Annotated in this window: 55 protein-coding genes and 1 riboswitch (2 of these 56 only partly in view); of the genes, 34 read left to right on the top strand and 21 right to left on the bottom strand. The window is 35.9% G+C overall.

The window, feature by feature from the left end:
- Positions 1–217 carry the 5' portion of a gamma-glutamyltransferase gene (ggt, locus tag M2372_RS07460; RefSeq protein ID WP_123319747.1) on the bottom strand. 1,472 nt of this gene lie to the left of the window's left edge, so 217 of the gene's 1,689 nt are visible here — the first part of the coding sequence; it begins with the start codon at positions 215–217; the stop codon falls past the left edge of the window.
- A 317-nt stretch (positions 218–534) separates the two neighbouring features.
- On the opposite strand from ggt, the gene M2372_RS07455 reads away from it, so the two are divergent.
- The 4 genes from M2372_RS07455 to M2372_RS07440 all read left to right on the top strand — a co-directional run bounded on the left by M2372_RS07455 (position 535) and on the right by M2372_RS07440 (position 6,045).
- Positions 535–3,399 (top strand): TonB-dependent siderophore receptor, encoded by a 2,865-nt coding sequence (locus M2372_RS07455; protein ID WP_123319746.1) that lies wholly within the window; start codon positions 535–537, stop codon positions 3,397–3,399.
- 202 nt (positions 3,400–3,601) lie between these two features.
- Positions 3,602–4,567 carry an NAD-dependent epimerase/dehydratase family protein gene (locus tag M2372_RS07450; RefSeq protein ID WP_115971133.1) on the top strand — a complete coding sequence of 322 codons (966 nt, stop codon included), beginning with the start codon at positions 3,602–3,604 and terminating at the stop codon, positions 4,565–4,567.
- 84 nt (positions 4,568–4,651) lie between these two features.
- A complete protein-coding gene (locus M2372_RS07445) occupies positions 4,652–5,404 on the top strand; it encodes a polysaccharide deacetylase family protein (RefSeq protein WP_123319745.1) in 753 nt (250 codons plus the stop codon).
- A gap of 8 nt (positions 5,405–5,412) precedes the next feature.
- Positions 5,413–6,045, top strand: coding sequence for a hypothetical protein (locus tag M2372_RS07440; RefSeq protein WP_148060771.1), 633 nt, complete (start codon positions 5,413–5,415; stop codon positions 6,043–6,045).
- Between the two features lie 54 nt (positions 6,046–6,099).
- Here M2372_RS07440 and M2372_RS07435 read toward each other — a convergent pair whose 3' ends face one another.
- On the bottom strand, positions 6,100–7,305 hold the full coding sequence (locus M2372_RS07435; RefSeq protein ID WP_123319743.1) for a metallophosphoesterase: 1,206 nt from the start codon (positions 7,303–7,305) through the stop codon (positions 6,100–6,102).
- A 70-nt stretch (positions 7,306–7,375) separates the two neighbouring features.
- The gene (locus tag M2372_RS07430; RefSeq protein WP_123319742.1) at positions 7,376–8,443 is read right to left on the bottom strand and encodes a 3-oxoacyl-ACP synthase III family protein; all 1,068 of its coding nucleotides are present in this window, start codon (positions 8,441–8,443) and stop codon (positions 7,376–7,378) included.
- A gap of 100 nt (positions 8,444–8,543) precedes the next feature.
- Here M2372_RS07430 and M2372_RS07425 point away from each other — a divergent pair, with 100 nt between their 5' ends.
- The 9 genes from M2372_RS07425 to M2372_RS07385 all read left to right on the top strand — a co-directional run bounded on the left by M2372_RS07425 (position 8,544) and on the right by M2372_RS07385 (position 15,332).
- Positions 8,544–9,113, top strand: a complete 570-nt coding sequence (locus M2372_RS07425) for a hypothetical protein (RefSeq protein ID WP_115971071.1) — start codon at positions 8,544–8,546, stop codon at positions 9,111–9,113.
- Between the two features lie 3 nt (positions 9,114–9,116).
- Entirely contained in the window at positions 9,117–9,848 is a 732-nt protein-coding gene (ubiE, locus tag M2372_RS07420) for a bifunctional demethylmenaquinone methyltransferase/2-methoxy-6-polyprenyl-1,4-benzoquinol methylase UbiE (protein ID WP_123319741.1), read from the top strand.
- Positions 9,849–9,851: 3 nt separating this feature from the next.
- A complete protein-coding gene (locus M2372_RS07415; RefSeq protein ID WP_123319740.1) occupies positions 9,852–10,637 on the top strand; it encodes a porin family protein in 786 nt (261 codons plus the stop codon).
- Between the two features lie 139 nt (positions 10,638–10,776).
- Positions 10,777–11,079, top strand: a complete 303-nt coding sequence (locus tag M2372_RS07410; RefSeq protein ID WP_115971074.1) for a hypothetical protein — start codon at positions 10,777–10,779, stop codon at positions 11,077–11,079.
- On the top strand, positions 11,079–11,366 hold the full coding sequence (locus M2372_RS07405; protein ID WP_089733225.1) for a cell division protein ZapA: 288 nt from the start codon (positions 11,079–11,081) through the stop codon (positions 11,364–11,366). The genes M2372_RS07410 and M2372_RS07405 overlap by 1 nt, the downstream gene beginning before the upstream one ends.
- A 230-nt stretch (positions 11,367–11,596) precedes the next feature.
- Positions 11,597–13,162, top strand: a complete 1,566-nt coding sequence (gene rny, locus M2372_RS07400) for a ribonuclease Y (RefSeq protein ID WP_185018824.1) — start codon at positions 11,597–11,599, stop codon at positions 13,160–13,162.
- Positions 13,163–13,235: 73 nt separating this feature from the next.
- The gene (locus M2372_RS07395; RefSeq protein WP_123319739.1) at positions 13,236–14,477 is read left to right on the top strand and encodes an MFS transporter; all 1,242 of its coding nucleotides are present in this window, start codon (positions 13,236–13,238) and stop codon (positions 14,475–14,477) included.
- Positions 14,478–14,615: 138 nt separating this feature from the next.
- On the top strand, positions 14,616–14,801 hold the full coding sequence (locus M2372_RS07390; protein ID WP_123319738.1) for a hypothetical protein: 186 nt from the start codon (positions 14,616–14,618) through the stop codon (positions 14,799–14,801).
- Positions 14,802–15,149: 348 nt separating this feature from the next.
- Positions 15,150–15,332, top strand: a complete 183-nt coding sequence (locus M2372_RS07385; protein WP_123319737.1) for a hypothetical protein — start codon at positions 15,150–15,152, stop codon at positions 15,330–15,332.
- 73 nt (positions 15,333–15,405) lie between these two features.
- Here the strand turns inward: M2372_RS07385 and M2372_RS07380 are convergent, their stop codons facing one another.
- From M2372_RS07380 to M2372_RS07360, 5 genes are all read right to left on the bottom strand, one after another.
- The gene (locus M2372_RS07380) at positions 15,406–16,341 is read right to left on the bottom strand and encodes a YeiH family protein (protein WP_123319736.1); all 936 of its coding nucleotides are present in this window, start codon (positions 16,339–16,341) and stop codon (positions 15,406–15,408) included.
- A 333-nt stretch (positions 16,342–16,674) separates the two neighbouring features.
- Entirely contained in the window at positions 16,675–17,550 is an 876-nt protein-coding gene (locus M2372_RS07375) for a LysR substrate-binding domain-containing protein (protein ID WP_115971080.1), read from the bottom strand.
- Positions 17,551–17,875: 325 nt separating this feature from the next.
- On the bottom strand, positions 17,876–19,183 hold the full coding sequence (locus tag M2372_RS07370; RefSeq protein WP_185018856.1) for a voltage-gated chloride channel family protein: 1,308 nt from the start codon (positions 19,181–19,183) through the stop codon (positions 17,876–17,878).
- Positions 19,184–19,214: 31 nt separating this feature from the next.
- Positions 19,215–19,282: riboswitch (Fluoride riboswitch) on the bottom strand.
- A 243-nt stretch (positions 19,283–19,525) separates the two neighbouring features.
- The gene (locus tag M2372_RS07365) at positions 19,526–20,362 is read right to left on the bottom strand and encodes a GLPGLI family protein (RefSeq protein WP_123319735.1); all 837 of its coding nucleotides are present in this window, start codon (positions 20,360–20,362) and stop codon (positions 19,526–19,528) included.
- Positions 20,363–20,530: 168 nt separating this feature from the next.
- Entirely contained in the window at positions 20,531–20,998 is a 468-nt protein-coding gene (locus M2372_RS07360) for an acyl-CoA thioesterase (RefSeq protein WP_115971082.1), read from the bottom strand.
- A gap of 118 nt (positions 20,999–21,116) precedes the next feature.
- Between M2372_RS07360 and M2372_RS07355 the strand changes: the two genes are divergently transcribed.
- Together M2372_RS07355 and M2372_RS07350 are read left to right on the top strand one after the other, a co-directional pair.
- The gene (locus M2372_RS07355) at positions 21,117–21,470 is read left to right on the top strand and encodes an arsenate reductase family protein (protein ID WP_115971083.1); all 354 of its coding nucleotides are present in this window, start codon (positions 21,117–21,119) and stop codon (positions 21,468–21,470) included.
- Between the two features lie 123 nt (positions 21,471–21,593).
- Positions 21,594–21,782, top strand: coding sequence for a hypothetical protein (locus M2372_RS07350; RefSeq protein ID WP_115971084.1), 189 nt, complete (start codon positions 21,594–21,596; stop codon positions 21,780–21,782).
- 107 nt (positions 21,783–21,889) lie between these two features.
- Here the strand turns inward: M2372_RS07350 and gcvT are convergent, their stop codons facing one another.
- The 3 genes from gcvT to idi are packed head-to-tail and all read right to left on the bottom strand — an operon-like array spanning position 21,890 to position 23,958.
- Positions 21,890–22,966, bottom strand: a complete 1,077-nt coding sequence (gcvT, locus tag M2372_RS07345) for a glycine cleavage system aminomethyltransferase GcvT (RefSeq protein WP_123319734.1) — start codon at positions 22,964–22,966, stop codon at positions 21,890–21,892.
- Positions 22,967–22,975: 9 nt separating this feature from the next.
- The gene (locus M2372_RS07340; protein ID WP_123319733.1) at positions 22,976–23,446 is read right to left on the bottom strand and encodes a hypothetical protein; all 471 of its coding nucleotides are present in this window, start codon (positions 23,444–23,446) and stop codon (positions 22,976–22,978) included.
- Between the two features lie 2 nt (positions 23,447–23,448).
- Entirely contained in the window at positions 23,449–23,958 is a 510-nt protein-coding gene (idi, locus tag M2372_RS07335; protein ID WP_123319732.1) for an isopentenyl-diphosphate Delta-isomerase, read from the bottom strand.
- 316 nt (positions 23,959–24,274) lie between these two features.
- Here idi and M2372_RS07330 point away from each other — a divergent pair, with 316 nt between their 5' ends.
- Positions 24,275–24,685 (top strand): phosphoheptose isomerase, encoded by a 411-nt coding sequence (locus M2372_RS07330; protein ID WP_123319731.1) that lies wholly within the window; start codon positions 24,275–24,277, stop codon positions 24,683–24,685.
- Between the two features lie 85 nt (positions 24,686–24,770).
- Positions 24,771–25,730 (top strand): D-2-hydroxyacid dehydrogenase, encoded by a 960-nt coding sequence (locus M2372_RS07325; protein WP_115971089.1) that lies wholly within the window; start codon positions 24,771–24,773, stop codon positions 25,728–25,730.
- 74 nt (positions 25,731–25,804) lie between these two features.
- Here M2372_RS07325 and mscL read toward each other — a convergent pair whose 3' ends face one another.
- Entirely contained in the window at positions 25,805–26,185 is a 381-nt protein-coding gene (gene mscL, locus M2372_RS07320; protein ID WP_115971090.1) for a large conductance mechanosensitive channel protein MscL, read from the bottom strand.
- Positions 26,186–26,429: 244 nt separating this feature from the next.
- Here mscL and M2372_RS07315 point away from each other — a divergent pair, with 244 nt between their 5' ends.
- Positions 26,430–27,947 carry an NAD(P)H-hydrate dehydratase gene (locus M2372_RS07315; RefSeq protein ID WP_123319730.1) on the top strand — a complete coding sequence of 506 codons (1,518 nt, stop codon included), beginning with the start codon at positions 26,430–26,432 and terminating at the stop codon, positions 27,945–27,947.
- Positions 27,948–28,054: 107 nt separating this feature from the next.
- Here the strand turns inward: M2372_RS07315 and lgt are convergent, their stop codons facing one another.
- Together lgt and yidD are read right to left on the bottom strand one after the other, a co-directional pair.
- Positions 28,055–28,927 carry a prolipoprotein diacylglyceryl transferase gene (lgt, locus tag M2372_RS07310; RefSeq protein WP_185018854.1) on the bottom strand — a complete coding sequence of 291 codons (873 nt, stop codon included), beginning with the start codon at positions 28,925–28,927 and terminating at the stop codon, positions 28,055–28,057.
- Positions 28,928–29,348: 421 nt separating this feature from the next.
- Positions 29,349–29,600, bottom strand: coding sequence for a membrane protein insertion efficiency factor YidD (yidD, locus tag M2372_RS07305; protein ID WP_185018822.1), 252 nt, complete (start codon positions 29,598–29,600; stop codon positions 29,349–29,351).
- Between the two features lie 101 nt (positions 29,601–29,701).
- On the opposite strand from yidD, the gene M2372_RS07300 reads away from it, so the two are divergent.
- Positions 29,702–30,979 carry a replication-associated recombination protein A gene (locus tag M2372_RS07300; RefSeq protein ID WP_115971092.1) on the top strand — a complete coding sequence of 426 codons (1,278 nt, stop codon included), beginning with the start codon at positions 29,702–29,704 and terminating at the stop codon, positions 30,977–30,979.
- Between the two features lie 48 nt (positions 30,980–31,027).
- On the opposite strand, the gene M2372_RS07295 is transcribed toward M2372_RS07300, so the two are convergent.
- The 5 genes from M2372_RS07295 to M2372_RS07275 all read right to left on the bottom strand — a co-directional run bounded on the left by M2372_RS07295 (position 31,028) and on the right by M2372_RS07275 (position 36,366).
- Positions 31,028–31,444 (bottom strand): hypothetical protein, encoded by a 417-nt coding sequence (locus tag M2372_RS07295; protein WP_115971093.1) that lies wholly within the window; start codon positions 31,442–31,444, stop codon positions 31,028–31,030.
- A 113-nt stretch (positions 31,445–31,557) separates the two neighbouring features.
- Positions 31,558–33,780 (bottom strand): DUF2339 domain-containing protein, encoded by a 2,223-nt coding sequence (locus M2372_RS07290; RefSeq protein WP_123319729.1) that lies wholly within the window; start codon positions 33,778–33,780, stop codon positions 31,558–31,560.
- Between the two features lie 107 nt (positions 33,781–33,887).
- Positions 33,888–34,595 (bottom strand): hypothetical protein, encoded by a 708-nt coding sequence (locus M2372_RS07285; RefSeq protein WP_123319728.1) that lies wholly within the window; start codon positions 34,593–34,595, stop codon positions 33,888–33,890.
- Positions 34,596–34,948: 353 nt separating this feature from the next.
- A complete protein-coding gene (gene pheA, locus M2372_RS07280) occupies positions 34,949–35,797 on the bottom strand; it encodes a prephenate dehydratase (protein ID WP_123319727.1) in 849 nt (282 codons plus the stop codon).
- A gap of 140 nt (positions 35,798–35,937) precedes the next feature.
- Positions 35,938–36,366 carry a thioesterase family protein gene (locus M2372_RS07275; RefSeq protein ID WP_115971097.1) on the bottom strand — a complete coding sequence of 143 codons (429 nt, stop codon included), beginning with the start codon at positions 36,364–36,366 and terminating at the stop codon, positions 35,938–35,940.
- A gap of 136 nt (positions 36,367–36,502) precedes the next feature.
- Here M2372_RS07275 and dnaA point away from each other — a divergent pair, with 136 nt between their 5' ends.
- The 6 genes from dnaA to M2372_RS07245 all read left to right on the top strand — a co-directional run bounded on the left by dnaA (position 36,503) and on the right by M2372_RS07245 (position 41,051).
- Positions 36,503–37,957 carry a chromosomal replication initiator protein DnaA gene (gene dnaA / locus M2372_RS07270; RefSeq protein WP_045495212.1) on the top strand — a complete coding sequence of 485 codons (1,455 nt, stop codon included), beginning with the start codon at positions 36,503–36,505 and terminating at the stop codon, positions 37,955–37,957.
- A 115-nt stretch (positions 37,958–38,072) separates the two neighbouring features.
- Positions 38,073–38,525, top strand: a complete 453-nt coding sequence (locus tag M2372_RS07265; RefSeq protein ID WP_123319726.1) for a low molecular weight protein-tyrosine-phosphatase — start codon at positions 38,073–38,075, stop codon at positions 38,523–38,525.
- Positions 38,526–38,527: 2 nt separating this feature from the next.
- Positions 38,528–39,028: a nuclear transport factor 2 family protein gene (locus M2372_RS07260; RefSeq protein WP_123319725.1), complete on the top strand. Its 501-nt coding sequence runs from the start codon at positions 38,528–38,530 to the stop codon at positions 39,026–39,028.
- A 4-nt stretch (positions 39,029–39,032) separates the two neighbouring features.
- Positions 39,033–39,731 carry an SAM-dependent methyltransferase gene (locus M2372_RS07255; protein WP_115971100.1) on the top strand — a complete coding sequence of 233 codons (699 nt, stop codon included), beginning with the start codon at positions 39,033–39,035 and terminating at the stop codon, positions 39,729–39,731.
- 6 nt (positions 39,732–39,737) lie between these two features.
- A complete protein-coding gene (locus tag M2372_RS07250) occupies positions 39,738–40,022 on the top strand; it encodes a hypothetical protein (RefSeq protein WP_123319724.1) in 285 nt (94 codons plus the stop codon).
- A 3-nt stretch (positions 40,023–40,025) separates the two neighbouring features.
- Positions 40,026–41,051: a DUF2931 family protein gene (locus M2372_RS07245; RefSeq protein WP_123319723.1), complete on the top strand. Its 1,026-nt coding sequence runs from the start codon at positions 40,026–40,028 to the stop codon at positions 41,049–41,051.
- Between the two features lie 28 nt (positions 41,052–41,079).
- Here M2372_RS07245 and M2372_RS07240 read toward each other — a convergent pair whose 3' ends face one another.
- Complete coding sequence (locus M2372_RS07240) at positions 41,080–41,553, bottom strand: DUF962 domain-containing protein (RefSeq protein ID WP_123319722.1); 474 nt, start codon at positions 41,551–41,553, stop codon at positions 41,080–41,082.
- Positions 41,554–41,626: 73 nt separating this feature from the next.
- On the opposite strand from M2372_RS07240, the gene M2372_RS07235 reads away from it, so the two are divergent.
- The 7 genes from M2372_RS07235 (at position 41,627) to M2372_RS07205 (ending at position 51,569) form a co-directional block, all read left to right on the top strand.
- Positions 41,627–42,472 carry an AraC family transcriptional regulator gene (locus tag M2372_RS07235; RefSeq protein WP_115971104.1) on the top strand — a complete coding sequence of 282 codons (846 nt, stop codon included), beginning with the start codon at positions 41,627–41,629 and terminating at the stop codon, positions 42,470–42,472.
- Between the two features lie 89 nt (positions 42,473–42,561).
- Complete coding sequence (locus M2372_RS07230; protein ID WP_123319721.1) at positions 42,562–43,872, top strand: TolC family protein; 1,311 nt, start codon at positions 42,562–42,564, stop codon at positions 43,870–43,872.
- Between the two features lie 23 nt (positions 43,873–43,895).
- Complete coding sequence (locus tag M2372_RS07225; protein WP_123319720.1) at positions 43,896–45,014, top strand: HlyD family secretion protein; 1,119 nt, start codon at positions 43,896–43,898, stop codon at positions 45,012–45,014.
- A 100-nt stretch (positions 45,015–45,114) separates the two neighbouring features.
- The gene (locus tag M2372_RS07220) at positions 45,115–46,707 is read left to right on the top strand and encodes an MFS transporter (RefSeq protein WP_123319719.1); all 1,593 of its coding nucleotides are present in this window, start codon (positions 45,115–45,117) and stop codon (positions 46,705–46,707) included.
- A 582-nt stretch (positions 46,708–47,289) separates the two neighbouring features.
- The gene (locus tag M2372_RS07215; protein ID WP_123319718.1) at positions 47,290–49,500 is read left to right on the top strand and encodes a TonB-dependent receptor; all 2,211 of its coding nucleotides are present in this window, start codon (positions 47,290–47,292) and stop codon (positions 49,498–49,500) included.
- Between the two features lie 109 nt (positions 49,501–49,609).
- Positions 49,610–50,419 carry a siderophore-interacting protein gene (locus M2372_RS07210; protein ID WP_123319717.1) on the top strand — a complete coding sequence of 270 codons (810 nt, stop codon included), beginning with the start codon at positions 49,610–49,612 and terminating at the stop codon, positions 50,417–50,419.
- 445 nt (positions 50,420–50,864) lie between these two features.
- Complete coding sequence (locus M2372_RS07205; protein WP_123319716.1) at positions 50,865–51,569, top strand: bifunctional 2-polyprenyl-6-hydroxyphenol methylase/3-demethylubiquinol 3-O-methyltransferase UbiG; 705 nt, start codon at positions 50,865–50,867, stop codon at positions 51,567–51,569.
- Positions 51,570–51,759: 190 nt separating this feature from the next.
- Here the strand turns inward: M2372_RS07205 and metG are convergent, their stop codons facing one another.
- The gene (metG, locus tag M2372_RS07200; RefSeq protein WP_123319715.1) at positions 51,760–53,796 is read right to left on the bottom strand and encodes a methionine--tRNA ligase; all 2,037 of its coding nucleotides are present in this window, start codon (positions 53,794–53,796) and stop codon (positions 51,760–51,762) included.
- A gap of 331 nt (positions 53,797–54,127) precedes the next feature.
- Between metG and M2372_RS07195 the strand changes: the two genes are divergently transcribed.
- The gene (locus tag M2372_RS07195; RefSeq protein WP_148060770.1) at positions 54,128–56,860 is read left to right on the top strand and encodes a SusC/RagA family TonB-linked outer membrane protein; all 2,733 of its coding nucleotides are present in this window, start codon (positions 54,128–54,130) and stop codon (positions 56,858–56,860) included.
- A gap of 12 nt (positions 56,861–56,872) precedes the next feature.
- Positions 56,873–57,671 carry the start of a RagB/SusD family nutrient uptake outer membrane protein gene (locus M2372_RS07190; protein ID WP_123319713.1) on the top strand. 815 nt of this gene lie beyond the right edge of the window, so only the first 799 of its 1,614 coding nucleotides appear in the window; it begins with the start codon at positions 56,873–56,875; its stop codon lies beyond the right edge, outside the window.

Raw genomic sequence — 57,671 nt, 5'->3', positions numbered from 1 at the left:
AGACTACTGCCAGTGCGTATTGAGTAGCTGTAATGGCATCGTAGGCATTTCCACCCATTTTAAGGATTTTAGCTCCAGCTTCACTGGCTAATGGATGTGCAGATACTACCACACCTTTATTCTTAACCTTTACTTCTTTTACAATGTTGATATCTGTAAACTGAGCCCAGCTAAGCTGGCTGGCTAATATGATCGACGCAATTAAGATCTTCTTCATATGATTGTTTTCTTTATAGCAAAATTACCGATTTTTATGTAAATCATTGGTGGTGATTATCTAATGAATATTTTTTTTGTTTTTTTTCTTCTGTTTAAAATAGTAAGATATATTCATGACGAGTTTTGCTGTACACTTATAAATGCAGTAAAGTGTATTTTTTTTTAAATTTCAAATTATTTGTATTAAAATTTAAGTTAAATTAATTTTAATTTATCAAATATTGCTTTTTATTAATTTATTGTTAATTGATATTCTGATTTAATTAATAATATTTATATTTTTATGGCATTATTTGATATATTTAAAAATACAAAATGAGAAAAAAATACCAAAAAATTACTTCTTTAGGGGTACTATTCTTTGTTTCAGCTAATGTATATGCCCAGACGGGTGATACCATAAAAGTGAAAACTGTAGATGAAGTAAAGATTACTGTGGGTTCCAGAAATAAAAGCAGAGTAGCTACAGATACACCGGTTCCCGTTGATGTTATCAATATTGGGTCACAATCTGTTCTTAGCCCACAAATGGATCTTAATCAGATCTTAAATTATGCAGCTCCCTCTTTTACTTCCAATTCTACAACTGTAGCAGATGGAACAGATCATGTAGATCCTGCTCAGTTGAGAGGATTGGGGCCGGATCAGGTGCTTGTATTGCTGAACGGAAAAAGAAGGCATACTTCATCACTCGTCAATATCAATGGTTCGCCGGGAAGAGGTTCGGTTGGAACAGACCTTAATGCAATTCCTGCTTTTGCTATTGAAAGACTTGAGGTACTGAGAGACGGTGCTTCTGCACAATACGGATCTGATGCCATAGCAGGAGTAATCAATGTCATCATGAAGAAAAATACAAATAATCTTACAGCAGCAATTACCGCTGGTGGGTTCAATTCAAAAGGAGCAAATGATCACCGTGGTGGTTGGGATGGAGGAAAATATCAGTTAGATTTGAATTATGGTACAAAATTGGGCACAACAGGATTTTTGAATTTTACGGCAAGTTTTCTGAACAGAGGAGCAACAGGAAGAGCGGGAACAGCTACGGGAGATATTTTTAATGCTTATAATGCAATTGAGCAGCGAGCTCTTGAAAACGGTGTTGATATCAATGCTTTATTTGGAAATATTAATGAAACACAAAATAAACAACAAATTGTTGGTTATATCCATCAATATGCCCAGGCAGTAAGTTACTTTAATGCGGCTCAACAAGCAGCAATACAAGGTGCTTCAACTATTCAGGATGTAAAGGATGCTAATGGGAATGTTACTCAGAGGGGATTACAGTCAATTTTGAATTTTGATGTGACTAATCAGGAATTGACTTACAGGGGACTTGAAAGAAATGATTTTAATATGCGCGTAGGACAGTCTAAGTTAGGATCAGGTCAGTTTTTTGTGAATTCTGAATTTGATATTTCTCCCTCCGTTCGCGGATACGCTTTTGGAGGTCTTTCTTACAGACAGGGAAATGCGGCAGGATTTTACAGAAGGCCCAATCAGAGCCGGACACCTACTTCACTTTATCCAAACGGTTTTCTTCCGGAAATTGCTTCTGATGTGATTGATCTTTCTTTAGCGGCCGGTTTTAAGGGGAAAGTTGGAAAGATAAGCTATGATATTAGTAATACCTTCGGACAAAATACTTTTGATTATACGATAAAAAATACGGCCAATACTTCGATGTTAGGCTCAAAAAAAAGCGAATTCAGAGCGGGAGGTTTGGGCTTTTTACAGAATACCATTAATGCAGATTTTGATACTAAGTTTGACTGGCTGAAAGGATTTAACGTAGCTTTTGGTGGGGAGGTAAGATTGGAACGGTATAAAATTGAAAGTGGAGAAGAGGCTTCGTGGGCTCTTTATGATATTAATGGAAATATACAGACTCCGGGAACTCTTGCTTCGTTAAAACCAACGGATTTTATGGGGGCAACAAGACCAGGAGGGGCTCAGGTATTTCCCGGTTTCAGACCAGAGAATGCATTGAAAAAAGGGAGAAGCTCTGTAGCGGCTTATCTTGATACTGAATTAGATGTTACGGATCGTTGGTTGCTGAGCGCGGCATTAAGATATGAGAACTACTCTGATTTTGGTTCTACATTTAATTATAAAGTAGCTACCAGATATAAACTTACCCATAATATCAATATCAGGGCTGCTCATTCTACCGGATTCAGGGCGCCTTCTTTGCAGCAGATTTACTTTAATGCAACAGCAACTCAATTTGTTGGAGGGACAGCTTTTGAGGTAGGAACCTTTTCTAATGATTCTAATGTGGCGCAGATTTTAGGAATTCCACAACTGAAACAAGAAGAGTCGAAGAGTTTTTCAGTAGGTTTTACAGCGAAAATTCCACAGGCTAATCTGACATTTACAGTAGATGGATATTATATTAAAATAAAAAATAGAGTGGTGTTAACGGATCAATTTTCTAGGCCTGCAGGAACTTTTCCAGCTGGGAGTCCTGAAAATAATCTTCAGCAAGGTTTTGACCGGGCGAATGCTAATGCAGCAACATTCTTTGCCAATGCTATTGATACCCAAACGAAAGGTGTCGAGGGGGTGATTTCTCACAGGTTTAAAGCTTCTGAAAAAGTATCTCTGAACACTGATTTAGCAGTAACGGTATCTAAAACTAATAGAGTGGGAGATATCCATGGTTCAGATATTTTGATTAATGCCGGGCAGGTCAACCGTTATTATTCTGAGACCAGCCGTGTTTATCTTGAGGAGGCAGTACCAAGGTTTAAAGCCTCGCTTAACAATTCTTTGGAATTTAATAATTTTAGTATTCTTCTAAGGAATGTGTATTTTGGTAAGGTTACTGACCCTAATACAACGGATGTAAATGGAGATGGAGTGGTAGACAGTAGTATTATTAATGGGCAAGTAGTGCCTACTGAGCACCCGGTATGGGCGGCTAAAATAATTACGGACCTTTCTGTTGGGTATAAATTTACAAAAGAACTTCGGGTAACTATCGGGGCGAATAACTTGTTGGATATTTATCCTGATAAAAATTATGGACCAAGGACTATAAAGACCTCACCAGGAGGGCCTGTGAATAGTATAGATCTCTCAAATCAGGATCAGTTTATATATTCTAGAAATGTTTCTCAGTTTGGAATGAATGGAAGATTTCTTTTTGTAAGATTGAATCTGAGTTTTTAAGGTGAGTAAAGTAATGGTATTGAGTGATAGTAGTTTATAATTGATTGTGAGTATTGTCATTTGATTTCAGATACTCTCATTTAAACTCAATCTTTATAATAATTTCCTATACAAAACCAAAGGTGTATTTTTAAATACACCTTTATTATTATGGTTGACATGTTTTTTTTACTTTTGTACAATTCTAAAAAAAAATCTGAAAATGGAATCCTATACGGAAAGAATACTGATTACGGGTGCTTTGGGACAAATCGGCACCGAGCTTACCAATAGACTTGTTGAAATTCACGGAGCGGAAAATGTTGTCGCTTCAGGTCTGGACAGATGGCAGGAGGGGATTACCTCTGCGGCTCACTATGAGAGAATGGATGTTACCAATACTCAATTAGTAAGACAGATCGTTAAAGATTATGACATTACTACAGTGTATCACTTAGCATCGCTTTTATCCGGAACATCGGAAAAGCAGCCTATTTTCGCCTGGAAACTAAATCTAGAGCCCCTTCTTCATTTTTGTGAAATGGCTAAAGAAGGACTTCTTAAAAAGATCTTCTGGCCGAGTTCTATCGCGGTGTTTGGAAAAGGAATTCCAAAGCATGATGTAGGACAGGATGTAGTACTGAATCCAACAACCGTGTACGGAATCTCAAAGATGGCAGGGGAGAAATGGTGTGAATATTATTTCGATAAACATGGAGTAGACGTAAGAAGTATCCGATACCCTGGATTGATCTCTTGGAAAACTCCGGCAGGTGGTGGAACTACTGATTATGCTGTTGAAATTTTCTACAAAGCAATTGAAGACGGAAAATATACAAGCTTCATTTCCGAGGATACGGGAATGCCAATGTTGTATATGGATGATGCAATCAATGCTACCTTAAAATTAATGGATGCTCCGAAAGAAAGTGTAACGGTTCGTTCATCTTATAACCTGGGAGGAATGTCATTTACTCCGAAAGAATTGGCTGAAGAAATCAAGAAAGAAATCCCTGATTTCAGCATTGAGTATAATCCGGATTTCAGACAGGCAATTGCAGATTCATGGCCAGCTTCCATTGATGATTCTGTAGCGAAAAAAGACTGGGGACTGACTTACGATTTCGGAATTTCTGAAATGACGAAAGATATGATCAAAAATCTGAAAGTAAAATTAGCTAAGAATTAATAATATAAAGTAATACTTTAATTGATTATTATTTTAACTTCTGATTAATAATATGTTATGTATTTTATCTAAAATTTAATTTAAATGATATTATTAACTTTTAACATCGCAAATATTGAGGCTGCTGCAAAAAACGGTGCCCATATTACTGATGAAGTAAGGTTGAAAATCACAGCAGAGAATACGAAGGCAATTCTTAGAATTTTAGATATTCATGATACGAAAGCCAGCTTTTTTGTGGAGGTTTCTCTCGCTGAAAAACTGCAGAATCTTATAAAAGCAATTTCATCCCAAGGGCATGAAATTGCTTTTTATAATAAAAGCTCAAGTCTTGAGGAAATTGAAAATGCCAAGAAGAACATTCAGGATCTTCTGGAAAAACAGATCAGGGGAATTCGTCAGAAAGATGTAAAAATTTCACAGGAAAGTCTGAAGCTTTTGGAGTTCAATTATGTCTCCAATATCGACAATGCAAATATCCTTTTTCCATTCAAACGTCTGAAAAGAGATACTGAAATTACAGAAGAGGACGGATTGAGTATTGTGCCGGAAAGTATCTCACCATACAGTCAGCTGCCTTACAATGATTTTGTATTCCAGATTCTACCGATGAAGTATTATCAGAATATGGTTATGGAGACATTGCAGAATGAAGAATTTGTTCTGATTTATCTTAATATCTGGCAGTTTACAGATTTCAATAAACATCGTTTTGATATTCCGTTTTACAGAAGTTTATTTTCGGGCAAAAAAATGGAGGACAAACTGGAAGCTTTTCTTTCCTTTATTAATGAAAGAGAAATGGCTACTTCCCGTATGAAAGATTATATATTTTAACATTTCGAATGATGATAAAACCTGTGTTGCAATTACCCAAAACCATCCGTTTTCTTAATGAGAATGAACTTCCGGGAAACAACCTGCCTGTCTTTAAAAGGTGGGAGGAGAGCAAGAACGCAAATATCGTTGAAGGGTATACTTTGGCTCTTAAAGATAATAATCCTGAAAATAATGCTTTGGGGTTCAGGTTTTATGCAGAGATTAATATAGATAATCCGAAGCTTTGGGCCTTGATGTTAGCATTGTCAGAAACCCTTCCTGATGAAGTTGCTTTTCTGTTTGGACATGTAGATTTTGACTTAAACTATGGGAATTATCAGGACAAAGAAGGAACGCTGGATTTTATTACCCAATATCAGTATGAATTAGCCGAAGATGCTTTTATCAATTATGGATTGATTTATCATGATGAAAAAACTCTTATTGAGGTATTTGTGGATGAAAGCAAATATGTTAAATACTGGGGAGTTGATGAAGGATGGTTCAGGGCAATAATGGAAGAATTCGGACTGAAAGAGGTAAAAGGACTTGAATTTGTAGATGAATATCCGAAAGTCCGCGAAGCTTTAACTGTTTTAGATGAAAAAGCACTTGATTCAAAGCCGCTTATTGAACTGTTTGCTCAAAAGTACCTTTAAACCAAATGCTGTTATTTTTGTTGGAAATGAGAATGTTCCGTATCTTATCTTCCTTTAGCTCAATTCGAAAAGAGTAATTTCCGGTAAAACGCCAACTCTTCCCGGGTATCCCAATACTCCGAATCCTCGGTTTACATACAGTAACTTTCCTTCACTTTCATAAAGGTCTGCCCATTTCGGATAGCGATACTGAACAGGTGACCATTTTACATTTTTAAGATCCAGTCCAAACTGCATCCCGTGAGTGTGCCCTGAAAGGGTCAGATGAATGTCTTTAGGGTGTTTTTTTACCACATAATCAAAATGGGTAGGGTCATGGCTCATCAAGATCTTTGTTGCGGATTCAGGAACCCCTTTTAAGGCATCATCAATTTTTCCAAACTGAGGGAAAGGTTTCAGTCCCCAGTTTTCAACCCCAAGGATGTAGATTTTTTCTCCGTTTTTCTCAATTACTCTATGTTCGTTTCTTAACATATCAAAGCCGGCCTGTTTTTCATAATCGATCAGGGTGTTAAGGTTTTTCTTTTTAGCATCAGGAGAAGGCCACGTTACGTAATCAGCATAATCGTGGTTTCCTAATACAGCAAACTTGCCGTCTTTAGCTTTAATTTGTGAAAATAAAGGAATGAAGGGTTTGAATTCATCGGCTACATTATTTACCATATCTCCGGTAAATAAAACGAGGTCAGGCTTTTGTTCATTAATAAGATCAACAGCATGTTGCAATTTGCTTGGGTCAGGAAAACTTCCACTGTGCACATCGGAGATCTGAATGATTTTATATCCCTTGAAACTTTTTGGGAGATTAGGGAATTTTACTTTCACTCTTCTTACTTTGTGACGGTATTTCCCAAATGTAATTCCGTCTATGAACAAGGCTGAAAGTACACCGCTCATTCCCAATCCTACAAGACTTAAAAATTTACGTCTTTCCGGAAAGAAATTTTCAGAAGGTTTTGCGAATCCTATCAGATAGCCTCCGAATCTGATAATGTCATCAATCAATAAAAATAAAACCACAAAAATTTTGGGAAGAATAAAAATCAAAAATAATGAAATCATAATTTGAGCTCTTGCAGTACTTCTGTCTGATCTTTGATAATGAGTGACCTCATAAGCAAAAATCCCATATACAGCTAAAGATAGTACCCAATATCCGATTCTTATCCATGAGTTATCAGTAAGAGTTCTGATAGCCTGATAAATATACACTTCCAGGAACAGGAAGATTCCGGCGATGATTAAAAAATTTTTTTGCATATTCTGATTCAAAAAAAGCACAAAAGAAGACTTCCTTTGTGCTTTTTATATATTTTAATTAAAATTATTTTTAAGGAAATCTGTAAACGATAGCATTGATGTTCATTCCGGCGCCTACCGAAGTCATGATAATGTTACCATTCTCTTTAAACGAATGACCTTCCATTTTTCCTTTAATTATTAAATCATACATAGTAGGAATGGTTGCAACAGATGTGTTTCCAAGGTTTTGAATCGTCATAGGAGAGATTGCGTGATCATATTCTTTCACATCATAAAGTCTGTGAAGTCTTTCGATCATTGCATAGTCCATTTTAGCATTAGCCTGGTGGATAAGGATTTTGTCGATATCTTCAATAGAAAGACCTGCATCTGTAATAGTGTCTTTGATCGCTACAGGTACATTTTTAAGAGCGTATTCATAAATTTTTCTACCTAACATTCTTACATACAAACGTTTTTGATCTACTTCTTTGTTGATTGAAGGTTGGTTTTCAAGATAGTTTAATTCAGGACCATTATCGCAAATTGTATTGTGAGCAATAATCCCTACATTTTCTTCATCTGTTGCTTTTACAACTACTGCACCTGCTCCGTCAGCAAAAATCATTCGGTTTCTGTCATAAGGATCAGTTACACGGCTTAATGTTTCAGCCCCAATAATAAGAATGGTTTTGGCTGCTTTAGCTTTAATCAGATTGTCCGCTAAAATCATACCCTCTACCCATCCCGGGCAACCGAAAATCATGTCATAGGTTACACATTTTCTGTTTTTAATCCCCAGTTTATTCTTCACTCTTGCCGCCATTGTTGGCATGAAGTCTGCGTAGCCGTTCTCAGTAACTTCCCCGAAATTACTAGCGTAAATAATGTAATCCAGTTCTTCGCCGTCTACTTTTGCATCCTCAAGGGCAATTTTTGCGGCTTTATAACCGATCTGTGAGTTGGAAAGATCATCCTCAATGAATCTCCTGTTTTCGATTTCTGTAATTTCTACAAACTTCGCAATGGTTTCTTCTACAGGCTTTTCAATCTTTACTCCGTCTTCAGTGTAGAACTCGGAATTCATGAAGTAATCTCTACCAATAACTCTGTTCGGGATGTAAGATCCAGAGCCAATAATGATCGTATTCGGCATTCGTTTATATGATTTTTTAAAGATGCAAAGTTAATAATTAATATTAATAACAGAGAATTAAAAATATTATTAAATTTGCAAAAATTGTACTTTACAATCTATGAAAAACAACCCATCCTTAAAAGGCTTACTTATTGCAGGTGTGGCGTTTATCGTTGCCTTTGGGATCTACTTCCTTTTTTTAGCCAAGAAGAATTATTATGTGGTAGATAATCCTACCCCGAACACGTATTACTTTAAAATCAATAATGGTTCTGAAGGAGTTATATCAGCGGGGCAGTATGTGCATGTGGATTTGAATAAGGGAAAAAACTCTATTCAGGTTTTCGATCAGAATAAAAAAATGCTTTATGATTCAGCATTTGAAGTAAACAAACTTCGTGGTCTGCTCAACATTGCTCATCAGGATTACTACGTGAATGACCAGTACTACGGGTATAACCTTAAAAAAGATTCGTTATTAACGGCTCTTGACAAAACCGTTATTGACGGAAAGGATTACTACGGAGGAGCAAAGCGTTTCAATAAGCTTTACACAGAAGATTTTTACTACAATGTAGATGAAGATTATGACAAAGTGATCAAGAATGTCCAGCAAGTGGAATCAAGATCAAAGGTTTTCAGAAAGCAGGATTACCTAAATTATTATAAAGAATATTACAAGTTTTAAGTTTTGACAAAAGATATCACTAAAGTTACTCCCTACAATTCGGAGGCTACTAAGAAGAGCCAGGTAGAGGATATGTTCGACAATATTGCGCCGAAATATGACCTTCTGAACCGTGTTTTATCCATGAAAATTGACATTTTATGGAGAAATAAACTGGTAAAATGGATGAAAAATGATAACCCGCAGGAAGTGCTGGATGTGGCTACAGGAACGGGAGATCTGGCAATTACCATTGAAAAAGGAACCGGTTCAAAAGTAGTTGGTTTAGATTTATCACAACAAATGCTCAATGTTGGCGTTATTAAAATAAAAAAACTTAAATTAGACGGCAAAATTTCCATGCAAAAAGGAGATGCAGAAAATTTACCTTTCGAGGACAATAGATTTGATGCTGTTTCCGTTGCATTTGGAGTAAGGAATTTTGAGAACCTTCCCAAAGGTTTGGCAGAGTTAAGAAGAGTAGTTAAAGATAACAAGAGTGTTTATATACTGGAGTTTTCAAAGGTTGAGGGTTTGATGGGACCATTTTATATGTTTTATTTCAAAAATATATTACCTGCAATAGGTAGGCTGGTTTCCAAAGATAATAGGGCGTATACATACCTTCCGGATTCTGTAAATGCTTTTCCTTTCGGGGAGAAGATGAAGCAAATTCTTTTAGATACGGGATTTAAGAAAGTTGAATATAAAAAATTAAGTTTAGGTATAGCCACAATTTATAAAGCAACAAAGTAACCTATGAATAAATTTCTATTAAAAGCACTGGTTTTAACCTCAGTAAATGTTGCCGTTTTTGCAAACGCGCAATTTAGAACCCGAAACAGAATGGATAAGTTGGAAGATTTCGACGAGCAGAAATTCAGTTGGGGGTTTTATTTGAACGGGAACAAACTGGACTACCGCATCGTATTAAATTCCACTTATGGGATGGATGGTAATCAGAATCTTGTGACCAGCACTAAAGAAAGCTACAGCTTCGGTGCCGGGCTTATCGCAAAATGGAGGCTGAATGATTATCTTGACGTAAGGATAGAGCCGGGGTTACAGTTTGCACAAAGACAGTTGACTTTTAATACACAAGTCAATGATAGATTTTCAGGTGGATCTACCACCAATCCTATTTTTACACCGATCCCTTTACAGGAAAAAGATAAAATAAGAGATATTAAATCTACATTGGTTGATATTCCGGTACTTTTGGAACTTCATGGGCGAAGATGGTATAATTCAAGACCTTATGTTGCTGCAGGGGTAAACTATATAGTGAATTTACAGTCGAACTCCAGTTCCACAGATGACAATATGCAGCAGATCTTCAGAACGACAACACATAATTTTGCATGGTCTGCAGAAATGGGAATTCAGTTTTATTTCAACAAATTTAAGCTGACACCTGCCATCAGAGGAACCTTCTTTATGAACAATGAAAAAGTAGCTGATAACGCTACTACACCTCCTTACTGGGCTTCTGCCGTTTCTACATTACAGACAAGAGCTGTGATGTTTGTACTGAAATTTGAATAAGAAATTATCATTTTAAAAATACTCAGGAGATGCTTTTGCATCTCCTTTTTTGTTGAGATACCAAAATATAGGACTTTTTATTTTTGTTAGTGTTAATATTTTTTTATTTTTGCTTCTAGTTAGAATATACAAACCTGAAATGCTTCAAGATTTAGAAAACAATTTTTCAGAATTAGAGAGAAAAATTTTGGCTCTGCAAAAGAATTACAGAAATCTTACTGAAAAGTTATCGGAATTAAGTAGTGAGCATGACGAGCTGAAGATAAGATATGATGAGGAAAGAAGAAGAAATCAGGTATTAGCAGAAGAACAAAAAAATATAAAACTTTATTCAGCAATATCAGGGAATCCTGAACACAATAGGTTAATGAAAAATCATATCAACAGATTGGTGAAAGAAATTGATTTCTGTATTGCTCAGCTTCAAAACAGTGGATTATAATGGAGGTAAGGAGAATAACCGTCAATATTGCAGGAAGAGTATATCCGCTGAACGTACCGGCAGCAGAGGAAGAAACTTTGCGTAAAGTAGGGAAGCAGATCGAGAATATGATTAAAGATTTTGAACAGAACTTCGATGTAAGAGATAAACAGGATGCTTTGGCAATGTGTGCCCTGAAACTGGGAACCAATGCAGAAGTAGTTTCTCTTAACTACGAAAAAAATATTAATTCAACCAACGAGAGATTAGAACAGATCAATCAATCGTTGAATGAAATCGGGAAATAGATTTTTTTTCCTGAACAAGCTGCCTACAATAATTCTAACACATTAAAGGTAAACTCAACGCTAAACAATTACCGAACAAATGTCCTCTGAATGGCGTGCCGGTCTTCCGGATTACAGACAGTGGAAATCAGTTCAAATCGTGTTGATTAGGAGTTTACTCTCAATCCCTGGATTATTGTGGGCTTTTTTTATTTAAAGGATATGAATACAATTAAAACTCAATATACATTATGATAGAAGTTATAGTCGGTGTTGTTTGTTTAGTAATTGGTGCAGTGGTGGGAATACTCTTCTCAAAAAGCTCTCTGAATACTAAGGCAAAATTTATTATAGATGATGCCAAGAAAAACGCCGAAAACCTTATAGAAAAAGCTAACGTACAAGCTGAATCCATAAAGAAAGAAAAGAATCTGCAGGCTAAGGAAAAATTCCTTGAGCTGAAGTCACAGCATGATGCAGACATTCAGTCCCGCGAAAAGAAAATGCAGGAAACTGAAAAAAGAACGAAGGACAAAGAGCACAAGCTGAACGACGAACTTAGCAAGACTGGAAAACTTGAAAAAGATCTTGACAGACAGATTGCAGATTACGCCAAGAAGAACGAGATTTTAGACAGAAAACAGCAGGAGTTAGATATAGCAACTACCAAGAAAGTGGAAATCCTTGAAAAGATCTCTAACTATACCGCTGATGAAGCTAAAGCTGAATTGGTAGAAACAATGAAAGCTGAAGCGAAAACAAGAGCACAGGCACATGTTCAGGGTATCATGGAGGAAGCTCAGATGAATGCTAAGAATGAAGCTAGAAAAATCGTTATTCAGACCATTCAGAGAATCGGAACAGAGCAGGCTATTGAAAACTCAGTATCAGTATTCAACATTGAATCTGATGAAGTGAAAGGTAGAATCATCGGTAGAGAAGGTAGAAACATCCGTGCTTTAGAAGCGGTAACAGGAGTTGAAATCATCGTGGATGATACGCCTGAGGCAATCCTTCTTTCATGTTTCGATCCGGTAAGAAGAGAGATCGCAAGACTATCCCTTCACAGATTGGTTACTGACGGTAGAATTCACCCGGCAAGAATCGAAGAAGTGGTGGAAAAAACAAGAAAACAAATCGAAGAGGAAATCATTGAAGTTGGTAAGAGAACAATCATTGATTTAGGAATCCACGGATTACACCCTGAATTGATCAAGATCGTAGGTAGAATGAAATACCGTTCTTCTTACGGGCAAAACTTATTACAGCACTCAAGAGAAGTTGCGAACATTGCTGCAACAATGGCTGCTGAATTAGGATTGAACGTTAAATTAGCCAAGAGAGCAGGTCTTTTACACGATATCGGTAAAGTTCCTGAGCAGGAATCAGAATTACCACACGCATTATTAGGAATGCAGTGGGCTGAGAAATACGGTGAAAACCCAGAAGTGGTAAATGCTATTGGAGCTCACCACGACGAAATTGAAATGAAGTCTCTATTATCTCCGATCATTCAGGTTGCCGATGCAATCTCAGGAGCAAGACCGGGAGCAAGAAGACAGGTATTGGAGTCTTATATCCAGAGACTGAAGGATCTTGAATCTGCAGCATTAAGCTTTGATGGAGTATCAAGCGCTTATGCAATCCAGGCAGGTAGAGAGCTTAGAGTAATGGTAGAGAGCGGAAAAGTAAACGACGAAGTAGCTTCTCAGCTGTCTTACGATATCTCAGAAAAGATTCAGAACGAACTTACTTACCCTGGACAGGTAAAAGTAACCGTAATCAGAGAAACAAGAGCCGTGAATATTGCAAGATAACAATCGGATCAAGATATTTTATAAAAACCTTTCAAGAAATTGAAAGGTTTTTTATTTTTATCAAAACTTAACAATGCAAGAATTATCTCTGTCTTCAAAACTGAAGTACATTTTCTCTATTCCCGTTATTATTTCGGCACTTGGCTATTTCGTAGATATCTATGACCTTCTCCTGTTTGGAATTGTAAGAATTCCCAGTTTAAAAGCTTTAGGGCTTAATCCGGACGCTGATGGAACCTTTATCCTGAACTGCCAGATGGTGGGGCTGCTTATTGGAGGTGTATTCTGGGGAATTTTCGGAGATAAGAAAGGAAGGCTTTCTGTACTTTTTGGATCAATTCTGGTCTATTCTTTGGCTAATATTGCCTGTGGCTTTTTACCTTATTTTCCAAAAGAGCACTTAGTGTATCAATATGCGGGTTTAAGGTTTATAGCAGGGATTGGCTTGGCCGGAGAGCTTGGAGCGGGAATTACACTGGTTTCTGAAAGCCTGCCGAAGAATTTAAGGGCAATTGGTACCTCTGTAGTAGCCGGTTTTGGATTAATGGGAGCCGTAGTCGCACAATTAACAGTAGAATTAGCCGGCGGATGGAATATTTCCTACATCATTGGCGGAATCATGGGCATACTGCTGTTGCTGTTGAGAATAAGTGTTTCGGAATCCGGAATCTATAAAAATATTGAACATAAAAGTGTTTCTAAAGGTAATTTTCTGTCCTTTTTCACCAATAAAGAAAGGTTGGTAAGATACTTAAAATGTATTGCCATAGGATTGCCAACCTGGTATTGTATAGGGATTCTGGCTGTTTTAGCTAACCAATTTGCCCCAGAATTCGGAATTAAGGATCTTAGCCCGGGAAAAGCAATTATGTGGGCGTATGTAGGTATTTCTGTCGGTGATCTGATGAGCGGTTTTATTTCCCATGCTTTGAAGTCGCGTAAAATGGCCATATTCTACATGCTTCTTTTCACGTTAGTCGGGGTGGGAATTATGCTGTTCGGAAATACCAATACCGAGACGAAATATTATCTGTTCTGTGTATGGCTGGGCTTTGGTACAGGCTATTGGGCAATGTTTGTGACGCTGGCAGCAGAGCAGTTTGGAACCAATATCAGAAATACAGCAACCACCACGGTTCCAAATATGGTCAGAGGATTAGTGCCGGTAATGATCCTGGCTTTTGATTTCTTTAAAGAAAGTTTCTCAGTATTGGAAAGTGCAGCCATCGTAGGAGTAGTGGTATTTGGTTTGGCATTTTATTCTTCACTCACGATTTCCGAAACTCACGACAGAGATCTTGAGTTCACAGAATAATAAAATAGATGATATTTTATCTGTTTTAAATATATGAAATTGAGTTAATTAACATTTTTTTATGTGATGAATAATTTTTATTTATTTAATTTTAAAAATGAACTAACAGAATATATGTTTAATTAAAACCAAATCATCATGTCACAAAACATTTTAAAAAATGCTAAAAAGCTGGAAAGAGATACTCTTAAAGATATTGCAGGAGGTATTGGCGGTGAAATCACTCCCGATCTTTCGAAATGTGGCTGTAGCTGTACAGGTGCAGTGACGGGCCCATCATATTGTATAAAATATAAAAGATGTCTGCAGGTAATAACCTGTTAAATGAAACATTATTATATATTAAAAACCTTTTGAGAAGTCAAAAGGTTTTTTTAATTAAAACTTAAGAATAACTAAGGAAGCCTACATTTCTTAGATCATTATGTTTTTATATCAGGTTTACTCTCATTCATTTTTACTGCTATTTAAGCGTATCCCGGAAGCTTTATTTTACAACTATATTTAACTTGTTTAATAAATGAAGGAAGTGTTTTATGTTTTTTAATGTATTAATTTGTTTGTAATCAGTATTTTATTTAAAAATATATTAAAAAAAGTTGCATGTAATTAATATTTGTTTAACTTTGGGAGTGAACTAAAACTATATTGTTTAATCAAAAACTAAATCACATGAATATTACTAAAAACGCTAAAAAGCTAAAAAAACAAGATCTTAAAAGCATTACAGGAGGAGTAAGCGGTAAGCCGGATTTATCTCTTTGCGGCTGCAGTTGCTCAGGTGCTGTAACAGGTCCTGATTATTGCTCTATATATATGGGCTGTCTGCAGGTTTATACTTGCGGAGAAGTTTAAGAAACTGTTATCAATAAACATTTCCACATTTAATAGGCAGCACCCTCCTGATTTCAGAAGGGTGCTGCTGCTTTTAGTGAATAATGTAGAGTAGGCTTCCGATACTGATGGTCACCCAAAGCAGTACAGCTGTAAGTAAAGGCTTAAAACCTATTGTCTTTAAAGTCTGGATGGAAAGGGTAGAACCGATAAAAAACAAAGTAAGATTTAACCCTGATTTGGCAAAAGAAGTAATTGCACCACTGAATTGATCCATAACAGGAAAATAAGTATTCAGCAGAATAGCCAGGATGAAATATCCGATGAACCACGGAATTTTTATTTTTGAATCTTTACTTTTAAAAATAAACATGGTAATCAGAGAAACAGGAATGATCCATAAAGCGCGGGCTAATTTAACTGTAGTTGCAATTTTTAAAGCTTCATTACCATATTTACTGGCAGCACCTACCACAGAACTTGTATCATGGATTCCGACTGCACACCATAATCCAAACTGTTCCTGAGAGAGATTAAGGAGATGTCCCATGGCAGGATACACAAATAAAGCAATGGAATTTAACGTAAAAATAATAGCAAGTGCCAATGATATCTGCTTTGTACCGGGCTTAATGATGGGTGAAATTGCAGCGATGGCACTTCCTCCACAAATTGCAGTTCCTGCAGACAGAAGGTAGGAGAGAGGTCTTTCAAGTTTAAATACTTTTCCTAAAAAATATCCAAGAACCATTACAGTGATGATGCTTACAACCGTTAACATTAATCCAGTTTTTCCGGCATGAAGGGCCTCGTCCAGTTTTAATCCGAAACCTAATCCGACAATAGAGATCTGTAACAACAGATGAATATATTGATGTAAATGTTTTTCAAATGGATTTCCCATAAAAATAGCCAGGCCAAAACCTAATGCCAGGGCAATGGGAGAAGAAATGAATGGAGTAAGGCATAACATTGCCAATCCAATAAAAATTACTTTTCGTGTTCTTTCATTTTGAATGAAATCTTTCATAGTGCGAACTTTTAAAATCTGGTTCAAAATTCGGCAATATGTTATTATAAAGTAAATCGTATTTTGTTATATTGGATAACTATAAGTTATAAAAGATAAAAGATAAAAGATAAAAGATAAAAGATAAAAGATAAAAGATCTTGTCGTTAAACAACAATTCACCTATATATCCACACGGATATCAACATCAATAGGGGCAGGCTTTAGCCCGTCCGTCAAAATAAATAAAATAAAGAAATTCCATTGGCTTTAGCCAAAACCTAAAAAATCAATGCGGTTTTATTCAAAATACTAAAGATAACAGAACTTGCTGTCCTGAATAGGGTAAGAAAATTACTCTGCAAACCTCAAAAAAAGCTCTATCAATTCAGATTGTTCTCCTTTTGGAAGAATAAAATGAAAATCTCTTTCAATGCTGAAGTTTTTAATGTCAATGACAGTAAGGATATTGTTTTTCAGTTCATTCAGAATGGTGCTGATAGAAAGGAAAGCCATACAATCTGAATGAAGAAGGTAATTTTTGATACTCTCACTGCTTCCCAATTGGATGACGGTATTCAATTCACTGAGGTTAATTTCTTTCTCCTTTAGCCGGTTCTGTATAAATTCAAGCGTTCCGGAACCCTGTTCACGGAAAATAAGGTTGAGTTGGTACAGGTCTTTTACCTGTAAAGTTTTATGAGCCAAAAGGTGGTCAGATTTGGCTGCGAGAACAATTTCATCAGGTTTAAAAGTCTTATAATCAAAATAAGAAGATTGTGATTCACCCTCAATGATACCCAGATCAATTTTTTCTTCCTTTAAAAGAGTAGAAATAGCTTCTGTATTGCCTGTAAGAAGTTCTATTTTAATGTCTTTATAATAAGCATTAAACTTGGCAAGGATCTCAGGTAAAATATACTGAGCAACCGTTGTACTTGCTCCGATAATAAGTTTTCCTTTGTGTTGCTGGTTGATCTGGCTGATTTCAAACTCCAGATCACGGTAGATATTTCTGATTTTTTCAGCATATTCATATAGGATTTTACCACTTTGTGTCAGCTGTATGGAGGTCCCTTTTCTGTCAAATAATTTAGTGCTCAGCTGAACTTCAATTTCTTTGATGTGCTTGGTAACTGCGGGCTGTGAAATGTGAAGCTCCTCAGAAGCTTTAGTAAAACTCAATCTGGAAGCTACGGTATGGAAAACTTTTAACCTGTAATCGAACATAGCGCAAAAGTACGGATTATAGTTATATTTTGGACAGGAGTGTTCGGGGATGAAAAGGTTTTAGGTTGAATGTATTATAGTGATGAGGGTTTAAAAGCGGAAAAATGGTTCAAGTTACTGGATAAGTGGAAAGCCGTAGCAATTTATCCTCAAGATTATTTATATTTTCGGACACAGGAAAATTAAAAATTTTCAACAAGATAATGATTCTTTTTTTGCAGATTATATTAAAACACAAGTATCTGTGAAATCTGCAGGAAGCTAAATTATTACTCAAAATATTTGAGTAATATCCAATTTTATCAAAGGTGGAAAATCAAATCGCTTATAAGAAATCGGAAATAGATCTGTCCTGCTGGCTCTCATATCTCCTGTTTTTTGCTTCTCCGATCTTTTGTTTAGTATAAATGCTGTTATGCCCTGAAAGAAGATAAGAAACAACACAGGCGATGGCAACATACACTCCACACTCTGCACCGAATAATTCAATTCCCATCAGCATACAGGCCAATGGTGTATTGGTAGCCCCGGCAAAAACGGCAACAAATCCCATTCCCGCCAATAAACCGAAAGGCAACGGAATAAACAGAGATAATGCACTGCCCAGCGTAGCTCCAATAAAAAATAATGGAGTTACTTCACCCCCTTTGAATCCTGCGGAGAGGGTAATAATGGTAAAAATCATTTTTAGAGCAAAATCATAAATTGGGAGTTGTTTCTCAAATGACTCTACAATTACGGGAACCCCCAGACCAATATATCGTGTAGTGCCCATGAGCAGAACGGCTAAAGCGATAACAGCTCCTCCGATAAGAGGACGAAGTGGCGGATATTTAATTTTTGATTTAAAGACAGAACCTGCCCAATGAATAATTTTACTGAAAGCAGCTGCACAAATTCCAAAAGCAATTCCTGCTAAAATACTGTACAGGATTGGTAAAAACTCCAGTTTGGGAATGAAATCGATGTGATAGTGAGTGTGTTTTACACTCCAGAGGTTGGTGACCCAATCTGCAAGAATAGCTGAAGCAAAGGCAGGGAATATGGCATTATACCGTATTCTTCCCATCAAAAAAACTTCAAGTCCGAAGACAGCACCTGCCAAAGGTGTTCCGAAAACAGAACCGAATCCAGCAGCAATGGCAGAGATAATTAATATTTTCCTCTCACTTTTATCAAGTTTAAAAGGCTTGCTCAGCTGATCTGCCATAGCTCCAGCCATCTGAAGTGCTGTTCCTTCACGGCCGGCTGACCCTCCGAAAAGATGAGTAACAATGGTTCCAAGGTAAACAAAAGGGGCCATTTTGAAAGGGATTATCTCCTTTGGATCATGGATGCTGTCAATCAGAAGATTATTTCCTGCTTCCACATCCTTCCCGAAATAATAATATAAAAGTCCGATCAGAAAACCGGCAACCGGAAGTAAGGCAATCAGCCATATATGACTTTCCCTGAAATTCGTAGCCCATTCCAATGATTGTAGAAATCCTGCAGACGCACTTCCTGCCATTGCTCCAATGATAATACTGATAAGTAACCATTTAAAAATATAAGGCAGCGCCGGAAATTTTCTGAAGAAAAACTGAGTGTGAAAAATTGCTTTTTTACCAAGTGTTCGTTGATTTTTTGACATCATAATCCTGATTAGTTATTCATTAATAATCTCTCAATCAGGCGTCATCAGCTTTTGTAAAGCGGTTGGGGAAGGAAGAACACCATTTCCTTTGGTATTGCAAATATATGGATTAAAGTAAAAAGTAAAAAGTAAAAAGTACTTATTGCTAAACAACAATTATCCATACGGATATCAGTATCAATAGGAGCAGGCTTTAGCCCAAACTTAAAAAGATAACATGTCTTTAAAAACAAAAACTCCGGCAAAAATCAGAGTAAGATGTAACATGTTTATCGCAGTATTAAAACCAATAAAGAATATCTTAATTATTCGTGCCAGTATAGCTGATACTCATATTTATTACTTTGGATAATGCATAGCTTTATCGATCTCAATCGGATTGTTGTATTTCCTGATGACTTCCTGCATACTCTTGGTCTGGGTATTCAGTTCATCCACATTGTGAATCTCTTTTCCGTTGATATTAATTTTCAGATTGTTATTGGCTTTGTTGAAATTATTCCGTTCAAAAGCAAAAGGATCATTATAAAATTCCATGATCAGCTTATGTTTTTGCTTTTCATTGATCGGAATTGCTTTATTTCCAAAATTGGACTCCAGAAAGTCTTCAGTAGAGTAGAGTTCCGGAAGCTCCCTGCTTTTTACAAGATGATAGATGAAGTTTTTCCCTGCATCTGATACTTCAAAGATCAAACCTGGTAATCCGCGTAGCTTAAATGGCCCTTCATTAAATGGAATATCTTTACAGAACCATGCCGTCCAGTTTCTTCCTCCAAATTTTGTTGTCGCTTTTTGCAGGGTGTAATTTTCTACCTTTTTGGTTTCATCAGTGATTGTCCAATTGATTTTATCTGTAGTTTTAAATGAATAGTATCCGTTTTTTATATTGATGAAGTTTTCGTTGTCAAAAGAATTGATTTTTCTTTTCACTACTTGGCCGGTCATATCAGTATAACTTGAATTCATTCCGAATTTTTTATTCAGTGAATCCGTAGTAGCAAGACCTCTCCCGTAGAATTTAACTTCTTTCGGGGTAATATCCAGAATCATATTCAGCTTTTCATAGCCTGACTCAGTAGAATCCATTTTATATTGAAGTTCATAAATAAATCTGTGCATCTGAGCCTGAAAAAGAATGGTTAATAGGATGCAGATAATTGTTAGGCTGTTTTTCATATTATAGCTATAATAGATTGATACTAAATTAGATAATCCTAATATATTGTACAATAATATGATGTATAAAGTGTATTTTTGGCTTATATATTACCTCTGGAGTTTATTTTATCAAGTACGAATCATTTTCGCAAACTGTACCTTTCATAACTTTTATCCTAAAAACTTCTATAAAAAAGGCTTCATTTCATCTTCTATCTGTGTTCTCAGTTCCATCAGACGCTTAGCGTACTGTTCTTTTTGTTTGTCTTCTTCCGTTTCAGGAATCCATTTAGGGACAGGAAGCTTTTTGCCATTTTCGTCTACAGCTACAAAAACGATGATGCAGTGGGTTTTTTTATCAAAAGTAGGCTGTTTCAGGTTCCGGGAAAAAACATTGATGGAAATATGCATACTGGAAGATCCCGTATAGATGACCTGAGCATCCACTTTTACCACTTCGCCGATTTTAATAGGTTCATAGAAGCGGATCCCTCCAACATAGACTGTCACAGAATAATTTCCACTCCAGGTGGTGGCACACGCATAGCCTGCCTGATCAATCCATTTCATAACGCTTCCTCCATGCACATTTCCACCATAATTCACATCTGATGGCTCCGAAATAAACTGAAAAGTAATAGGTTTGTTCTGCATTCTTATAAATTTTGAATAAAGTTATTTAATAATTTCCAAAGTTTTGGATTAAATCCTACTTTTGAAAGACTAAATAATAATGAAGCAGAATTTTAACAAATAACAGACAAAAATAACAATGAAGAAAGTATTTCACCTGAACACCTGCGATACCTGCAGAAAAATTTTAGCACAATTTAATCTTAAAGACTGGGAACTTCGCGAGATTAAGAAGGAACCGATTACCAAAGAAGAATTAGAGGAAATGCATAAACTGACAAAGTCATATGAGGCTTTATTCAGCAAAAAATCTACTCAGATCAAGTTGAGAGAGTTAGATGTAAAGACTTTGGGAGAAAAAGATTTTAAAGAATTGATCTTGGATCACTATACATTTTTAAAGCGTCCTGTTTTTATGACGGATAAGGAAATTTTCGTTGGAAACGATAAAAATAATATAGAGGCTTTAAGAACATTCTTTAGAATGGAATAATAGAATTTCTCAATACCTACAGATTCTGGCTTCGCTTGCGGAGCTTGTTTTTTTATTTAAAATATTGGTAAATAGTATTTTAATGTTTTTATTCTTATATTTAAATAATCAAAAACTATTATTATGAATCAAAACATTTTTAAAGCCCAGAAACTTAACAGGCTAACATTAAAAGAAATTAAAGGTGGTGGAAAAGTTATCGTACCCAATTGTTTTACACTTTGTGGTGAAGCAGGAGGTGTAGTTTCAGGACATCCGGGAAGAGGAGATATGTGCACTCCGGACAGATCACTTTGCTGCTACTGCAGATAAGAATACAGAGATTGTAAATTTTACAGTCTCTTTTTTTTTGGAATAGATGTTAAAAGAAAAGAGACTATCCGAAGACAGTCTCTTATCAGTATTATTTTTTAGAACAATTATACAAAAGGAGCTTTTACCACTTTTGCAGGAATATTCTTGTTTCTTACCTGAATGAAGATCTCAGAACCTAATTTGAAGTGAGGTTTGTCTACATAAGCAAGACCTAAACCTACTTTCTTCATTGGAGACTGTGTTCCTGAAGTTACTTTTCCAATAACATTTCCTTCAGCATCTACAACAGGGTAGTCATGTCTTGGAACTCCTTTATCTGTAAGTTCAAAAGCTACCAGTTTTCTGGTAACACCTTCTTCTTTCTGTTTAGCAAAAACTTCTTTAGAAACGAAATCTTTATCAAATTTTGTGATCCATCCTAAACCTGCTTCAATGGGAGAAGTAGTATCATCAATGTCGTTTCCGTAAAGACAGAATCCTTTTTCAAGTCTTAAAGTATCTCTGGAAGCCAATCCGCAAGGAACAATTCCTTCAGCTTCACCAGCCTTCATTATTTCATCCCAAAGTTGTTCAGCGTTTTCGTTTTTGAAATAGATTTCAAAACCTCCGCTTCCTGTATATCCTGTGTTAGAGATGATTACGTCGTTCACTCCTGCAACACTTCCTACTGTAAAATTATAGTAAGGAATTTCAGAAAGGGTTACGTCAGTAAGTTTTTGAAGAATTTCAGTAGCTTTAGGACCTTGAACTGCTAATAACGACATGTCATCAGATGCGTTGGTCATTTTTGCTCCGAAAGTATTGTATTTTGAGATATGGTTCCAGTCTTTATCAATATTGGAGGCGTTTACTACTACAAAATATTTGTCATCCTCCATTTTGTAAACGATAAGATCGTCCACAATTCCTCCGTTTTCGTTGGGAAGACATGAGTACTGAGCTTTTCCGTTTTCAAGAGTATCCACATTGTTAGTCGTTACAAATTGTAAAAGATCTTTAGATCCCGGACCTTCGATGAAAAACTGTCCCATGTGGGAAACATCAAACAATCCTGCCTTTTCTCTTACTGCAAAATGCTCTTCTGTTACTCCTGAATATTGTACAGGCATTTCAAAACCTGCGAAAGGTACGATCTTAGCTCCCAATGAAACATGTTTGTCGTACAAAGCTGTTTTCTTCATATTTAATTTTTATTTCTTTATTTTAAAACTGTTAAAAGTCTCATTAAATAGGGTCATATAGTTTCCGTTCCAGAATTTCTGGCCACAGTTTATGGTTACCAGATACAAGTCTTTATCCTTTTGAAAGGCTCTTGTAATCCAGAAAAGTTTTTCTTTTTCATCAAAATATTCGTAGAAATATTCTGTATATCCTTTTTTACCTCTGTTTTCTTTTACTTTTTTTTCTTCATCTTCCGATTTGTAAAGGGCCAGAATGAATTTCTTCGTTTCAGCTTTGGGAAGATTCAGATCATGATATTCGGAAATGGTAATGGCTCCGATCTCATTGGTTGGGAAAATATTGATAATATCACTGTCATTGGTAGATTTCCAGCCTTCAGGAACATTGATAGAGTAGTTGGTACTATCATAAGTAGTTGCCTTTTGAGCAAAAAACAGACTTCCTGATAGAATAGCAGAAAAGAGAAGGAGCTTTTTCATCGTTAAAAATGGTGTTTATATTCTTCAAGAATGATTTTGAACCATTCGGTGAAATGTTCAGGGTTTTCAGAAATTTCTTTATCCAGATCTTCAGGGGAAATAAATCTTACTTCTTCTACTTCCTCTTTATTCAGGTTAAAATCAGATTCATAGTTTCCAACAAAAACATGATCAAGTTCATGCTCCCAAAGGCCACCGCCTACATCTGCTTTGTAAATAAAATTGAATTTTTCTGAAAGTTCGGCCTCTATTCCCAACTCTTCTTTTAATCTTCGTTGAGCTCCGGCCAGGTAAGTTTCCCCAATTCTGGGATGTGAACAGACTGCATTGGTCCATTGATTGGGAGAATGGTATTTTCCTGACGCCCTTTTCTGAAGCAGCATTTCGCCCTTAGTATTGAATAAAAATACAGAAAAAGCACGGTGTAACAGACCATTAACGTGAGCTTGCTGTTTTTCCATCAAGCCCAAAACCACATCATCAGGATTTACTAAAACTACAAATTCTTCCATTTCTACAAATGTAAGTGTAATAAATGTATTTTGGAAATTTTTAGGAAAACATTATATCTTTTGGATGATAGGAAAAGAGAATAAAAAAGAAAATTTTAAATCATAAGTATGATTCACTAAAAGCCAAAATATTCTCTATTTCAATATCTAAACTAAAATTAAAAAAGAAAAATTTTAACCATAAGTCATTAAATCATGAATAAAATGTTTATATTATTTATTAAATAACGATTTTTATAGTAAAATTTTAACTTAAACCAAGATTAATATAGCTAATGGTTATAAAATCCGTAACTTTGTTACTCAAATTTTCGTGATGGAATTAGAATACGTAGAACACATCAGTCCTATTCTTAAGGATGGAGTAAAAAATTATTTAATCGATATAGACGGAACCATTACGGATGACGTTCCTAATGAGGAACCCGAAAGAATGGTTACCTGTGAACCATATCCTGACGCTTTGGAAACCATTAATAAATGGTACGACGAAGGACATCAGATCTGTTTCTTTACCTCAAGAACCGAAAACCTGAAGCAAATCACAATTGATTGGCTGGATAAGCATGGGTTCAAGTACCACAGTGTACTTTGTGGAAAACCAAGAGGAGGAAATTATCACTGGATAGACAATCATTTGGTAAGAGCTACAAGATACAAGGGAAGGTTTACTGACCTGGTAGAAAAGCAGGTAACCATTGAAGTGTTCAAAGAAGACGAAGAATAAAATAATATAACGGAAGATTTAAAAATTGAATGGAGTGTATCCTTTAATTTTTAAATCTTTCAACTTTTAAAACATAGCTGTATTTATGAAAGTTTTAGCAAATGACGGCCTGGATCAATCTGGAATTGATGCATTAACAGAAAAGGGATTCGAGGTGATTACTGCAAAAGTTCCACAGGAGCTTTTAGTAGATTATATTAACGAGCACGAAGTTCGTACTTTATTGGTAAGAAGTGCTACACAGGTGAGGAAAGATATTATTGATGGTTGCCCATCCCTCGAAATTATCGGAAGAGGTGGGGTAGGAATGGATAATATTGATGTAGACTATGCAAGAGAAAAAGGAATTCATGTCATCAATACACCGGCAGCTTCTTCAGAATCTGTGGCTGAGCTTGTTTTTGCTCACTTATTTTCCGGAGCGAGATTTCTTCAGGATTCCAACAGAAAAATGCCTTTGGTAGGAGATACAGAATTTGCAGGTCTTAAAAAAGCATATGCAGCAGGGATTGAATTGAGAGGAAAGACCATCGGTATCATCGGAATGGGAAGAATAGGTCAGGAAGTGGCAAGAATAGCTCTTGGACTTGGGATGAGAGTGGTTGCAGCAGATAATAATGTTGGAAGAGCAAGTATTAAAGTGAAATTCTACAATAATCAGTTCATCAACGTAGATATAGAAACAGAACCTTTACAGGAAGTGTTGAAGCATTCAGACTTTATTACCCTTCACGTTCCGGCTCAGAAAGACGGATATATGATTGGTAAGAATGAGTTTGAAATCATGAAAGACGGAGTAGCTATCGTTAACTGTTCCAGAGGAGGAGTTATTGATGAAGCTGCTTTAATTGAAGTGTTGGATTCCGGTAAAGTGAGATTTGCTGGCCTTGATGTTTTCATTAATGAACCGACACCTTCTAAAGAGATTCTTAACCATTCTAAAATCTCCCTTACGCCACACACAGGTGCTTCCACACTTGAGGCTCAGGATAGAATCGGGCTTTCTCTGGCAGATCAGATTTCAAGCATTCTGCAGATTCAGTAATTGAAGCTATCAGATAAAACAAAAGCACCTTCATCAAGAAGGTGCTTTTATATTTTAAACCGCTAGGGAACGGATTATATATTATTTTTGCTTTTCAGTAAATCTCTGATTTCAGCCAATAACTTTTGATCATCTGTAGGTCCTGTAGGGGCCGGAGCATCTTTCTTATTAACTTTATTAGCTCCTTTAATGATAAAGAAAAGAACCATAGCAATACACAGAAAGCTAATGACGGCAGAAAGGAAATTCCCATACGCAACACCATTCCAGGTAAGTTTAGCGATATTTTCTGCACCTGCTGCTTTAAGCGCAGGGTTTAAGATCAGAGGAGTGATAACGTCTTCCACTAAAGACGAAACAATTTTACCAAATGCTGCTCCAATGATTACACCGACAGCAAGATCGAGAACATTTCCTTTAAAGGCAAACTCTTTAAATTCCTTAACAAATCCCATAATTTATATTTTTTAATTAGTATATACACAAAAATATAATTAAAAAATGTAAAAAACACTACTTTTTATCGTTTTTTATTCTGAAAAAGCGGACTTTTATCCTAAATTCATAGTATCTGATTTAATAGAAATTGTAACTTTATCCTTATATTTTATCTCATTAATGATGTCCCTGTATTTTTGTTATCTGGGCTTTATCATAATGAAATATCTTTTATAATTTATTTAAAAGTCAGATTTACCTATGAAGATCTTCACTGCTGAACAAATCCGTAGCTGGGACCGGTTTACCATTTCCCGTGAGCCAATATCTTCCATTCAATTGATGGAGAGGGCTTCAATGACGGTGGCTAATTGGATATCCGAACATTGTAAAACCCATAGAAAGACAGTTTTACTTTGTGGCAACGGTAATAATGGTGGTGATGGTTTGGCAGTAGCAAGAATACTTTATCTGAAAGGATTTGATGTAGAGGTATTTGTTAAAGATCCAAAGGGTAAATTCCCAGAAGATGCCTCGGTGAATATTAAAAGGATAGAAGATATTTCAGGAATCTCTGTCCGGACCTTCAGTCAGATTACTCAATATAAGTTTGATGATGAAACTGTTATTATTGACGCGCTCTTTGGAACTGGATTGTCCAGACCTTTGGAAGGAGAATATAAAGAACTTGTTGATCAGATCAATAAAAAAGATCATATTAAAATAGCTATAGATGTTCCCTCTGGAATGTCTGCTGACAGGCTCATTGGTGGTGATTCTGTTATCTTGAAAACTGATTATACACTTACTTTTCAGTCCTGGAAGCGAAGTTTTCTTCATCCGGAAACCGGAAAGTATACCGGAAAAGTAATCGTTCTGAATATTGATTTAAATAAAGAATATGCTGAAGTAACTGAAACGAATTATTTCGCAACTGATGATCACTTTGCCGGATCCCTTTTTATACCCAGAAATGAATTTGCTCATAAAGGGAGTTATGGTAAAGCCGTAATTGTTGGTGGAAGCTACGGGAAGATTGGTGCAGCAGTCTTGGCTACAAAATCGGCCTTGAAAACAGGAGCAGGACTTACTTTTACATTAGCTCCTCAATGTGGATATGAAGTCTTGCAAACTTCCTGTCCTGAAGCTATGTTTACAGAAGGAGGGGAGCAATATATTAAAGATTTTGATATTGATAAAGGAGCAGTTATAGGAATTGGTCCCGGCTTGGGAACACATACAGATACTCAAAAAGGACTTTTGAAGTTTCTGAAAGATAATCAGGCTCCATTAGTATTGGATGCCGATGCATTGAATATTATTTCTGAAGATGAGAAAAACCTTCAGTTAATTCCCAAAAGATCAATTATCACTCCTCATCCCAAAGAATTCGAAAGGTTATTTGGTCCAACAGAAAACTCTTTTGAACGATTGGAACTGGCAAGAAAAAAAGCTGGAGAACTTGGTGTTTATATTGTATTAAAAGATCATCATACACAAGTAATTACTCCTGATGGGAAAGTTTACTATAATCTGACCGGAAATGCGGGACTTGCCAAAGGAGGAAGCGGTGATATTCTGACCGGTATTTTAACTTCACTATTAGCTCAGGGGTATTCGGAAAAAAATGCCTGTATTCTGGGAGTCTGGCTGCATGGAAAAGCCGCAGATCTTGCAGCTGAGAAACACTCAAAAGAGTCTGTGCTTCCTACAGATGTCATTGATGAGTTAGGAAATGTTTTTATTGATTTAAATAGAAAAACAATGAGAATTTTATGATTGCAGGGAAGGCTAAGAACATAAATCAGTAAACGTAAAAAAGGCAAATCTGTAATTAACAAATTTGCCTTTTTATATTTTAAGCCAAGATTAACCAGCTATTCTGTTTATTCCGGTTTCTCGTTTTCTACCTCCGTAATTTTAAATTTCCTGGAAACGATCATGATGATCACTCCGGCAAGCATAAAAGGAATGGAAAGAACCTGTCCCGTGTTTAGTCCTCCGATCTGAATGAATTCATCACCTTGTGGTTCTTTTAGGAATTCTACAAAGAATCTGATGGCCCAGAGGATGATAAAGAATAATCCAAATAGCCATCCCTGCTGATATTTTTTATTTGTTTTTCTGTAAAGAATCCATAATAAAACGAATAATGCAACATATCCTACTGCTTCGAATAACTGACTTGGGTAGCGCGGTACCGTAAGTCCATATTCACTGCTCTGTTGTGGGAAAAGTAATGCAAAAGGAGAATTGGGGTCAGCGGGTTTTCCTACGATCTCAGAATTGAAGAAATTCCCCATTCTTACAAATGCACCACCTAAAGCTACTACAATCCCTAATCTGTCATATACCCAGAAAGGGTTTTTCCTTATAACCTTATATGAGTAATAAAGAGTGGTAAGAATCAGTGCAATAGTTGCTCCGTGACTTGCCAATCCTGAAAATCCTGTGAATTTGATCCCATTTTTGGTGCTGATCGGTAAAAATACACTCCAGAAATCCTCCTTAAACAGTTCCGGCTGATAGAAGATAACATGTCCTAACCTAGCTCCAAGAATAGTTCCTATCAATGTCCATGTGAAAAGCGGCTCCAGATATTTCTGGTTAATATTATCAATTTTAAAGATTCTTGTCATTAAAATATATCCGAAACCAAAGGCCAGCACGAACATTAAGCTATAAAAGTGCAGGGTAAATATGCCGATATTGATCCCTTTTGACGGATCCCATATTTTAAAAGAAGTTTTAAGCTCCACTTTATCAGAATCAGAAATAGGTTTTGCAGACTTTACCGCATATTTGAATGTGGTGATATTATCTTTGGAAGGAGGAGTGTTGATCAGTTTAAAATGTTTATCAAAAAACTGATATTGTGAATCTTTGAATCTTGTAAGTGTTGAAGCACTGTAGCTGTAGTACGCAGGTTCAAAATTAGATTCGTTAAGGATGACCAGTACATTATCTTTGATTCCTCTGTCTGGAAAAGCGCTAAGATCTCCCAGTTCTGTAGTGGAATAGATTTTTACAGGAACATTATTTCCATTGATGTCTAAAGCTCCGTCAGATAGACCTCCAGGGTATTCCTGTGCAAAAAGGCACTGGGTAACCAATGCAAATATGACAAGGTAAATTCTGAAAAAAATATTACTCATTTTTCTATTGATTTAATAGTTTGTTTTATTGATGTTTATGCTTAGGGGGAACAGGGTCGTAGCCGCTTCCTCCCCATGGGTGGCATCTTAAAATTCGCCTGAACCCCATCCAGAACCCCTTAAATACACCATGAACCTGCAAGGATTCTACCATATAATGAGAGCAGGTAGGTTCGTAACGGCAATTTTTAGGAAGTAGGGGCGAGATGAACCACTGGTAAAATTTGATCAAAATTACCAAAGGAAATGTAATGATTTTATTGAATGTAAGTTTCAAAACAATGCAAAAATAGGGTAAAAAAATGAAAATTAGTTTAATTTTGTTAGAAGTTTCAGAGCGTAGAAATCTGAAATATTGATCTTAAAAAATAAAATACTTTGAATCAAAATATTCCATTAGCTGAGAAATTAAGACCTAAAACCCTGGATGAGGTGCTGGGGCAGGAACATCTTACCGGCGAGAAAGGAACGATCAGAAAAATGATCGAAAATAATTCCCTGAATTCCCTGATACTTTGGGGCCCTCCGGGAACAGGCAAGACTACACTGGCTGAGATTATTTCTGAGAGTTCCGGGAGAAAATTTTATAAACTTTCAGCGGTGTCTTCGGGAGTAAAAGATGTTCGTGATGTAATTGATGATGCTAAAAAGCAGAATTTATTTTCCGGAAAATCACCTATTTTGTTTATTGATGAGATTCACCGTTTTAATAAGTCCCAGCAGGATTCCCTGTTGCATGCAGTAGAAAAAGGCTGGATCGTTTTAATAGGAGCTACTACAGAAAATCCGAGCTTTGAAGTGGTCTCTGCTTTATTATCAAGAAGTCAGGTGTATATCCTGAAAGCTCTAAGTTATGAAAAGCTTGAAGAACTTATCGATATCGCTTCTGAAAGATACAATAAAGATGAACGCTCAGACTTTAAAATTCTTGAAAAAGAGGCACTGATACAATATTCAGGAGGTGATGCCCGAAAGCTGATCAATTCTGTAGAGCTGGTTCTGAATCAGTATAAAAATACAGAGACCAAAGAGATTATCAATTCAGATGTGCTGGAAGTTCTTCAGGAAACCATGGCATTGTATGATAAGAATGGTGAGCAGCATTATGATATTATCTCTGCCTTTATCAAATCCATGCGTGGAGGAGATCCTAACGGAGCTGTTTATTGGTTGGCGAGAATGATTGCCGGAGGAGAAGATATTAAGTTTATAGCAAGAAGAATGCTTATTCTGGCGGCAGAAGATATCGGGTTGGCAAATCCTAATGCGCTGGTTATTGCCAATAACTGTTTTCAGGCTATCAATGTGATTGGAAATCCTGAAGCGAGAATTATTTTAAGCGAGACAGCTGTATATCTGGCTGTTTCTCCAAAGAGTAACTCTGCGTATATGGCAATTAATGAGGCGTTAGCGTTGGTAAAACAAACCGGTAATCTTCCTGTACCACTTCATTTAAGAAATGCTCCTACCAAACTGATGAAAGATCTGGATTATGGAAAAGAATATAAATATGCTCATTCCTATGAAGGGAATTTTGTAGAACAGGACTTCCTTCCTCAGGAAATCAGGGATGTGAAACTGTATGAACCCGGAAATAATTCAACGGAAAAGAAAATCTATGAAGAACTGAAGAAAAAGTGGGGAAAGAAATATTAAATAAAAAAGGATAGAACTTTTAGTCTATCCTTTTTTTATGGTGAAAAATTATTTCGTATGAATATATAGAGTTGGTTTCCCGTTGTACTCTTTTATTTTAGATGTTGCAGGAACCTCCGTGCTTATCATAGTTGATGAATCGGTAAATTTGAAATCATCAATAAAAACAGGATTATTGGCAGGAAGGTCTTTTTGTTTATTGAGAGATGCTAATGTTATCTTACTTAATTTTACGCCATCCAGAGATTTATACTCAGTAACTCCGTTGGTGAAAACAGAACTGAATTTTTTCAGGTTGGCAGGAAGTTCAGATCCGCTATTGTAGACTTTTACAACCTGCATACTAGTGCCTTTCGAGTTGAACAGGGCTTCTGTTCCAATCATATTATCAGCAATAGCGAGCTTTTGCTGTGCAAACAATGTTGCAGATGACAGTATTAAAAAAGAGTAGAGTAATTTTTTCATAATCAGAATATGTAACTGTTAAAAACGTGATAAATATAGTTATTTTTTACAAAATGTGAATTAAATATTGAAATGTTTTAAATTTTATTTAGAAATAAAAACTTTTAATCTAATTATAAATCCTGATTTTCTTCTTTTTTTTCTTTTGTATCGACCATATTTTTGATGATATTCTTAAAGCGCTGAAAAGTAAAGGAACTTAACAGCAGAATAATCCCAAGAGCAATAAACGCGCTGATTCTTGAAATATTATCCATTTGCCATACATCATAGGCGTATAGCTTCAATACCATTATACCAATAAGAGTAAAACCGATCTTATTATATTCCTGAATATTTCTTTTTAATCCCATATAAATAAAAATACTGGCAAGTATCGTCCAGATGATTGGAAGATAAAGAATGTTAAAATGATTTTTTACAGCATATGAATCGGCAATATCCTTAGAGACTGTCAATACATATAGATGATGAAGCTCATAGCTAACCGAAATAATGAGTGTGAGGGCAATAAACCAATATGATATTTTCGATTGATGGAATCCTGTAGCGGGAACAATTTTTAAGCATACATATATAAAAGGTATCCATTGAAGCAGATGCCATAAATAAAATCCACTCTGAAGTTCTTTTGAAAGGATATCCGTCACAACTGATGAGGTGGAAGCAGAAAGGTTAATTATAATAAGGAAAAAGAACAGATAGATCAGTGCGGTCTGAAAATCATTGGGAATATTAAGTTTATTTCTGAAAACTAATAGGATGAAAATATAACAGATACTGTATAGTAATCCTACACTGCTTATTACCGCCAAAGACATGTGATTGATATGATAAATAATTTCCAGAAGGAATGCAGTATAAATAACTCCATAACTTGCTATTGTAATAAGGTCTTCAAAAAAGGTATTGGCTTCTGTTTCTTTCCGGTTGTTTTTCAGTAAATATAAATTGATACCAGTTGAAACGATGGTCACCAGGCTGGTTAAAAATACAGGATTGAATATAATGGCAAGATTGTCTGTATTGAAATATTCACACCACGTAATAATCTGTGCAAAAATAACCATTGGGAAAAGGACATGAAAACATGTTTTAAATATTGTATGACCGGTTTTTTTCCATATGAATAGGAGTAAAGTAGCTTCTATAGCCCAGACACTTGTGATAAGATGTGCTTTAAACTGTAAAGCAACTGCTATTGTAATGAGGCTGATTGTTATCCCGGCAAAAACAGAAAAAGATGTCCCGAAATTCCTTCTTCCATATTCTCTTAAGAAAAGGATTGCATTTACCACAGCAAAAATGAGTGGGAAGATGATGACAGGTTCGTATTGTAATTCATTGAAAATATATGTTAGTCCTATAATGCTTGAGCCGTTAACCAGAGCAAGCATTAAAATATCAGGAACAGAAAGTTCACTTTTCCTGAAGTAATTGTGAAGGGCAAAAATGTAAAAAATAATATAACTGATGAGGTAGAAAGTAATGCTTAACAGTTGAGGCAAATCAGCAGTCCAGTAAAAAAGATAGAGGCTGGTGAAAATATAAGCTGTCCATCCCACACTTTTCCAGTGCTGAAGAAAAGCGGCTGCAAGCATTCCAAGGTTTAATAAACTGAGGTAGGTGAAGAGAAACAGATAATTGCTTTCTCCTGTGCTGATCATGAGAGGAGCGGCAAAACCGCCTATTAATGAAAAGATGATCAGAACCTCACTTCTGTAATAGTAGGATAGAATGATAGAAACGGCGGTAATCACCGAAGTGATGATAAAGGCCATATTCTGACTGAAAAGATGATATTCCCGAAAGGCGATAGTGGTTGTAAAATATAGGACGGCAATTCCGCCTCCGGTAATAATAGAGGCAAATGTTTTGTAGTTTTTTCTAAGGAAATGCCCTAGAACTATGATTCCGCCTCCGATGCAAAGGCCAATTCCTGCTCTTGCGGTTTCTCCGATCCAGTTTTTATCAATGGCATATTTTACAAAATAACCAATTCCGAGAACGAGGGTGAAAATACCAATAACGGTAAGAATATTCTGCTTTAAAAATTCAAATATAGGATGTAACCAATCTTTTTGAATTACCGGAGGTTGTTCTGTGTTTTCATCAGGAATGACAGCTTCTCTGTGAGATTCGACTGGTATTTGTGATTCAATAATGGTGTCTTCGGTATGGGAAATCCCCTGACTGGTCTCAGGTTGTAGTATTTTTTTATTGATTTTGGAACTAAGGTCTGATACCTCTTTTTCAAGTTTCCGGATCTTGTTACTCAGATTGTTGAAAATAATGGCAATAACTACAATAAGGATAACCGCAATATACTCATTCATTATATAGTTTTTATCAAATATAAAGATTTTTGAAATGGTATTAAAAATTAACCCATCGCAATAGAAGCGATGGGCTAACGGTATAGATAACTAACAATATGTTCTTATTAATTAGAGACTTTATAGATATAGAATGAAGAAACACTGGAACCCGCAATCGATAGTGATAAAACGTTGCTTCCTGTGAGACCAAAACTTACTTTGTCTCCGGCCTGAAAGGAGTATAGTGAATTGATACTGGCTTCAGATAGTGTTAACTTAGCTACAAGTAAATCAAGACCTGAAAACGCTCGGGTGTCAATAATTGTACCCACTCCACTTCTCGTTCTTGCTATTCCAATACCGTAACCATTTACCAGAAGGTCTGCCTGTAATCCTGTTCCGTATCTGAAAGTATATCCTAACATATAAACTCCTGTAGATGGAATGATAAATGAACTGTCCGAATCAGAAAACATACTTGCAGATCCTATTGTTCTTTCTGCTGCAAGGAAATTGACAGGTTTGAAGGTTGCAGGAAATAGCGAAACATTTACAAGACTTATTCCTGTTGTTTTTTTAGCAGAAAACATGCCTGAATTTACATTAGCAGCCCCTATTAGCAATTGTGGATCCATTGCAAATACTTCTGTGCTTGAATTATCCTGAACTAAAAGCTGGTATCCGGGTACTGTAGTAGCGGTTGGTGTATTTCGAACTCTCATATTTCCATTAACATCTAATGTTGCCGTTGGGGCTGAGGTATTAATTCCTACTTGTGAAAATAATGGCAGTGCTGCACATGCCAGTATTAGGCTGTAAAGTTTAGTTTTCATGATCAAGATTTTTACTTAGTTGCAAACAAAGATACAATAAATATACATTTTATATTGTGGAATTTTCATATTTAATATAAATATGATGTAATATATTTAAACGTATGTTTGTATTTTAGAATATATTGTTACATATTTTAATTACGGGTTATTTTTATTTTATTTATTTAAGTGGGTGTTTGTGAGGGTTTTGAAAAAATAAATTATCCCTGTTGTGTGGGTTGTTTTTTTGAGTTATACGAGGCTGGTCAGGCATTTATTAATAAATCACATTATTTTTTTGGTTGTTACGATATAAAAAAAACACTGTTACTTTAACAGTGTTTTTTTATTAGGTATATGTTAGCTTATTTTTAACTTTCCAAAAGGAATTCTTTATAATTTCCAAGAAAATCCACATCAGCGTTGATGGATTCAAGTTCTTTTAGGGCATTTCCGTGTAGTACATCCTTCCATGAGCCTTCTACATTAATGAAGAAGAAATAATTCCCCAATCCTGTTTTTAATGTTCTGGATTCAATTTTGCTGAGGTTCATTTTTCGCCATGCAAAAACAGACAGCACCTGATGTAGGCCTCCGGGATGATCTTCAGGTAGGGTGATCAGCATTCCTGATTTCTCACCCAATGTTTCGAGTTGACTGTTATCATATCTGTTTTGTTGCTTTGAGATAATAATAAATCGGGTATAGTTCTGTTCAAAATCCTGAATATTACGGTTGATGATCTTTAAACCATATAAATTAGCTGCAAACTGATTGGCTACTGCTGCAATCTTCAGTTCTTTATTTTCCGATACATATTTGGCAGCAGCGGCGGTAGAAGAAAAATCCTGTTTGGGAATGCCTTTGTAATGTGTATCCAAAGAATGGAAGCTCTGAGCCAATGCCTGTGGATGAGAATAAATCCTTTCTATCTCCTCAATAGAATTTTCAGGATGAATCATCAGGTGGTGAGCGATAGGCATTACAGCTTCCGCTTCAATTTTAATAGACGGTGTCTTATACAAATAATCCAGCGTCATTGATACGGTGCCTTCTATGGAATTCTCCAAAGGAACAACAGCTTTGAGTGTGTTTCCGCTTTCCACTGCACTAAAACAGTCCAGAATGCTGGCTTGTGGTAAAAGCTCATCATCAGGAAAAAGCTGTGCGGTGGCAAGCTGAGTAAAGCTGGCATGAGGCCCCAAAAATGCAATCTTCATAAGTAAATATATAAGGTGTTGTTGTTATCAAAAGACAAAGGTGCGAATTATAGTTCAAAGTTCAGCGGGAGAGTTCAGGGTTTAAAGTTTAAAGTTTAAAGTTGGTTGACTGTAGGTGTCTTGTCTCCTGTTTTCAATCTTTATAAGGTGTCCTCTGTGGTCTCTTTCCAATTGCCTTCAATCATCTTCATCAGGAAATCCGGACATTTGATAACTTTATTGGTTTGGGCATCTAAAAAGAAAAGGGTAGTGGAGGCCTCGGTAATTTTAATATGCTCTTCATTGTAAATTTCATATTCAAATTCAATTCTTACTCCGGGAATTTTTTTTACATAAGTATGAATTTCTAATTTTTGATCATACAAAGCTGGGCGAATATACTTAATTTTGTAGTCTGAAACAGGCAGCCAAATTCCTTGGTTTTCAATTTCATCGTATGAAATTCCTATACTTCTGAAGAGTTCAACCCGGCCTACTTCAAAGTACTGGGCGTAGTTACCATAGTATACATATTTCATAGGGTCTGTTTCTGCGTAACGTACTCTAATTGAATGAGTTGTGTGTATCATTTTAGGTCTTAAATTATACATACAAATATATTTTTAAATAATCAATACCTGCAATATTTTTTTTTAAAAAGAAAATATTGGACCTTTGTCTCCCTTCTAAAAACAGTACAAACAAAAGAATAATCAGGGCATAAAAATGGATGACAATTTAATGATGATATGGCAGAAATGCCTTCAGTTTATGCGCGATAACCTGAACGCAGCTGAAGATAATTCTGACCTGAAAAAACTTGAGAAATCTTTCGATATGTTATTTGATAAGGTACAGCCACTTTCATTAGTGTCTAATAACCTTACACTTATCGTACCGAGCGATTTTTACAAGGAATATATCGAGGACAATTACCTGTCCTTACTTTCTGCTGCCCTGAAGAAAAATGTAGGAAAAGGAGTGAAGTTATGGTATTCTGTAATGGAAAACAGACCAAAAGGTGAAGAAAAACCGGTTACCATGAACATGAAGGGACAAAGTGTTCCTACTCCAAAAACACAGGAAACAATGCCACAAGGATTCTCAGCTAATATTGTAAACCCTTTTGTGGTCCCTGGAATTAGAAAAGTAAATATTGATTCTAATCTGAAACCAGACTATTCTTTTGATAGTTATGTAGAAGGAGAAAGTAATAAATTTGCAGCTACCGTAGCAAGATCTATTGCTAAAAGACCTGGAGCTACAGCATTCAACCCATTATTCTTATACGGAGGATACGGAGTAGGAAAAACCCACTTAGGTCAGGCTGTTGGTCTTGAAGTAAAGAATCAGTTTCCAGACAAGGTCGTTCTTTATTTATCTTCAGAAAAATTCATCCAGCAGTTTATTTCAGCTGCTAAAGCACATAAGCAAACAGAATTTGCAAACTTCTATCAAATGGTAGATGTACTGATTATTGATGATATTCAGTTCTTATCAGGAAAATCAGCAACACAGGACAGCTTCTTCCACATTTTCGATCACCTGCATCAAAATGGAAAGCAGATTATCCTTACTTCAGATAAAGCGCCGGCAGATATTATGGATATTCAGGACAGGATTGTTTCCCGTTTCAAATGGGGACTTTCTGCAGAGATCAAATCTCCGGATTTATCTACAAGAAGACAGATCATTGAAGATAAGCTAAGCAGAGACGGAATCGTTCTTCCTGGAGATATGCTGGATTTCCTTGCTGTTGAAACGAAAACAAACGTAAGAGAATTAATTGGGGTTATCAACTCGGTAATTGCATATTCTACAGTATATAAGAGAGATCTAAGTCTTGAATTATTAAAGGAAACCATCAACAGAATTGCAGCCAACCAAAAGAAGGTGATCAATATTCCTTATATTCAGGAAGTGGTATGCGACTATTTTGGAATCAAAAAAGAGCAGCTTCTATCCAAAACAAGAAAAAGAGAAATCGCATTACCAAGACAATTGGCCATGTATTTCTCAAAAGAGTTTACCAACTCCACATTCACTAAAATTGGAGAAGAAATGGGCGGAAAAGACCACTCTACAGTAATGTATGCATGTGATACTATCAAGGACGTTTCGAAAATTGATAAAGAAATTAAGAAATACGTTAAGGATCTTACCGAAAGAATTAAGCAGTAAGATGATCTTAATCTAAAATATTTAAAAATGAAGAATAGTTTTATTCTTCATTTTTTATTTAGTTTTGTTACAGCAATACATTTTGATTGCTATTTAATTTATTAAATATCAGACTATGAAAATCCTGATGGTTTGCCTCGGAAATATTTGCAGAAGCCCTTTGGCTGAGGGAATTATGAAAACAAAAGTGCCGGAAAGCTTTGTGGTAGATTCTGCCGGAACGATTGCTATGCATGAAGGTGAACATCCGGATAAAAGAGCCATTAAAACGGCTGCTAATCATAGTGTTGATATTTCCAGACAAAGATCCAGACCTATCACAAGAGCAGATTATGAAACTTTTGATAAGATTTACTGTATGGATATAGATGTGTTTGAAGATGTTGTTTCCAAAGCTGAAAATAAAGAAGAACGCCAGAAAATATCATTGTTTCTGGAGGTATTGGGAGATCGCGAAAATGCTGAGGTTCCGGATCCGTATTGGGGAGATTTGAAAGATTTTGAAAATGTTTTCCAGCTTTTGGAAAAGGGATGTGATGCTATCAGAAAGCAAATCCTAATAACATAACCATGAAAAAACTGCTATTACTACTCATCGTAAGCTTTAATTTCTCTTTTGCTCAGACCAAAGATGAAACAGAAATCCTTAAAGTAATGAATGACTTTATGGAAAGTATTAAAACAAGAAATGAACCCAAATATCTGTCTCTATTCCAGGAACCAGTGCTCTGGACAGGAATTTATAAAGACAGAACACAGGCTAAACGTCTGGAGAAAAATCCCAAGGCAGAATATTATTTTGCCGATGATTATAAAGCTTTCATCAAAGGCTTTAAAGATGATAAATCTGAAGAAAAATTTGACAATATTAAAATCGTTGAGGATGGAGGAGTAGCTTCTGCCAATTTCGATTACAGTTTTTGGTATGACGGAAAAATGGAAAACTGGGGAAAAGAAATCTGGACGCTGATGAAAATCAACGGAATCTGGAAAATAACCTCTGTAACCTTTTCTATGGACCTTGCGAAATACTTCCCACAACCATCATTAAACGAAAGAACTAAAAAATAAAACAATGCTTTTTTTACTCCCTGCTTACTTATCAGAAAATACTTCAATCACTCATTTTGCACCTGTTATTAAGGAATATATCATGCAAACCGATTACTTCTTCGTGGAAAATGAGAAAACGGCCAGAAAGGTCGTTAAATTCTTTGCTCCTGAAAAGAAACAGGCAGATTTGAAGCTGTTTTTATTGGATAAGTATACAGAAAATGCAGATATTAAAGAAGCCCAGCAGCTTATGCTGAAAGGGCAGGATTTTGGATTGCTTTCAGAAGCAGGATTACCATGTATTGCAGATCCTGGAAACCTGATGGTAAAATGGTGCCATGAAAAGAATATCAGAGTAATCCCTATTTCAGGACCTTCATCCATTATTCTGGCTTTAATTTCCAGTGGTTTTAATGGACAGGAATTTACGTTTAACGGATATCTTCCTATTGATAAAGGAGAAAAGAAGAAACAAATCCAACAGTTGGAAAGCCTGGTTCAGAAAACTGGTTATTCTCAGATCTTTATGGAAACTCCTTACAGAAATAACCAGCTTATTGAAGATCTTACAAAATTCTTATCACCTAATACCAAGTTGTGTATTGCTGCCAATATTAATGATCCGGAGCATGAATTTATCAGCACTAAAACAATAAAGGATTGGCAGAAACAAAAACCTGAACTTCATAAAGTTCCTGCTGTATTTGTACTTGGAAAATAAAAAAAAATGATGAAGAATAACCCATTTCTTACTGTTTTTCTATTATTTGGTATTCAGGTATTGCTTATCAAATACCTGGATTATCTGGATTTTGAGATGGGACAAGGTTTATATCTTGCTTTTGTTTGTTTTTGTATTCCCACCATCTCTATCATTCTTAATTGGTTTACCGGAGAGTCCAGATATAAAAAATCATTCAGGTATTTTACTTTTTTTACTGTAATAATGTCTCTTCTGGCATTTGTAGCATTGTCTTATTTAGGGGCTTTAGGAAAGGCATATCAAAATTAAAGTATGAAAAAAACGGCTATAGATTATCTTAATTTTGGGTTGGCAGGCATTTTTATTGGAATGCTTATTCTCTATGGAGTTACCTTACTTCCCAAGAAGGAACAGGAACCTGATAAATTCAACTGGTCGGCAAAAATTATCAGTATGAAGCCAAATTCGGTGGATGAACAATCAGGAATGCTGAAGATTCTGGATGCTATTTTCATCAATAGCTCTAATCAGACCTTAACCAGATTAGACCATTACTCTCCTAAATCAATTTTTTCCCAAAAAGGATCAGATTCTGCTTATTTTTGGACACAAAATGAACTCTTACCAGATTCTTTATATATTAAATATTTTTCTGTTGAAGAGAGTAAATTCTATCAGTTAAATACTAGGCTTCCCCTAGAGAAAATGCATAATTCTTTAAAAAATAAAGATTTTGCAACAGATTTGAAGATAGAGATTCAACAGGGCGGTAAGATTTCTCTGAAGATTGAACAACCGGAATCTGAAAATTTCGGATCAAAATTAATACACAATTTCCAGGCAAAAGAAATCCAGGGAACATTAAAAATGTTGGTCTATGGAGAGCGTTTAGAAAATTATGATTTTTCTTTGCTGAAGAAGGTATCTGATTATTCAGATCTTATTATTCAAAAATATGTATGGAAAATGAAAGTTGAAATTGAAGGTTCTGAGAACATTTTAGAAACTTCAGCCAATACTTTTGAATGGAAATCAATCAGAACGGATAATAAAACTCTTGAAGATGCTCTATTAAGAAATATTCCGAAAGATGCTGTTGTTCAATGGGAAAATGAATGGCATTATCACAGCTATTATGCTTTCGACGGTCAGCAAATCTTAGATGCTTTTAAAGAACTCAATAAGATAAAGAGTAATGAACCCGCTATCATAACTTTTAAAATATTTAAAAATACTTTTCCAAAAGCTGAAATATCTAAAGCTGGGAAAACGATTAAGCTAAAGAATATTGACCCCAATATTCCTATCAAGATTATTTCTAGAAAATGTACGGTATAATAAAAACATCCGAAAGATGTTCTTAGCATTAATACCTGATTCCCGTCTTTTTAAGAATAAAACTTAAAAGCCATATCGGCCCTATCAGCAGAAACTGGATGTCTTTAAGAAAAGAAGGCTTTTTACCTTCAATCTTGTGTCCGATAAACTGGAAAATCCATGTAATGATAAAAACACCGAAGTAAAGAATCCAGGATTGTTTGCCGAGGGTAATATTGGTAAGGTAAATACAATGTTCTGCCAAAAGCATCATCAAAATCATGGTGATTCCGATTAATAAAGAAAGCCTTACATAATATAAACTTATCAGGGCAACAGCCACCAAACTTACAATACTGATGCATCCAAAATAGGAAATGCAGAAATGAGAGGAAGGAATTAAGGAAATAAATCCAAGAATAGAACAAAAAATAAGAGGTACACAAAACCAATGAATGAACTTGTTAGTCGCATTTCTATGGCTTTTACTATATTCTGCAAATAATAAATCAACCTTTCTCATACTGACAGGAATTGGATTAATGCTAAAATAATAAAATTTTGTAATCAGTGGTAAGATTGCTTACATTTGTGTTATGTCTGCCTTAGAAAAGTTCGGAGTAGAAATATCTACGGAACGTAATATTTTTGAAAGAATTGCCGTTGATAAACCCTTTCGGCCTGAAAATCCGGCATTTATTTTTATTAAATCAGGAACCATAAAACTTCGCCAGCACTTCAGTGATCTGGAAGTTTCTGCCAATATGTTTATGGTAACAGACCCACAGACTATTTATGAAGTAGTAGCGGTAAGTGATGACTTTCAATCAAGAATGGTTTCCTATAAAAGGGATTTTATTTCGGCGCTATCCTTAAAATTCAATAGACTGATTACGTACCGATATTTCAGACAGCAGATGAATAAAGGTGTTCCCTTTCCTGAGAATGAAATGGAAGTGGTCTGGAAAAGTGTCAATTTTCTGAAATTTATCCTTGATTCTGAAACTGAAATGCTGTACAAAAAAGAAATGGTAGAACATCTTTTCTCTGTTTTCTGTTATCAGATGGCCGGAATTATTTCAAAGGAAGATAATAATTCCATGAACCAGATGTCCAGACAGGAAGAAATTGTCTTCGTTTTTCTTACTGATCTTTCTGAGCATCATCTCACAGAGAGAACGGTAGAGTTCTATGCCGAAAGACAATCCATTACAACCAGACATTTGTCAGCAGTAATCAAAGAGGTAACAGGGAAGTCAGCAAGCCAGATTATTGCTTTAATTGTGATTAATGAAGCAAAAGTACTTCTAAACTCTTCTAATAAACCTGTTTCTGAGATTTCTTCTATCCTTGGTTTTAGCGACCAGTATGCATTTTCTCATTTTTTTAAAAAACATCTGGAGGTAAGCCCAAGACAATACAGGCATCAGTTCGAAAGCTAAAATCTTACATTTGAACATCTTTTTCCAAAAATCAAACATTTGATTGAATTTGTTGTTGTCCTAACTTTGCATCTGTAAAACAAGGTAAAATGACAAAGAAAATAAAAACAGCACTATCAGTTCTGATAGCAGCTTTTCCTGCGCTGTTTTTTTCACAACAGATTAAACAGTTGACCGCAAGGGAGATTGCTGAACTGGCAGTTCAGAATCATCAGCAGTTGAAGGTTTCCGCTCAGAATATTGATATTGCAAAACAGAATATCAATGTTGTTAAGCTTCAGAAACTTCCAGCCATCACGGCCTCTACAAGCCAATTCTATTTGGGAGATGCAGTAGCCATCGATAAAGATTTTTCAAATTCTACAAAGGTTCCTATGCCTCATTATGGAAGCTCCTATGCTGTTCAGGCAACACAGCTGATCTTTAAAGGAGGGTTGGTAAATAAATCTATTGAAATGGCAGGACTTCGTGAACAGCTTTCTGAACTGGATCTGGAGAAAAATAAACAGGATGTGAAATTTTTAGTAATTTCAAACTATCTGGATGTCTACAAGATTATCAATCAGGAAGACGTGTTTCAGAATAACAAAAAGTTAGCTCAGGAACGTCTTAAGAATATTCAGAAATTCTATCAGCAGGGGATGGTGACCAGAAACGAAGTGATTCGTGGTGAGCTTGCCCTTAAAAATCTGGATCAGGGTATTCTGACGCTTTCAAATAATAAAAAAATCCTTAATTATAATTTAAATATTGCTTTAGGTTTATCTTCTGACACTGAAATAGTTCCTAATGAAAGCTTAGAAAACAAAGAATCAGGAATCGGAATAGATTATTATATGAATCTTGCTCACGACAGCAATCCGGTGTTGAAGTCAGCACAGAAAAATATAGCAGTAGCTGATAAAAATATTGAAATTATTAAAACTGATAATTCACCTACTGTAGCAGGATTTGGCGGATATACTTTACAAAGACCAATTACTACGAGAAACCCTGTCTTGGATATGTATTCAGGAGGTTGGCAGACAGGTGTTTCTCTTAGTTACAATATCGATACCCTGTATAAAACAAAAGAAAAAGTAAAATTAGGTGAACTGCAGAAGAATCAGGCAAGTGATGCGATGACTTTGGTTCAGCAGAATGTAGATATGGGTGTGAATGCAGCGTATACCAAATATCAGGAGTCTATTCAGCAGGCAGATATTTTAAATGATTCCAAAAGGCTGGCAGAGGAGAACTATAAAATTACCGAAGCCAAATATCTGAATCAATTGGCCGTACAGGCGGAAATGATTGATGCTCAAAACCAGAAACTGCAATCAGAATTGGATTATGCCAATGCAGAGATCAATGTTTTGTATCAATATTATAACCTTTTGAAAGCTACGGGAACACTTTAATTTTTTAAACTGAAATCAACACAATGGAAAACAAGGAACAAACTACTCAAAATACTACATCAACTCCCGCAAAACCAGCGGCAGACAACAAAAAAAAGCAGAATAAGAAAAATAAAATCAGAGCGATTATTTCCAATATCGTTGTTTTTCTGGTGATTGGATTCGGATTATTCTGGCTTATTCGTGAATATTTTCACATCGGAAATAAAACCTATACAGAAGCGGCTCAGGTAGAAGAATTCATTAACCCGATCAACACAAGGGTTTCTGCTTATATCAAAGAAATTAAATTTATTGAGCACCAAAGAGTTAAAAAAGGAGATACACTGGTTATTTTGGATGAACGTGAAATCATTACCCAACTGGGACAGGCAGAAGCAGCTTACCAAAATGCTATGGCTCAGAAAACGGCAACCAGCTCTTCTGTAAATACAGTTTCCAATAATGTAAATGTAATGGAATCTAATATTGCAGGGGCAAAAGCAAGACTTTGGAATGCTGAGCAGAATCTGAACAGATACAAAAACCTTTTATCTGCGGAAGCGGTAACAAGACAACAGTACGATCAGGTAAAAACTGAATATGATGCCCAGAAAGCAGCATATGAGACGTTGGTGAACCAAAAACAATCGGCAAATCTTTCTACTACAGAAGTGAAAAGCAGATTGGGAATTAACGAGGCAGAGATTAAAAGAACAAAATCTGCACTGGATATGGCGAGAATCAATCTTTCTTATACCGTAATTACAGCTCCTTATGATGGAGTAATGGGAAGAAGAACGATTTCTGAAGGACAGTTGATTCAGCCAGGGCAGCAAGTAGCAACCATTGTATTAAACGGTCAGAAGTGGGTAACAGCCAACTTCCTTGAAAGCCAGATGCCTAATGTTAAAGTAGGAGAGAAGATGATGATGACGGCAGATGCATTGGGTGGAAAGCAGTTTGAAGGAGTTGTAACCGCTGTTTCTGCTGCTACCGGATCAAGATATTCAAGTGTGCCAACCGATAATTCGACTGGTAACTTCATTAAAGTACAGCAGAGAATCCCCGTAAGAATAGAGTTCACTGCTTCCAACAAAAAAGAAGATCTGGAGAAGTTAAGTGCAGGAATGAATATGAATGTGAATATTAATAAAGACTAGAAGATGGAAGATATCAGATTCCAGGCATTATGGAGTGTGAAGAATTAAGGTTGAATATTGAAAGTCTGCCATCTGATATCTGAAATCTATTATCTACAATATGTACAACAAAGGATTATATAACGACTGGGTACCTAAACCCATACAGCTCCTGCTGATTGTATTGCTGCTTGCTGTGGTAATGCCGATTGGTGGGGTGTATACCGGGAACATTAGTTCTTTGGTGAGTGGTACCGGAGCGATGACAGAATATTTTATGTGGGCAAATTATGCAACCACTATTGGAATGGGAGCGTGTATGCCGGTTGTTATCAGAATTAAAATGAGATTTAAAGTAAGAGACAAATTGGTGCTGTTATTGGTTCTTTTAGGATTATTAAGTTACATCAATTCTACTACTTTACAGCCGATGATCTTTGTTTTTTCCGCTTTACTGATCGGATTTATGAAGATGATGGTAACTATAGAACTTTTCCTGCCATTGATGGTAATGATTGGGAACAGAGGGATTTTTTATGGAGCATTTTATACATTTGTTCTGGTGATGAATCAGGTAGCTGTGTATTATTCAGCAGAATTTGCTCTTCTTTATAATTGGCAGCAGTATTATGTTTTTACAGCAGTTTTATGCTTTATTTTAGCTTTGATACACTGGATTTTCATGCATAACAAATACTTTGCCCTGAAAGTTCCATTGCATTATATTGACTGGCTGAGTATCCTGCTTTTCATTTCAACCTTTATGTTTTCGGCCTATGTGTATGCATTCGGAAGACAGCAGGACTGGTTGAATTCAAAGAATATCATTAATGCAAGTATTGCAGCTTTTGTAAGTTTTGCATTGCTTTCCATTCGGCAGTTAACTTTAAAGAGACCTTATCTTTCTTTTAAAATTTTTACAAAAAGTAATGTACAGAACGGTTTATTTATGCTGTTCTGGCTGGGGATGTTCTTAGGAACGGCTTCCCTTCAGAATACTTTTGCTGTAGGAGTTTTAGGGTATGACCAGTTAACCAATGCGAAACTGAGTATGATGATGATTCCGGGAATCATTGTGGCTGGGGTGATTGCTATATTTTGGTTTAAAAAAGAAAAGCCATTGAAAATGTATATTTTTTCAGGGTTTTCAGGGATGATAGGATATGCTATTATCATGTATTTTTCTATGGTTCTGGAGTTCAATTATGATAACTGGTACTTACCTATGTTTTTAAAAGGCTATGGAATGTGTTCACTGTTTATCTCCGTTTGGTTCTATACGCTGGATAAACTTGAAATGGATGAAATGCTGGCAGCCATCGGATTGGTATTGGTTTGGAGAACCTTCTTAGCTGTAGGTATTTTTTCAACCCTATATTCATGGTTACAGTACCGTTTTCAGGTGACAGCAATAGGAGATCTTGCTGTTTATATGGACGGAATGACCGTGACTCCGCAAAATGTGATGGCCAATATGAAAGCCATTCAGCTGAATGCTATCCTGATAGCCACGAAAAAAATATTCGGACTTATAATTCTGATTGGTTTTGGAGTCCTTTTGTATGTGGTAACCCATCATTTTGGGGCTAAAAGATTCCAGTATTTCAAATTTATCAGAGTACTTGGCGGGAAATCTGTTATTGCAAGAAGAAGACTTCGTGAACGCAAAAGATTATTAGAAGAAATAAAAGACGCAGCAGGGCCTGCGATGTAAAGATACCTTGTTTTTCACTGTAAGATCCTGGTCCTTAGTTGGGCTGGGATCTTATTATTTTTGGTAGGGAAGCGGGAGGCTGGAAGAGGGAAGTTATGATAGACGGTTAAGATCTATATCTCAATTTTTATAGATGGATTATTGCATATTGAATTTAAGCTTTATAAGGCGGGAAGCGGGAGGCTGGAAGAGGGGAGTTATGATAGGCGGTTAACATCTATATCTCAATTTTTATAGATGGAATACTGCATATTGAACTTTAGTTTTATAAGGCGGGAAGCGGGAGGCTGGAAGAGGGAAGTTATGATAAACGGTTAAAGACTGTTGCTCAGTGCAAGAAAATTATTGAAAAGTAGTTATAGCTATACTGATGACATAAATAACTTCCTGTCCCACCTTCCATCCTTCTACTTTAAAATTCTGTAACACATGTATTATAAACTGCAATCTAAAACCCGCTGAACAATAACTTCCATCTTCCAGCCTTTACATCAAAAAAGTGAAAAATTTCACCTTTTCTTATTTTTATTGTTTCTAAATAAGAATTACCTTTGCCGGATTATAAAACTTTGATTTGAAGGAATGAAAAAGCAGTACGCATTCATAGGTCTATTGGCATCGGGATTACTATTTTCCCAAACTGTTAAAGATTCTGTAGCCTCTAAAGGTATAGAAGATGTTGTCATCGTAGCATCCAGAAAACCTACCAAAATATCTGAGATTCCTGGTACCGTTTGGGTTGTTCAGAAAGAAAAAATTCAGGAACAGGCCAAAAGCGGGGTTCCGATTAAGGAAATGTTATCCATTTTAATTCCAAGTATGGATATTGGTCCGCAGGGAAGAACAAACTACGGACAGAATATGAGAGGACGTTCTGCCCTGGTAATGATTGACGGAGTTTCTTTGAACAGTATCCGTGCCATCAGCCGTCAGCTGGATGCCATTGATCCGTTTAATATTGAAAGAATCGAGGTACTTTCCGGAGCCAGCTCTGTCTACGGTGGAAATGCAACCGGTGGTATCATTAATATTATTACAAAAATACCATCCAAAAAAGGAATTAGCGGAGAAACTGAACTGGGTGTACGTACAGGATTTATGGGAAAAGACGACCATGATTTCCGTGCAGCACAATCTATTGCAGGAAAAGGAGAAAAGTTCTTCGGAAGACTGGGAATTGCTTATCAGCAGAATGGTGGAGTATATGGAGCTGATCAGAAACAGCTTTTTACCGATATTACCCAAACCGATCTTCAGTATAACCAATCTATTGATGTCCTTGCAACCGGAGGATATCAATTTAACAATAAGCATAAAATAACAGCTTCTGTTCAATATTATAACTCAAAATTCAATGGTGACAGAAGTTTATATTTAGGACAAAACCTAAGCGCATTTACCAAGAAAGACGGAAGTCTACTGGAGATGAGAGATGGGTTTTCTTCCGATAAAAATGTAGGTACAGAGCGCTATATGGCAACAGTAGCCTACAATGGAAATAATATTCTGGGTGGGCAGGATCTTTATATTCAGCTTGCCACGAGAGGAGAAAAACTAGGATTTTATCCTTTCCCCGGAAATGTAAAGCTGGACAAAACGAGTATGGCTTATATGTCTTCTTCACAGCAGGATACTTATTATTCTGGAATTAAAGCTTTATTGTCAAAATCATGGAAGGGATTGAATGTTACTTATGGAACTGATATAGATTTTGAAAAGTTTGAAGGAACACAATCGGTATATGATATTACTAAAACAATGTCCAGCGGGGGATTAATTAACGAGACTCAATACAGGTTAGGAAGATATCCTACTAACCATTCTCAAAGTTATGCAGGGTATGTTCAGGCAAAATATAATATTATTCCAAAGTTACAGCTTAATGCAGGAGTACGTTACCAGCACATCAACGTAAAAATGGATGATTTTGTAGGCTCTGTACAACAGACACAGATTGCTATGGGATATGGAGCCTCCGCTTCAGCTATTCCGGGAGGAGAAAGCTCGTATAATGTCACATTAGCCAATGCCGGATTACTGTATAAAATCAGCGAGCATCACCAGGTATGGGGAACATTCTCCCAAGGTGCAAGCTTAGCAGATCCTGCTAAATATTATGGAATAGGAACCTATAAACTGAACGGAACCCATTGGGATGTAGTTTCCAGTATCAATGTCAAAGAGCAGCCTTTACAGGCTATCAAAACCAATCAGTTTGAAGTAGGATACCGTATTAATAAAGGAGGGCTGAGAACACAGGTTGCCGGATTCTTAAGTAATTCTGACAAAACTGTCGCTGTAGATAAAAATACATTCCAGATTCTTGTTAATGACCTGAAATTAAGAAATATGGGAATTGAAGCTGAGATTTCTTATTCTATGAACAACGGAGTGTATTTCGGAGCAAGTGGATTATTGATCAAATCTGAAGTAGACAATAAGGGCGAATGGCAGAAACAGGAAATTTACAATGCTTCTCCGTCAAAATTAGTAACATACATTGGATATAACGTGAAAAACTGGTCGTTCAGATTCCAGTCTTTACAGAATTTCAAACAGAAGGATGAACTTAATAATGTAGTGGAAGGATACAACACTTCAGACCTTATGATAGGCTACCGATTCCAGTTTGGAAAATTCAACCTTGGAATTCAGAATCTGTTCAATACGGATTACCAGACCATTTGGAGCAAGCGTTCCCAGGTTTTATACTCAAGCTACGGAATTCCGGACTTGTTTAATTATAAAGGAAGAGGCAGAACATTCAACCTGTCTTATACTTTTGAATTTTAAAAAAATAAGATTAGGGTATTATGCCTTAGTCTGAATCAAATACTTTCTATAAATCCGGTTTCTGATATTGATCGGAAGCCGGATTTTAACTTAAAAAATAAATTCAGTTATGGCTCAAATTTCAACAGGGCAGTTCATTGCCGAAGTTACCAGAAAAGAATACATCACCGATCATTTTATCAGAGTGTATCTGTATTCTCCCGAAGTTCATTTGTTTAAGAATACCACGATAGGAGACAATAATAAAATTGCCATTCCTCCGGTTGGATTAAACGAAGTGCATTTTCCAACTATAGAAAATGATGAATGGGTATATCCGCCAAAAGAAGTGGCTCCATCCATCAGAACATATACGCATAGGGGAATTGATCTGGAAAAGAATGAAATCTTTATTGATTTTGTAGATCATGGAGACGGTGGTCCGGCCTCAAAATGGGTAAGAGAAGCAAAAGCAGGTTCAAAGCTTGGAGTAATGATGCGTCTTGGTGAAAAAGAGCTGTATCCTGAGGCAGAATGGTATTTATTGGCAGGTGATGCTACGGCAATTCCTGTATTAAGTGCTATTTTAGAAACCCTTCCGGAAACGGCAAAAGGAGTCTGTATTATCGAAGTTCACGGAAAAGAAGATGAGCAGATCTTAGAAACTAAAGCAGATATTGAGTTTAGATGGCTTCATAATTCCCAGCCTCAGGTCAGCAGTGAAATTGCTGATGTGGTAAAGAGTATAGAGATTCCTGAAACATCAAAATTTGGCTATGTAGCTTGTGAATTCTCTAGTGTTAAAGAAATACGCACTTATCTTAGAAAAGAAAAGAACTGGACCTCAAAAGAACTCTACGCTTTTTCTTACTGGAAAGCCGGTAAAGCAGAGAACGAGTCGCAGGAAGACAGACATGAAGAGAAGGAATCAATAGCATAAATGGAGTTAAGGTAAGGGAACTCTTTAATGCTTTTAACGCAGTGCCTTTGCGAACGGAAAAATAAGAAGGATTAAAGTTATCTTAGGGATCATAGCGTTTTAAATCTATAGTTGAACTAATGTTATCATTTTAACGTAGTGTTCGCAAAGATTTAAAATAAAATATATAAATACGTTCGCAAAGGCGCTTCACTCAGCAAAGGTTGTAATCTGGCTGAATGAAATGTCTTTGTGATCTTAAAAAAGCACGGGCATCCTCAAAAAGCCTTGCAATTTATTGTGTTATATTTATGTATTTAGATAAAATGTGAGCAATAGTTTCATTCCGAATTGAGGGATAAAGAGAATAAAGTTCTGTAAGGGAAAAAACAATGAGAACTTCGTAACCAGAAAACCCGAACTTCAAACTTTGAACTTTACCCTCTGAAGCCGTATCTTTGCTGCTATGAAAGATTTAATGGGCCAAGCGATCTGGGATTATTATCACGATGAAAATCCTCAAGATCTGCAAACAGAAACGTCAATTTCTGAATTGGATGAACTTCCTGTAGATTATTTATTCAGGGATTTTGAAGAGATGAATGATATTGAGCAGAAAGCTTTACAACTTTCAAAAGGTAAAGTTCTGGATATTGGAGCAGGAGCCGGTTCACATGCTTTATATCTTCAGAATGCAGCTGATCTTGATGTCACAGCGTTGGATATTTCTCCGAAATCCATTGAAGTTTGTCAGTTAAGAGGAATTAAAAAGGCTGTTTGTAAAAACATCCTTGATTTTTCAGGGGAAACGTTTGACACTGTTTTATTGTTGATGAATGGTACCGGAATCTTTGAAGGATTATCTAAAATAGATCCTTATCTTCAGAAGCTAGGAGCATTACTGAATGAGGGTGGACAAGTTCTGATCGACAGTACGGATATTCTTTATATGTTCGACCGAGATAAAGACGGCGGAGTATACATTCCTGCCGGAGGGTACTACGGAGAACTCGAGTATATTGTTCATTATAAAGGTGAATCTGAAAAACCGATCACATGGCTTTACTTAGATTTTAATACGTTGAAGAATGCTGCAGAACACAATGGCTTTAAAGTTGAAAAGATATTGAAGGACGAAGATTCTTATTTAGCAAAACTGACCAAAAAATAAATTATTTTAACGATATTCATTGGAAGAAACGGGCTTTAGCCCGTTTTATTTTTTATATCCTTTCCATAGGCTTTAGCCAAAACTTATTTCGGAATGATCTGCGAAATCTGTGGGAGAACACTTTTTCACCATCAAAAAAGAAAGGCTGTCTCCCATAGAAACAGCCTTTAATCTTTATAGTAAGGAAAAATTATCCGATTTCAATACCGTTTTCAACATTGTTGTCGTCCGGTGTTACAAAAGATAATTTACCATCAGGTTTAGTCGTTAATAATAACATTCCCTGAGATTCAATACCTCTGATCTTTCTTGGAGCAAGGTTTAATAGGATCATTACTTGTTTACCCACTATCTCTTCAGGAGTAAAGCTTTCTGCAATTCCTGAAACCACAGTTCTTACATCCACTCCAGTATCTACAGTCAGTTTTAGTAATTTATCTGCTTTTTCTACTTTTTCAGCTTCTAAAATGGTGGCTGTTCTAAGATCTATTTTAGTAAAATCATCAAAAGTGATTTCTTCTTTCATTGGATTAGCGTTAGGGTTTGTTTTCTTATTGTTTTGTTTGGTATCTTCCAGCTTCTGGATCTGAGCTTCGATTACACTGTCTTCAATTTTTGAGAACAGAAGAGAAGATTCATTGATTTTGTGACCCGTTTCAATTAAAACAGACTGAGTTTCAACATCACTCCAGTTTTTCTTTTCAACATTGAACATGTTCAATAGCTTTTCAGAGCTGAAAGGCATGAACGGTTCACATAGCTGTGCTAGAGCAACAGCGATCTGAGCCCCAACAAATAAAGACTGAGCTGCTTTTTCCGGATTATCCTTAATGGTTTTCCAAGGCTCTTCAGTCTGAAGATATTGGTTTCCGAATCTCGCAAGGTTCATTAATGCCGATAAGGCATTTCTGAATTCATAATTGTCCAGGAATCCTGAAATTTCTGCTGCTGCTTTATTGATCTCTTTTAATTCCGGACTGTTTACATCTCCCTGAGGAACAACACCATCATAATATTTATGAACAAGAACTGCAACTCTATTGATAAAGTTTCCGAAGATTCCTACCAATTCAGAATTGTTTTTCGTCTGGAAATCCTTCCATGTAAAGTTATTATCCTTTGTTTCAGGTGCTGATGAAAGAAGAGCATATCTTAAAACATCCTGTTGTCCAGGGAATTCTTCTACATATTCATGAGCCCATACTGCCCAGTTTCTTGATGTCGAGATTTTATCATTCTCAAGATTCAGGAATTCAAAAGCAGGTACATTTTTAGGCATGATATAGTCTCCGTGAGCCTTCATCATTGCCGGGAAGATAATACAGTGGAATACGATATTATCCTTTCCGATAAAGTGTACCAGGTCACTGCTTTCACTTTGCCAGTAATCTTTCCAGTCTTTTCCGTTTTTCTCAGCCCATTCTTTAGTAAATGAAATATATCCGATTGGAGCGTCAAACCAAACATAAAGAACTTTTCCTTCTGCATTCGGAAGCGGAACCGGAACACCCCAGTTCAGGTCTCTGGTCATAGCACGGGGTTTTAAACCATCATTTAGCCATGATTTAACCTGACCATATACGTTAGGTTTCCAGTCATCTTTGTGACCTTCAATAATCCATTCGTTTAAAAAGTCTTCATATTCATTCAAAGGAAGGTACCAGTTCTTTGTATCTTTAAGAATAGGAACATTTCCACTAAGCATTGATTTCGGATTGATCAGTTCTGACGGAGAAAGGGTGGACCCACATTTCTCACATTGATCTCCATAAGCATTTTCATTACCACAATTCGGACAAGTTCCTACAATATAACGGTCAGCAAGGAATTCTCCTGCCTGCTCATCAAAATACTGCTCAGAAACCTCTTCCGTGAATTTTCCTTTTTCATAAAGAATTTTGAAGAAATCCTGACTGGTCTCATAATGTTTTGGGGAAGTGGTTCTTGAATATTCATCAAATGAAATTCCAAGATCTGAAAAAGATTTTTTAATGATCCCATGGTATTTGTCCACGATATCCTGAGGAGTAACCCCCTCTTTTTTAGCTCTTATGGTAATAGGAATACCATGCTCATCCGAACCACAGATAAACGCTACATCTTTTCCTAATCTTCTCTGAAATCTTGCGTAAACATCCGCAGGAATATAAACACCTGCCAAATGCCCTATATGAACCGGACCGTTTGCATAAGGCAAAGCTGCCGTAATCATCTTTCTGTTTGACATTTATAGTAAAGTTTTAACAGCAAAGATAAGGATTATCTCTTGAATACCGCTCTTTGTGGAGTTATTATAGTAAAAGCTACTGTTTTTTGTGCTTGAATATGAATTTAAGTTAAACATTTGTTTAACTTTTTGTCAATGTAAAATAAATATTATGCATTGCATACTATCGTGTAAAATATTGAGGTGTATAATTTTAACTAAAAACGGTTTCGTAATATACATAAATTTATCATAATTTATATTAAAATTATAATAATTCTATTTTTTTTTTAAATTGCAACACTGGTATCAAGCCAGAATAAGACTGAAACGAAACTATAAAAATAAGATTGTGAAGAATTTTACAACAGTATTAAAAATAGCGCCTGCTTTCTTACTGGCAAGTACAGTAATGCACGCGCAGACTAAAGACTCTATCACCAAGGAGAAGAAAATTGAGGAAGTGGTTTTGATTGGGTATGGTAAACAGAAAAAAACTGATTTAACCGGATCTATTACAGCTCTATCTGCTGCGGACTTTAATAAAGGAGCAGTGACTACAGCTGAAGGATTAATTAATGGTAGATCTTCGGGGTTAGTGATTACCCAGTCCGGAACACCGGGGAATGAGGCGACAATCAGGATCAGAGGAGGATCCTCGTTGAATGCTAGTAATGACCCTTTGTTGGTGGTTGATGGTTTACCATTAGACGGAGTTTCTTTGTCTACGATTAACCCTAATGACATTGAATCATTTTCAATCCTAAAAGATGCGGCTTCTACCGCTATTTATGGTTCCAGAGGTTCCAACGGTGTGATATTGATTACAACAAAAAAAGGAGGGAAGAAGCTTAGAGTTTCTTTGAACGCATTTACAACAGTTAATACCCTTGCTAAAAAGATTGATGTATATTCTGGTGATGAATTTAGAAATCTCATCAACCAGTATGTACCGGGGAAAGCCAATTTATTAGGTGCGGCGAATACAGACTGGCAGAAAGAAATATTCAAAACATCTGTGACTACTGATATTAACGCTTCGGTTTCCGGAAGTTTATTTGGAAGAGTACCAACTCGTTTTTCCGTTGATAATATGGATAATTCAGGGTTACTGATTACTTCCCAGTACAGAAGAACTACTGCTAATATTGCGTTAAGTCCAAGTTTCTTTGATGATCATCTGAAATTTAATATTACGGGTACCTATTCTTATACTTTCCAGAATAAAGCCAATGAAGATGCTATAAAAAATGCACTTTCTTATGATCCTACAAAACCTGTATTTGATTCAGCTTCTCCATTTGGAGGATATACAGAATGGACAAGATATGATTTGATAGATGGAGTTCAGGTACCTAAAGCATACGGAACTTCAAACCCGGTGAGTATGCTTAGAAATAAACATGACGTCCAGAATTTCAGAAGATTTTTCGGAAATATAAGTATGGATTACAAATTTCACTTCCTTCCTGACATGAGGTTAATTGTGAATGCCGGATTAGACAGTAAAGAATTGGATGGACATGTGGTAACTAATAAATATTCCAGGACGGGTTATTTTTCAGTAAATAATGTGTTTAATTTTTATGGGGAAGATTCTTATTCAGATGAAAGTATTCTTAATAAAAATGCCAATGTTCAGTTAAATTATACCAAAACTTTCGGAAAATTTAATCTTGAAGCTATGGGTGGATATGAATATCAGAACTATCACAAAGTGAGTTCTGCATCAGGTAATACCTTATTATATGCATTAGATCCTGTTAATAATTTTTATAATCCAGATTCTAAGCCGGATGTGAATTTGCAGGCGTTCTTTGGGCGATTAAACTTAGGATATGCCAATAAATATTTACTTACCATTAATTATAGAAGAGATGGTTCTTCTCGTTTTAGTAAAAATAATAGATGGGGGGATTTCGGAGGAGTTGCTGCAGCATGGAAGATATCAGAAGAAAATTTCTTAAAAGGCAACAGTAGTATTTCTGATTTAAAATTAAGAGCGAGTGTCGGAAAAACTGGCCAGCAAGATATCGGGGTATACAGATATGATTACTTCAAAACTTATAATACTTCAACTACTTTATATTACCAGTTTGGAAATCAATTCTACGAAATTGCGAAAGCAAACGGATATAATCAGAATCTTAAATGGGAGGAGAGTTTAAAATATAACATAGGATTGGATTTTGGATTTTTAAATAACAGAATAAAAGGAACATTAGATTTTTATCTGGCAGATACAAAAGATCTGTTGTCAATTGTTCCTGAAGGACCTTTGGAAAACTTAAGAATTATAGGACCTAAAAATATTGGGAAGCTCCAATCGAGAGGGATTGATCTTGGGTTGGATATAAAAGCTGTGAGAAATGAAAACTTCACCCTGAACTTTAATTACAACCTATCTTATAATAAAATCAATATCAAAGAGCTCGAAGTGAATGGTATTGATAAAGGAGGCGTTGGCTTAGGTGGTTTTGTTCAGACTTTCAGAGAAGGATATTCTCCTTATGCATTTTGGGTATACCAGCAGGTTTATGATGCTAATGGGAGGCCAGTTGAAGGTGCATATGTAGACCGAAATGGTGATGGACAAATCACCAGCGCAGATAAATATAATTACAAAAAGCCTCAGGCAGATGTTACAATGGGATTAATGACCAATGCAACTTTCGGCAAAAATTGGGATTTTTCAATGGGCTGGAGGATGAGCCTAGGTAATTATGTATATGATCAGATTTCTTCTGACAGAGCTCACTTAGGGAATATTAATAATACGGTTGATAATACAATTGCTAACAGTCCTTTAGATTTTAATACAACGCATTTCACTGAACCTCAGAAAATGTCTGATTACTATGTGAAAAACGGAAGCTTTTTGAAGCTGGACAATGTGACTTTAGGGTATACATTCAATAAATTTATAGGAAATAATGCTTCCTTAAGAGTATATGTTGCTGCTCAGAATGTTTTTACGATAACGAAATATAAAAACATTGATCCTGAAATATTTAATGATGGACTAGACAACTCAATCTATCCAAGAGCACGAATGTTTACTTTAGGTATTAATGCTAACTTCTAATCTTCTTTTACAATGAAACTTAACAGAATAAAAATATTTAAATTAAGAAATTGGGCCATTGCAGGTATTTTTCTTTTTACAACATCTTCTTGTCTGAATGACCTTGATGTAAAAGTAAATGATGATGAGTTATTTACATCGGAACAATTTTATGCAAATCCAGCTTCTTATAAGCAGTTTTTAGCTAAGATCTATGCTGGTCTGGCTGTAACAGGACAGAAGTCAGGGAATGGAGACTCCGATTTAGGAAACGAAAGTGATGGAGGTCCTAATGAAGGTTTTTCTCAATATTTAAGAGGGTATTGGCAATTACAGGAATTGACAACAGATGAAGCTATTATTGCTTGGGGAGAAAGTGATAACCCTACCATCAAAGATCTTAATTTTAATACATGGAATGCTGATAACGTATTTAATGAAGCATTTTTTGCAAGAATTTTTTTTCAGATTGGTCTTGTAAATGAATATTTAAGAGAAACAACAGAAGAGAAGTTGAATTCCAGAGGGGTATCAGCTGATTTAAAAACTCAGATTAAAATGTTCAGGGCTGAAGCTCGATTTTTAAGGGCCTTGTCTTTTTATCATGCTATTGATATTTATGGGAAGGTACCTTTTGCTACAGAAAATGATCCTTTGGGAACAAAGCCGGTAATGCAGTCAAGAGAATTTATGTTTAATTATGTAATTGACGAATTGAATGCTATAGAAGGAGAATTGCCTGCTCCAAGGATGAATGAGTATGGAAGAGCAGATAAAGCAGCAATATGGATGTTAAAAGCTAAATTGTATCTAAATGCAAAAGTTTATACAG

The organism is Chryseobacterium sp. BIGb0232, from assembly GCF_024810195.1.
Lineage (GTDB): Bacteria > Bacteroidota > Bacteroidia > Flavobacteriales > Weeksellaceae > Chryseobacterium > Chryseobacterium pennae.
Note: the sequence above shows the minus strand (reverse complement) of the source record. Positions and strands in the feature narration are given on the sequence as shown.

Excerpts from the sequence above, each read along its gene's own strand:
- M2372_RS07285 (WP_123319728.1), bottom strand. The coding sequence starts at position 34,595 with ATGAAAACTAAACTTTACAGCCTAATACTGGCATGTGCAGCACTGCCA.
- M2372_RS07340 (WP_123319733.1), bottom strand. The coding sequence starts at position 23,446 with ATGAAAAAGCTCCTTCTCTTTTCTGCTATTCTATCAGGAAGTCTGTTT.
- M2372_RS07325 (WP_115971089.1), top strand. The coding sequence starts at position 24,771 with ATGAAAGTTTTAGCAAATGACGGCCTGGATCAATCTGGAATTGATGCA.
- M2372_RS07255 (WP_115971100.1), top strand. The coding sequence starts at position 39,033 with ATGCTTTTTTTACTCCCTGCTTACTTATCAGAAAATACTTCAATCACT.
- M2372_RS07350 (WP_115971084.1), top strand. The coding sequence starts at position 21,594 with ATGAATCAAAACATTTTTAAAGCCCAGAAACTTAACAGGCTAACATTA.
- M2372_RS07240 (WP_123319722.1), bottom strand. The coding sequence starts at position 41,553 with ATGAGAAAGGTTGATTTATTATTTGCAGAATATAGTAAAAGCCATAGA.
- M2372_RS07440 (WP_148060771.1), top strand. The coding sequence starts at position 5,413 with ATGATGATAAAACCTGTGTTGCAATTACCCAAAACCATCCGTTTTCTT.
- M2372_RS07235 (WP_115971104.1), top strand. The coding sequence starts at position 41,627 with ATGTCTGCCTTAGAAAAGTTCGGAGTAGAAATATCTACGGAACGTAAT.
- M2372_RS07220 (WP_123319719.1), top strand. The coding sequence starts at position 45,115 with ATGTACAACAAAGGATTATATAACGACTGGGTACCTAAACCCATACAG.
- M2372_RS07275 (WP_115971097.1), bottom strand. The coding sequence starts at position 36,366 with ATGATACACACAACTCATTCAATTAGAGTACGTTACGCAGAAACAGAC.
- M2372_RS07435 (WP_123319743.1), bottom strand. The coding sequence starts at position 7,305 with ATGCAAAAAAATTTTTTAATCATCGCCGGAATCTTCCTGTTCCTGGAA.
- M2372_RS07410 (WP_115971074.1), top strand. The coding sequence starts at position 10,777 with ATGCTTCAAGATTTAGAAAACAATTTTTCAGAATTAGAGAGAAAAATT.
- M2372_RS07330 (WP_123319731.1), top strand. The coding sequence starts at position 24,275 with ATGGAATTAGAATACGTAGAACACATCAGTCCTATTCTTAAGGATGGA.
- gcvT (WP_123319734.1), bottom strand. The coding sequence starts at position 22,966 with ATGAAGAAAACAGCTTTGTACGACAAACATGTTTCATTGGGAGCTAAG.
- dnaA (WP_045495212.1), top strand. The coding sequence starts at position 36,503 with ATGGATGACAATTTAATGATGATATGGCAGAAATGCCTTCAGTTTATG.
- M2372_RS07370 (WP_185018856.1), bottom strand. The coding sequence starts at position 19,183 with ATGTCAAAAAATCAACGAACACTTGGTAAAAAAGCAATTTTTCACACT.
- M2372_RS07225 (WP_123319720.1), top strand. The coding sequence starts at position 43,896 with ATGGAAAACAAGGAACAAACTACTCAAAATACTACATCAACTCCCGCA.
- M2372_RS07230 (WP_123319721.1), top strand. The coding sequence starts at position 42,562 with ATGACAAAGAAAATAAAAACAGCACTATCAGTTCTGATAGCAGCTTTT.
- metG (WP_123319715.1), bottom strand. The coding sequence starts at position 53,796 with ATGTCAAACAGAAAGATGATTACGGCAGCTTTGCCTTATGCAAACGGT.
- M2372_RS07265 (WP_123319726.1), top strand. The coding sequence starts at position 38,073 with ATGAAAATCCTGATGGTTTGCCTCGGAAATATTTGCAGAAGCCCTTTG.
- mscL (WP_115971090.1), bottom strand. The coding sequence starts at position 26,185 with ATGGGATTTGTTAAGGAATTTAAAGAGTTTGCCTTTAAAGGAAATGTT.
- M2372_RS07360 (WP_115971082.1), bottom strand. The coding sequence starts at position 20,998 with ATGCAGAACAAACCTATTACTTTTCAGTTTATTTCGGAGCCATCAGAT.
- M2372_RS07245 (WP_123319723.1), top strand. The coding sequence starts at position 40,026 with ATGAAAAAAACGGCTATAGATTATCTTAATTTTGGGTTGGCAGGCATT.
- M2372_RS07290 (WP_123319729.1), bottom strand. The coding sequence starts at position 33,780 with ATGAATGAGTATATTGCGGTTATCCTTATTGTAGTTATTGCCATTATT.
- M2372_RS07210 (WP_123319717.1), top strand. The coding sequence starts at position 49,610 with ATGGCTCAAATTTCAACAGGGCAGTTCATTGCCGAAGTTACCAGAAAA.
- M2372_RS07425 (WP_115971071.1), top strand. The coding sequence starts at position 8,544 with ATGAAAAACAACCCATCCTTAAAAGGCTTACTTATTGCAGGTGTGGCG.
- M2372_RS07375 (WP_115971080.1), bottom strand. The coding sequence starts at position 17,550 with ATGTTCGATTACAGGTTAAAAGTTTTCCATACCGTAGCTTCCAGATTG.
- M2372_RS07430 (WP_123319742.1), bottom strand. The coding sequence starts at position 8,443 with ATGCCGAATACGATCATTATTGGCTCTGGATCTTACATCCCGAACAGA.
- M2372_RS07260 (WP_123319725.1), top strand. The coding sequence starts at position 38,528 with ATGAAAAAACTGCTATTACTACTCATCGTAAGCTTTAATTTCTCTTTT.
- M2372_RS07450 (WP_115971133.1), top strand. The coding sequence starts at position 3,602 with ATGGAATCCTATACGGAAAGAATACTGATTACGGGTGCTTTGGGACAA.
- M2372_RS07365 (WP_123319735.1), bottom strand. The coding sequence starts at position 20,362 with ATGAAAAACAGCCTAACAATTATCTGCATCCTATTAACCATTCTTTTT.
- M2372_RS07405 (WP_089733225.1), top strand. The coding sequence starts at position 11,079 with ATGGAGGTAAGGAGAATAACCGTCAATATTGCAGGAAGAGTATATCCG.
- M2372_RS07445 (WP_123319745.1), top strand. The coding sequence starts at position 4,652 with ATGATATTATTAACTTTTAACATCGCAAATATTGAGGCTGCTGCAAAA.
- M2372_RS07205 (WP_123319716.1), top strand. The coding sequence starts at position 50,865 with ATGAAAGATTTAATGGGCCAAGCGATCTGGGATTATTATCACGATGAA.
- M2372_RS07215 (WP_123319718.1), top strand. The coding sequence starts at position 47,290 with ATGAAAAAGCAGTACGCATTCATAGGTCTATTGGCATCGGGATTACTA.
- rny (WP_185018824.1), top strand. The coding sequence starts at position 11,597 with ATGATAGAAGTTATAGTCGGTGTTGTTTGTTTAGTAATTGGTGCAGTG.
- M2372_RS07355 (WP_115971083.1), top strand. The coding sequence starts at position 21,117 with ATGAAGAAAGTATTTCACCTGAACACCTGCGATACCTGCAGAAAAATT.
- M2372_RS07380 (WP_123319736.1), bottom strand. The coding sequence starts at position 16,341 with ATGAAAGATTTCATTCAAAATGAAAGAACACGAAAAGTAATTTTTATT.
- M2372_RS07295 (WP_115971093.1), bottom strand. The coding sequence starts at position 31,444 with ATGAAAAAATTACTCTACTCTTTTTTAATACTGTCATCTGCAACATTG.
- idi (WP_123319732.1), bottom strand. The coding sequence starts at position 23,958 with ATGGAAGAATTTGTAGTTTTAGTAAATCCTGATGATGTGGTTTTGGGC.
- M2372_RS07390 (WP_123319738.1), top strand. The coding sequence starts at position 14,616 with ATGTCACAAAACATTTTAAAAAATGCTAAAAAGCTGGAAAGAGATACT.
- pheA (WP_123319727.1), bottom strand. The coding sequence starts at position 35,797 with ATGAAGATTGCATTTTTGGGGCCTCATGCCAGCTTTACTCAGCTTGCC.
- M2372_RS07395 (WP_123319739.1), top strand. The coding sequence starts at position 13,236 with ATGCAAGAATTATCTCTGTCTTCAAAACTGAAGTACATTTTCTCTATT.
- M2372_RS07455 (WP_123319746.1), top strand. The coding sequence starts at position 535 with ATGAGAAAAAAATACCAAAAAATTACTTCTTTAGGGGTACTATTCTTT.
- M2372_RS07385 (WP_123319737.1), top strand. The coding sequence starts at position 15,150 with ATGAATATTACTAAAAACGCTAAAAAGCTAAAAAAACAAGATCTTAAA.
- M2372_RS07415 (WP_123319740.1), top strand. The coding sequence starts at position 9,852 with ATGAATAAATTTCTATTAAAAGCACTGGTTTTAACCTCAGTAAATGTT.
- M2372_RS07250 (WP_123319724.1), top strand. The coding sequence starts at position 39,738 with ATGATGAAGAATAACCCATTTCTTACTGTTTTTCTATTATTTGGTATT.
- M2372_RS07315 (WP_123319730.1), top strand. The coding sequence starts at position 26,430 with ATGAAGATCTTCACTGCTGAACAAATCCGTAGCTGGGACCGGTTTACC.